The 56797-nt window shown below is 65.1% G+C and carries 50 protein-coding genes (1 of these 50 cut by a window edge); 22 read left to right on the plus strand and 28 right to left on the minus strand.

What is annotated here, in order from left to right; translation table 11 throughout:
- The first annotated feature begins 91 nt into the window (after window positions 1-91).
- Entirely contained in the window at window positions 92-1249 is a 1158-nt protein-coding gene (locus PMI42_RS26450; protein WP_081502950.1) for an IS481 family transposase, read from the plus strand.
- A gap of 210 nt (window positions 1250-1459) precedes the next feature.
- On the opposite strand, the gene modC is transcribed toward PMI42_RS26450, so the two are convergent.
- The 5 genes from modC to mepA all read right to left on the minus strand — a co-directional run bounded on the left by modC (window position 1460) and on the right by mepA (window position 5493).
- On the minus strand, window positions 1460-2122 hold the full coding sequence (modC, locus tag PMI42_RS26455) for a molybdenum ABC transporter ATP-binding protein (RefSeq protein ID WP_008139813.1): 663 nt from the start codon (window positions 2120-2122) through the stop codon (window positions 1460-1462).
- Window positions 2123-2124: 2 nt separating this feature from the next.
- Complete coding sequence (gene modB, locus PMI42_RS26460) at window positions 2125-2820, minus strand: molybdate ABC transporter permease subunit (RefSeq protein WP_008139815.1); 696 nt, start codon at window positions 2818-2820, stop codon at window positions 2125-2127.
- Window positions 2821-2847: 27 nt separating this feature from the next.
- Window positions 2848-3633, minus strand: coding sequence for a molybdate ABC transporter substrate-binding protein (gene modA, locus PMI42_RS26465; RefSeq protein ID WP_008139817.1), 786 nt, complete (start codon window positions 3631-3633; stop codon window positions 2848-2850).
- Window positions 3634-3816: 183 nt separating this feature from the next.
- Window positions 3817-4323 (minus strand): hypothetical protein, encoded by a 507-nt coding sequence (locus PMI42_RS26470; protein ID WP_008139819.1) that lies wholly within the window; start codon window positions 4321-4323, stop codon window positions 3817-3819.
- Window positions 4324-4533: 210 nt separating this feature from the next.
- Window positions 4534-5493, minus strand: coding sequence for a penicillin-insensitive murein endopeptidase (gene mepA, locus PMI42_RS26475; RefSeq protein ID WP_008139822.1), 960 nt, complete (start codon window positions 5491-5493; stop codon window positions 4534-4536).
- Between the two features lie 508 nt (window positions 5494-6001).
- On the opposite strand from mepA, the gene PMI42_RS26480 reads away from it, so the two are divergent.
- Window positions 6002-8167 carry a putative bifunctional diguanylate cyclase/phosphodiesterase gene (locus tag PMI42_RS26480; protein WP_035966702.1) on the plus strand — a complete coding sequence of 722 codons (2166 nt, stop codon included), beginning with the start codon at window positions 6002-6004 and terminating at the stop codon, window positions 8165-8167.
- A gap of 180 nt (window positions 8168-8347) precedes the next feature.
- Here the strand turns inward: PMI42_RS26480 and PMI42_RS26485 are convergent, their stop codons facing one another.
- The gene (locus PMI42_RS26485) at window positions 8348-9499 is read right to left on the minus strand and encodes an acyl-CoA dehydrogenase family protein (RefSeq protein ID WP_008139824.1); all 1152 of its coding nucleotides are present in this window, start codon (window positions 9497-9499) and stop codon (window positions 8348-8350) included.
- A gap of 217 nt (window positions 9500-9716) precedes the next feature.
- Window positions 9717-10166 carry a GNAT family N-acetyltransferase gene (locus PMI42_RS26490; protein ID WP_008139825.1) on the minus strand — a complete coding sequence of 150 codons (450 nt, stop codon included), beginning with the start codon at window positions 10164-10166 and terminating at the stop codon, window positions 9717-9719.
- Window positions 10167-10233: 67 nt separating this feature from the next.
- Here PMI42_RS26490 and PMI42_RS26495 point away from each other — a divergent pair, with 67 nt between their 5' ends.
- The 3 genes from PMI42_RS26495 (at window position 10234) to PMI42_RS26505 (ending at window position 13144) form a co-directional block, all read left to right on the plus strand.
- Window positions 10234-11871 (plus strand): amidase family protein, encoded by a 1638-nt coding sequence (locus tag PMI42_RS26495; RefSeq protein ID WP_008139826.1) that lies wholly within the window; start codon window positions 10234-10236, stop codon window positions 11869-11871.
- 68 nt (window positions 11872-11939) lie between these two features.
- On the plus strand, window positions 11940-12473 hold the full coding sequence (locus PMI42_RS40285) for a hypothetical protein (protein WP_210160935.1): 534 nt from the start codon (window positions 11940-11942) through the stop codon (window positions 12471-12473).
- Window positions 12455-13144 carry an aspartate/glutamate racemase family protein gene (locus PMI42_RS26505; protein WP_008139828.1) on the plus strand — a complete coding sequence of 230 codons (690 nt, stop codon included), beginning with the start codon at window positions 12455-12457 and terminating at the stop codon, window positions 13142-13144. The genes PMI42_RS40285 and PMI42_RS26505 overlap by 19 nt, the downstream gene beginning before the upstream one ends.
- Window positions 13145-13545: 401 nt before the next feature.
- On the opposite strand, the gene PMI42_RS26510 is transcribed toward PMI42_RS26505, so the two are convergent.
- Window positions 13546-13854 (minus strand): antibiotic biosynthesis monooxygenase family protein, encoded by a 309-nt coding sequence (locus tag PMI42_RS26510; RefSeq protein ID WP_035966704.1) that lies wholly within the window; start codon window positions 13852-13854, stop codon window positions 13546-13548.
- Window positions 13855-14024: 170 nt separating this feature from the next.
- Here PMI42_RS26510 and PMI42_RS26515 point away from each other — a divergent pair, with 170 nt between their 5' ends.
- The 3 genes from PMI42_RS26515 (at window position 14025) to PMI42_RS26525 (ending at window position 16343) form a co-directional block, all read left to right on the plus strand.
- The gene (locus PMI42_RS26515; protein ID WP_008139830.1) at window positions 14025-14987 is read left to right on the plus strand and encodes a tetratricopeptide repeat protein; all 963 of its coding nucleotides are present in this window, start codon (window positions 14025-14027) and stop codon (window positions 14985-14987) included.
- 70 nt (window positions 14988-15057) lie between these two features.
- A complete protein-coding gene (locus PMI42_RS26520; RefSeq protein WP_008139831.1) occupies window positions 15058-15588 on the plus strand; it encodes a hypothetical protein in 531 nt (176 codons plus the stop codon).
- A gap of 338 nt (window positions 15589-15926) precedes the next feature.
- Complete coding sequence (locus PMI42_RS26525) at window positions 15927-16343, plus strand: SRPBCC family protein (RefSeq protein WP_008139832.1); 417 nt, start codon at window positions 15927-15929, stop codon at window positions 16341-16343.
- A 206-nt stretch (window positions 16344-16549) separates the two neighbouring features.
- Here the strand turns inward: PMI42_RS26525 and lepA are convergent, their stop codons facing one another.
- Entirely contained in the window at window positions 16550-18361 is a 1812-nt protein-coding gene (lepA, locus tag PMI42_RS26530; RefSeq protein WP_008139833.1) for a translation elongation factor 4, read from the minus strand.
- A 126-nt stretch (window positions 18362-18487) separates the two neighbouring features.
- Between lepA and PMI42_RS26535 the strand changes: the two genes are divergently transcribed.
- Window positions 18488-20113 carry a glycosyltransferase family 39 protein gene (locus PMI42_RS26535; protein ID WP_035966721.1) on the plus strand — a complete coding sequence of 542 codons (1626 nt, stop codon included), beginning with the start codon at window positions 18488-18490 and terminating at the stop codon, window positions 20111-20113.
- 127 nt (window positions 20114-20240) lie between these two features.
- On the opposite strand, the gene PMI42_RS26540 is transcribed toward PMI42_RS26535, so the two are convergent.
- The 5 genes from PMI42_RS26540 to PMI42_RS26560 form a co-directional block, all read right to left on the minus strand.
- Window positions 20241-20558 (minus strand): HPr family phosphocarrier protein, encoded by a 318-nt coding sequence (locus tag PMI42_RS26540; RefSeq protein WP_008139838.1) that lies wholly within the window; start codon window positions 20556-20558, stop codon window positions 20241-20243.
- Window positions 20555-20956: a PTS sugar transporter subunit IIA gene (locus PMI42_RS26545; RefSeq protein ID WP_007597752.1), complete on the minus strand. Its 402-nt coding sequence runs from the start codon at window positions 20954-20956 to the stop codon at window positions 20555-20557. The genes PMI42_RS26540 and PMI42_RS26545 overlap by 4 nt, the downstream gene beginning before the upstream one ends.
- 134 nt (window positions 20957-21090) lie before the next feature.
- Entirely contained in the window at window positions 21091-21615 is a 525-nt protein-coding gene (locus tag PMI42_RS26550; protein WP_035966723.1) for an HPr kinase/phosphorylase, read from the minus strand.
- A 26-nt stretch (window positions 21616-21641) separates the two neighbouring features.
- Window positions 21642-23432 carry a sensor histidine kinase gene (locus tag PMI42_RS26555; protein WP_008139848.1) on the minus strand — a complete coding sequence of 597 codons (1791 nt, stop codon included), beginning with the start codon at window positions 23430-23432 and terminating at the stop codon, window positions 21642-21644.
- Between the two features lie 180 nt (window positions 23433-23612).
- A complete protein-coding gene (locus PMI42_RS26560) occupies window positions 23613-24314 on the minus strand; it encodes a response regulator transcription factor (RefSeq protein WP_007597749.1) in 702 nt (233 codons plus the stop codon).
- 239 nt (window positions 24315-24553) lie between these two features.
- Here PMI42_RS26560 and PMI42_RS26565 point away from each other — a divergent pair, with 239 nt between their 5' ends.
- The 3 genes from PMI42_RS26565 (at window position 24554) to PMI42_RS26575 (ending at window position 29861) form a co-directional block, all read left to right on the plus strand.
- Window positions 24554-25303, plus strand: a complete 750-nt coding sequence (locus PMI42_RS26565; protein ID WP_008139850.1) for a HugZ family pyridoxamine 5'-phosphate oxidase — start codon at window positions 24554-24556, stop codon at window positions 25301-25303.
- Window positions 25304-25367: 64 nt separating this feature from the next.
- On the plus strand, window positions 25368-27959 hold the full coding sequence (locus PMI42_RS26570; RefSeq protein WP_008139851.1) for a CHAT domain-containing tetratricopeptide repeat protein: 2592 nt from the start codon (window positions 25368-25370) through the stop codon (window positions 27957-27959).
- A 285-nt stretch (window positions 27960-28244) separates the two neighbouring features.
- Entirely contained in the window at window positions 28245-29861 is a 1617-nt protein-coding gene (locus tag PMI42_RS26575) for a phosphoenolpyruvate carboxykinase (protein ID WP_008139852.1), read from the plus strand.
- An 82-nt stretch (window positions 29862-29943) separates the two neighbouring features.
- Here the strand turns inward: PMI42_RS26575 and PMI42_RS37540 are convergent, their stop codons facing one another.
- The 3 genes from PMI42_RS37540 to PMI42_RS26590 form a co-directional block, all read right to left on the minus strand.
- Window positions 29944-31038: an acyltransferase family protein gene (locus tag PMI42_RS37540; RefSeq protein WP_157195830.1), complete on the minus strand. Its 1095-nt coding sequence runs from the start codon at window positions 31036-31038 to the stop codon at window positions 29944-29946.
- A 121-nt stretch (window positions 31039-31159) separates the two neighbouring features.
- Entirely contained in the window at window positions 31160-31975 is an 816-nt protein-coding gene (locus PMI42_RS26585) for an acyl-CoA thioesterase (RefSeq protein ID WP_008139855.1), read from the minus strand.
- Window positions 31976-32202: 227 nt separating this feature from the next.
- A complete protein-coding gene (locus tag PMI42_RS26590; RefSeq protein WP_008139856.1) occupies window positions 32203-34719 on the minus strand; it encodes a glycogen/starch/alpha-glucan phosphorylase in 2517 nt (838 codons plus the stop codon).
- 223 nt (window positions 34720-34942) lie between these two features.
- Between PMI42_RS26590 and PMI42_RS26595 the strand changes: the two genes are divergently transcribed.
- Entirely contained in the window at window positions 34943-35188 is a 246-nt protein-coding gene (locus PMI42_RS26595; RefSeq protein WP_008139857.1) for a hypothetical protein, read from the plus strand.
- Window positions 35189-35212: 24 nt separating this feature from the next.
- On the opposite strand, the gene PMI42_RS26600 is transcribed toward PMI42_RS26595, so the two are convergent.
- Window positions 35213-36076, minus strand: coding sequence for a LysR family transcriptional regulator (locus PMI42_RS26600; protein WP_008139858.1), 864 nt, complete (start codon window positions 36074-36076; stop codon window positions 35213-35215).
- 98 nt (window positions 36077-36174) lie between these two features.
- On the opposite strand from PMI42_RS26600, the gene PMI42_RS26605 reads away from it, so the two are divergent.
- The gene (locus PMI42_RS26605; RefSeq protein ID WP_008139859.1) at window positions 36175-37086 is read left to right on the plus strand and encodes a DMT family transporter; all 912 of its coding nucleotides are present in this window, start codon (window positions 36175-36177) and stop codon (window positions 37084-37086) included.
- A gap of 105 nt (window positions 37087-37191) precedes the next feature.
- Here PMI42_RS26605 and PMI42_RS26610 read toward each other — a convergent pair whose 3' ends face one another.
- From PMI42_RS26610 to PMI42_RS26620, 3 genes are all read right to left on the minus strand, one after another.
- Window positions 37192-37962 carry a TIGR02186 family protein gene (locus tag PMI42_RS26610; protein ID WP_008139860.1) on the minus strand — a complete coding sequence of 257 codons (771 nt, stop codon included), beginning with the start codon at window positions 37960-37962 and terminating at the stop codon, window positions 37192-37194.
- Complete coding sequence (locus PMI42_RS26615; protein WP_008139862.1) at window positions 37959-38876, minus strand: sulfite exporter TauE/SafE family protein; 918 nt, start codon at window positions 38874-38876, stop codon at window positions 37959-37961. The genes PMI42_RS26610 and PMI42_RS26615 overlap by 4 nt, the downstream gene beginning before the upstream one ends.
- A 323-nt stretch (window positions 38877-39199) precedes the next feature.
- A complete protein-coding gene (locus tag PMI42_RS26620; protein WP_035966707.1) occupies window positions 39200-42685 on the minus strand; it encodes a tetratricopeptide repeat protein in 3486 nt (1161 codons plus the stop codon).
- A gap of 276 nt (window positions 42686-42961) precedes the next feature.
- On the opposite strand from PMI42_RS26620, the gene PMI42_RS38140 reads away from it, so the two are divergent.
- A complete protein-coding gene (locus PMI42_RS38140) occupies window positions 42962-43138 on the plus strand; it encodes a DUF2934 domain-containing protein (protein ID WP_008139866.1) in 177 nt (58 codons plus the stop codon).
- A 4-nt stretch (window positions 43139-43142) separates the two neighbouring features.
- Here PMI42_RS38140 and PMI42_RS26625 read toward each other — a convergent pair whose 3' ends face one another.
- Window positions 43143-43745: a PadR family transcriptional regulator gene (locus PMI42_RS26625; RefSeq protein WP_008139868.1), complete on the minus strand. Its 603-nt coding sequence runs from the start codon at window positions 43743-43745 to the stop codon at window positions 43143-43145.
- Between the two features lie 208 nt (window positions 43746-43953).
- Here PMI42_RS26625 and PMI42_RS26630 point away from each other — a divergent pair, with 208 nt between their 5' ends.
- The 4 genes from PMI42_RS26630 to PMI42_RS26645 all read left to right on the plus strand — a co-directional run bounded on the left by PMI42_RS26630 (window position 43954) and on the right by PMI42_RS26645 (window position 49816).
- Window positions 43954-44340: a nuclear transport factor 2 family protein gene (locus PMI42_RS26630; RefSeq protein WP_008139870.1), complete on the plus strand. Its 387-nt coding sequence runs from the start codon at window positions 43954-43956 to the stop codon at window positions 44338-44340.
- A gap of 40 nt (window positions 44341-44380) precedes the next feature.
- Entirely contained in the window at window positions 44381-46171 is a 1791-nt protein-coding gene (locus PMI42_RS26635) for an acyl-CoA dehydrogenase C-terminal domain-containing protein (RefSeq protein ID WP_008139873.1), read from the plus strand.
- Between the two features lie 69 nt (window positions 46172-46240).
- Window positions 46241-47449: an acetyl-CoA C-acetyltransferase gene (locus tag PMI42_RS26640; protein ID WP_008139875.1), complete on the plus strand. Its 1209-nt coding sequence runs from the start codon at window positions 46241-46243 to the stop codon at window positions 47447-47449.
- 156 nt (window positions 47450-47605) lie between these two features.
- Window positions 47606-49816, plus strand: coding sequence for an FAD-dependent oxidoreductase (locus tag PMI42_RS26645; protein WP_008139877.1), 2211 nt, complete (start codon window positions 47606-47608; stop codon window positions 49814-49816).
- A 448-nt stretch (window positions 49817-50264) separates the two neighbouring features.
- Here PMI42_RS26645 and PMI42_RS26650 read toward each other — a convergent pair whose 3' ends face one another.
- Both PMI42_RS26650 and gstA read right to left on the minus strand, forming a co-directional pair.
- Window positions 50265-50573, minus strand: coding sequence for a hypothetical protein (locus PMI42_RS26650; RefSeq protein ID WP_157195831.1), 309 nt, complete (start codon window positions 50571-50573; stop codon window positions 50265-50267).
- A gap of 220 nt (window positions 50574-50793) precedes the next feature.
- Window positions 50794-51408, minus strand: coding sequence for a glutathione transferase GstA (gene gstA / locus PMI42_RS26655; protein ID WP_008139884.1), 615 nt, complete (start codon window positions 51406-51408; stop codon window positions 50794-50796).
- Window positions 51409-51534: 126 nt separating this feature from the next.
- Here gstA and PMI42_RS26660 point away from each other — a divergent pair, with 126 nt between their 5' ends.
- From PMI42_RS26660 to PMI42_RS26670, 3 genes are all read left to right on the plus strand, one after another.
- Window positions 51535-52032: a MarR family winged helix-turn-helix transcriptional regulator gene (locus tag PMI42_RS26660; protein ID WP_008139888.1), complete on the plus strand. Its 498-nt coding sequence runs from the start codon at window positions 51535-51537 to the stop codon at window positions 52030-52032.
- A 102-nt stretch (window positions 52033-52134) separates the two neighbouring features.
- Window positions 52135-53505 carry a glutamate--cysteine ligase gene (locus PMI42_RS26665; protein WP_008139890.1) on the plus strand — a complete coding sequence of 457 codons (1371 nt, stop codon included), beginning with the start codon at window positions 52135-52137 and terminating at the stop codon, window positions 53503-53505.
- Between the two features lie 106 nt (window positions 53506-53611).
- Window positions 53612-54178, plus strand: a complete 567-nt coding sequence (locus PMI42_RS26670) for a PAN domain-containing protein (protein WP_008139892.1) — start codon at window positions 53612-53614, stop codon at window positions 54176-54178.
- Between the two features lie 100 nt (window positions 54179-54278).
- Here PMI42_RS26670 and PMI42_RS26675 read toward each other — a convergent pair whose 3' ends face one another.
- The 4 genes in view from PMI42_RS26675 to tldD are tightly spaced (at most 12 nt apart) and all read right to left on the minus strand, a layout consistent with a single transcriptional unit that may run on beyond the window.
- Window positions 54279-54845: a nucleotidyltransferase family protein gene (locus PMI42_RS26675; protein ID WP_008139894.1), complete on the minus strand. Its 567-nt coding sequence runs from the start codon at window positions 54843-54845 to the stop codon at window positions 54279-54281.
- A 12-nt stretch (window positions 54846-54857) separates the two neighbouring features.
- Complete coding sequence (locus tag PMI42_RS26680) at window positions 54858-55199, minus strand: MmcQ/YjbR family DNA-binding protein (RefSeq protein WP_008139896.1); 342 nt, start codon at window positions 55197-55199, stop codon at window positions 54858-54860.
- 9 nt (window positions 55200-55208) lie between these two features.
- Window positions 55209-55985, minus strand: a complete 777-nt coding sequence (gene lepB, locus PMI42_RS26685) for a signal peptidase I (protein WP_008139898.1) — start codon at window positions 55983-55985, stop codon at window positions 55209-55211.
- Window positions 55982-56797, minus strand: the 3' portion of a protein-coding gene (gene tldD / locus PMI42_RS26690; RefSeq protein ID WP_008139900.1) for a metalloprotease TldD. The gene runs 612 nt beyond the window's last position; only the last 816 of its 1428 coding nucleotides appear in the window; its start codon lies beyond the right edge, outside the window — the gene reads right to left on this strand; it ends in the stop codon at window positions 55982-55984. Before tldD ends, lepB begins: the two co-directional genes overlap by 4 nt.

Consider the following 56797-nt stretch of genomic DNA (forward strand, 5'->3'; position numbering starts at 1 on the left):
AGTGTTTAGCCCGGAGACATGACTTACAGGTGTTCGGGGACATGGTTGACACATCAAAATCGGCTCGATTCGTCAAACAAGGGGGCGAACGATGCCGTGGCGAGAGGTGTCAGTCATGGATCAACGGCGAGAGTTTGTGATGCTTGCCAAGCAGGAGGGAGTGAACCTGCGGCAGCTGTGCCGGCAGTTCGGCATCAGCGCCCCGACTGGCTACAAGTGGATCCAGCGGTACGATGCAGGCGATACGGCGTTGGCGGACCGGTCGCGACGACCTCATCACAGCCCGAAGCGTACAGCTGCTGCGACCGAGCAGCAGATCGTCGAGTTGCGCGATGCTCACCCGGCTTGGGGAGCGCGCAAACTCGCGCATCGTCTGAAGCGCAACCGGCAAGCCATTCCGGCGATATCGACCGTGCACGAGATTCTACGACGTTACGATCGGGTGAAGGAGCCTGCGGGCACGCCTGGACAGCCGTATACGCGCTTCGAGAGGGATACGCCCAATCAGCTTTGGCAAATGGACTTCAAGGGACACAGTGCGCTGGAGAACGGCGTGTCTTGTCATCCACTGACGACGCTTGATGATCACTCGCGCTTTGCCTTGTGCTTGGCAGCCTGTGACAACGAACGAGGCTCGACGGTACGAGGCCATCTCGAGACGACGTTCCGCCGTTACGGACTGCCGGATGCGATGTTCGTCGACAATGGCGGCCCCTGGGGCTTCACCCTTGAAGACCCCTGGACCACGCTGACGGTGTGGCTTCTCAAGCTCGGCATCCGCACGATTCACAGCCGGCCCTATCATCCCCAGAGCCGAGGCAAGAATGAACGGTTCCACCGCAGCCTGAAAGCCGAGGTTCTCGCCTTCAAGCGCTATCGGGACCTTGCTGATGCCCAGCGGGCGTTCGACCAATGGCGAGCCGTCTACAATCTCGATCGACCGCACGAGGCATTGGGCTTCGATGTGCCCGCAAGCCGTTATCGGCCGAGCCAGCGCCCCATGCCGGATCGCCTTCCAACCGTGGAGTACGACGAGGGCGAGATCGTCCGTTCCGTCTCTACCACCAAGGCCTATGTCAGCTTCAAGGGACAGCTCTGGAAAGTCCCGCAAGCCTTCCGTGCCGAGAGGCTCGCCATTCGCCAGCTCAGCGCTGACGGAAAGTTCGGAATATTCTTTGCCGCCCATCAGATCGGAACGATCGATTTGCGTAACCCCAAAAGTGTCAACCATGTCCCCGAACAGGTGTAAGCTATGTGTCCGGGCTGAACAGCAGCGAAGCAATCCAGACTGCGACCCACGGAAAGATTCTGGATTGCTTCGCTGCGCTCGCAATGACGGGGATGGGCCATAGGCCCTCATCAGCCCTTGTAGCCCGGATGGAGCGAAGCGTAATCCGGGGCCGCAGCGTCCGCGAGAAAAGAATCCCGGATTGCGCTACGCTCCATCCGGGCTACGGCCTCACGTCAGCACCTTCACCCCGCCGAACGATGTCACCCGCCCCTGCTTCAGCATTACGATCTGCGTCGCCAGCTGCCGCAACTCCGCGACGTCGTGGCTGACATAGACCATGGGGACATTGGCCTCGTCCCGCAGCCGCACCAGATAGGGCAAAATCTCCAGCTTGCGGCCTTCGTCGAGCGCACCGAGCGGTTCGTCGAGCAGCAGCAGCCGCGGTTTTGACAGCAGCGCGCGGCCGAGCGCGACGCGCTGGCGCTCGCCGCCGGAGAGTTTTCCGGGGCGGCGATCCAGCAGCGCGCCGATGTCGAGCAGGTCGACGATGCGCTTGTGCTGGGCCGGATCGGGCGCGAGTCCATTCATCCGCCGTCCGTAGTCGAGGTTCTGCGCGACATTGAGATGCGGAAACAGCCGCGCATCCTGAAAGACATAGCCGATGCGGCGGCGCCAGGTCGGCACATGAATGCCGGCCGCGGTGTCGTCCACGGTCTCGCCGTCGATCACGATGGTGCCGCGGTCGGGCCGCAACAGCCCTGCGATCATATTCACCAGCGAGCTCTTGCCGGCGCCCGAGGCGCCGAACAGGCCGATGACGCGGCCTTCGCTGCTGAAGGACGCGGACAGCGAGAACTCGCCGAGCTGCTTTTCGATGTCGACGCGCAGCATGGTCAGTTCCCGTGCAGGCGTTGCGTGGCGCGGCGGGCGAACCATTCGGCTGATATCAGCGCGCCCAGCGCCAGAATGACCGAGACGATCACGAGCCGGCCCGCAGCGGCATCACCGTCGGGCGTCTGGATCAGCGAATAGATCGCCGACGAAATCGTCTGGGTCTCGCCGGGAATGTTGGAGACAAACGTAATGGTCGCGCCGAACTCGCCGATCGCCTTGGCAAAACCGAGCACCATGCCGGCGAGCACGCCGGGCAGCGCCAGCGGCAGCGTCACCGTGAAGAACACTTTCCAGGGAGCGGCGCCAAGCGTTTCGGCCGCCTGCTCGAGCCTGCGGTCGATCGCCTCGATCGACAGCCGCATCGGCCGCACCAGCAGCGGAAACGACATGATCCCGCAGGCGAGCGCAGCACCGGTCCAGCGGAATGAGAAGACGATGCCGAGATACTCGGCCAAAAATCCACCGACGAGTCCCTTGCGGCCGAAGGTCAGGAGCAGGAGATAGCCGGTGACAACAGGCGGCAAGACCAGCGGCAGATGCACGACGGCATCGAGCACCGACTTGCCCCAGAAATCACGCCGCGCGAGCAGCCATGCCAGCGCAATGCCGAACGGCGTTGCGACCAGCGTGGCGATGACGGCGACCCTGAGCGAGAGCAGGATCGCCGTCCATTCGGCGGGAGAGATGTCGAACATCAAGTCGTAGGTATCAGGTCGCAGAAATCAGGTCGTCGGGCTGACCAGGAACTTGAAGCCGTACTTTTCCAGGATGGTCTTGGCCGCGGTCGAGCGCAGAAAGGCGAGATAGTCATTCGTTTCCGGCTTCGCGGTCGTGGTCGCGGCGACCGGATAGATGATCGCGGGGTGCGACTCCGCCGGGAAGGTGCCGACGATCTTCACGCCCGGCTCGACCTTGGCGTCGGTGGAATAGACGATGCCGAGATTGGCCTCGCCGCGCGCCACCAGCGTCAGCGCCGCGCGCACGCTCTCGGCCATCGCGAATTTCGGCTCCGCGGCAGTCCAGGCGCCAAGCTTCTCCAGCGCTGCCTTGGCATATTTGCCGACCGGCACCGACTTGACGTCGCCGGTCGCGATCTTGCCGTCGCCGGCGAGCTTTGCGAGATCGAACCCTTGCGCGATCGTGACATTGTCGATCCTGGAATCCTTCGGCGCGATCAGCACGATGCTGTTGCCGAGCAGATTGACCCTGGAAGGCTCGTTGATGGTCTTTTTGGAGATGGCGTAGTCCATCCAGTCGGTGTCGGCGGAGACGAACACGTCGGCCGGCGCGCCCTGCTCAATCTGCTTGGCGAGCACCGAGCTCGCGGCATAGGAGACGCTGAACTTGACGCCGGTCTTGGCGGTGTAGGCGGCGTCGACCTCGTCGAGCGCGTTCTTCATCGAGGCTGCCGCGAACACGGTGATGGTCTTGTCCTGCGCGGCGGCAGGCGAAAGGGCCGCGCCTGCGAAGAGGATGAAAGCGGTGAAAAGTCCGGCGATACGAATCATGGGGTGCGCTCCGTGCGAACTCGCGCACAAAAGCGCGCGCAAATCCGGCGTTGGGTGGTTGGGCCGCGACGGGCGGAAGCGCTGTTCCACAGGGCCTTGCGACGGCTTACGGCCGGCAGGGATATCGCTGGCATCGAAGATAGCAGGCCGGGGCCTCAGGTCAAAGGCGACTGTTTGTCTGACCTATGGCGCCGGCAGGATCGCAATCGAGAGCGAATTGTCCCGGGCGCCGCTGACCTGGACCACGAAGGGCTGGGCCGACAGCTGGTATTTCATGGTCTTGCGGATGCCGTCGCAATCGGTGGCGCCGCTGAAGGCCACGGGCTTGAGGACATGCCCGTCCTGGACCACGTCGACCCAGGCCCCGCTGGACAGGCTGACCGTGTAGAGGCCTGCCTTAGGCACCGCCTTGATGCTGGTGAAGCCGGCAAAGCTGCCGTCCTTCGGCGCCCGCTCCGGCGGCGTCGGCAGTTTTGCGTCCGCGGGGGCAACCAGTCCAAGCGTGATGGCCGATGCGGGCAGGGCGGCCTGCTCGGCCCCCGAAGCGAGCTTGGCACGGTCCGGCGCGGTGAGCGCCGCGCGCTCGCGCTCGATCGGCCATTTGAACTTGTCGCACCCGCTCGGCTCTTCGGCAGCCAGAGCAGAGGTCGCGCCAAGCGTGAGCGCAGCGAGGAAGGTGAGGACGCGCATGTCAAATCTCATCGTTGGCCACGCAAAAGCTGCGGGCTTGCGGTCAGGCTTGTTGGAGAACGGGATGCGCATCCCGGAATGCCGCGGGCTTACGGCACGGCGGCAGGGCCATCCTAGCGCATTTGGGTAGCGCGAACCAACCAACTCGTCGTTATCCCGGGCTCGCTTCGCGCCCCGGGACGACAGCGGTGGGTGAGGCGGCAGCGTACGTTACGGCTTCGCGTCGCCCGCATGCAGCACCACCTTGCAGGCGGCCGGCATCTGCGCCAGCGTCATCGGCGGTTTTGGCTTGGGCGGCTCCGGCGGGGGCTTGGGGTGCAGCACGCCGTCGCTGAACCAGTAGGCGAGATCGGCTGGCTTGCAGCCTTCGTCTTCCGACTGCGACGGCTGGCCTTCGCATTCGCTCGCGCCCGCCGGGCAGTGCATGCGGATGTGGAAGTGATAGTCGTGGCCCCACCACGGCCTGATCTTCGACAGCCAGGCGCGGTCGCCCTTGGCCTCGCGGCACAGCGCTTTCTTGATCGCGGCATTGACGAAGATGCGCTGCACCGCCGGCTCGCGCGCCGCATCGCGCAGCACCAGCACGTGGGCAGGCGTGAACACCTTCGGATCGATGTCGAGCCGGTCCGGCCGCACCATCATCACGGCCGACATTTCCTCGCGCTCCTCGCGCGAGAGCCGGTGGTCCGGCATCGGCGTCAGCCAGATGTCGGCATCGAGCCCGACCTGGTGGCTGGCATGGCCCGACAGCGCCGGCCCGCCGCGCGGCTGGCCGATGTCGCCGACCAGAATGCCCGGCCAGCCCGCGTCCTTGTGCGCCCTGGCGGCAAGGCGCTTGATCAGCGCGATCATGTCGGGGTGGCCGTAATTGCGGTTACGCGACAGCCGCATCACCTGCCAATTGTCGCCGTTGAGCGGCATCTGCATGGCGCCGCCGATGCAGCCCCTGGTGTAGGAGCCGATCACATGCGCCGGCCCCGTCGAGGGCAGCAGCTTTCGCGCAAAAAACTCGCGGGCGCCGACCGTGGGATCGTTCGGATTGGCGATCGGCGGCAGCGGTTTGGGCGTCACGCTGCCCTTGTCCTGGGCCAGCGCGCCGCCGGCGGCCAGGACTTTTATGACGACGAGCGTCATGACGAGCAGGAGAGGGGCGAGGCGGCGGGGACTCATGCTGACATCCTTATACCCCAACCCCACGCCGATGCCGCACAGGATCTTCGCCCATCGCGAGCCCGGTTCTCGGTCGATCTGAACCGGAATGTTTCCAGATCATCACAAAGTCGTATGCCGGCGGGCCGTTCTTTAACGACGCGATAACCGTATCCTGCATTGACCAAAATTCGTGCGCGACGTGAGGAATACCCGCAGGCCGCATGCAATTGCGCGCGATCGCGGAAATGATTCACGCGAGCGCGCAATTTTGCGCCAGCGTTTCCGTCCGATCGCGACGGGCGGGCCGGTTTGGTGCGTACACCCGCGATATCGCGCCTTGCAAACAGGCAAAAGGCCGGACGCAGCAGCGTCGTGGCGCCTGTGGCCGGATCGCCGGGCCGGCCAAGATTACTTTTTTTTCAGACACTTGCCCCAAGACTTGCCTCAAGGCTTGCGGCCGCAAGTGCGACTGGGACATGTGACGTTGAGTTTGGGGTCTCGAAAACAGGGAAAGCGAAAGCGCAAATTGCTTGCCGGCCAAGGGCCGCGCAAGCCGCGATTCGCGCGCGCGCCGCACCGGCCCGTCGAGCACGACGAACTCGTGCAGAGCCGTGCGGAAACCGAGGCGGCCATCACGGAAGCGCGCAAATCGCATGAGCGGCTGCGCCAGGCCGTCGACCTGCTGCCGCAGGGCATCGTGATTCTCGACCCCGAGGGCCGCTACGTTCTCTGGAACAAGCAATATGCGGAGATCTACAGCAAGACGGCCGATCTGTTCGCGGAAGGCGCGCGCCTCGAAGACACGCTCCGCGTCGGTGTCGCCCGCGGCGACTATCCGGAAGCCATGGGCCACGAGGACGAATGGATCGCCCAGCGGCTGAAGAAGCTCTATGAGCCCGGCAAGCGCCACGAGCAGACGCTGTCGGACGGCCGCGTCATCCTGATCGAGGAACGCCGTACCGACGACGGCGGCGTCGTCGGCCTGCGCGTCGACATCACCGAATTGAAGCAGCGCGAGGCCTCGTTCCGCCTGCTGTTCGACGGCAATCCCGTTCCCATGATCGTCTGTGCGCTGGACGACGAGCGTATCCTCGGCGTCAACGATGCCGCGATCGCCCATTACGGCTACAGTCGCGCCGAGTTCGAGAAACTGACGATCCGCGCCCTGCAGGCCTTCGACAGCGAGCCGCCCTGGACCGTCGACCTCTCCGGCGAGGAGCAGGCCGGGCGCACCTGGAAGCACGTCAAGGCCGACGGCGCGCTGATCGACCTTGCGATCTATTCCCGCGAGCTGACCTATGCCGAGCGGCCGGCGGTGCTGCTGGCGCTGATGGACATCACCGAGCGCAAGCGCGCCGAGGCCCGGCTCGCCTTCATGGCCCAGCATGACGGGCTCACCGGCCTGCCCAATCGCAACCTGCTGCGCCAGCAGGTCGACGAGATGCTCTCGCATACGCGGCGCAGCTCCGACAAGGTCGCGCTGCTGATGCTGGGGCTGGACAATTTCAAGGCGGTCAACGACACGCTGGGGCACACGGTCGGCGACAAGCTGCTGCGCGGCGTCGCCAAGCGGCTGCGCTCGACCTTGCGCGAGGACGACGCGCTGGCGCGGTTGAACTCGGATGAGTTCGCCATCGTCCAGAGCGGTCTGACGCGGCCTGAAGACGCGGTGCTGCTCGCAAAACGCCTGCTGGAAGCCATTTCCGACCCGTATCTGCTCGACGGCCATTCCGTGGTGATCGGCGCCTCCATCGGCATCGCGATGGCGCCGGGCGACGGCGATGATTCCGAAAAGCTGCTCAAGAGCGCCGACATGGCGCTGTCGCGCGCCAAGCTGGACGCCCGCGGCACGTTTGCGTTTTTCGAGGCCGCGCTCGATGCCAAGGCACAGAGCCGCCGCAAGATCGAGGTCGAGCTGCGCGACGCGATCCAGAACGACGTGCTGCGTCCCTATTACCAGCCGCTGGTCGATCTCCAGAGCGGCCGCATCACCGGCTTCGAGGCGCTGGTGCGCTGGCCGCATGCCGAGCGCGGCATGGTCTCGCCGGCCGAATTCATTCCGGTCGCCGAGGAAACCGGCCTGATCAATCCGCTCGGCGGCCTGATGCTGCGCCGCGCCTGCCTGGACGCTGCGACCTGGCCGGACGACGTCCGCGTCGCCGTCAATTTGTCGCCGCTCCAGTTCCGCAGCGGCAATCTGCTCTCGGTGGTGACGGACGCGCTGAAGCAGTCCGGTCTGCCGGCGCGGCGGCTCGAGCTCGAGATCACCGAGACGCTGCTCCTGGAGAAGAGCGCGCAGGTGCTGGCGACGCTGCATGCCTTGCGCGCGCTCGGCGTGCGCATCTCGATGGACGATTTCGGCACCGGCTATTCCAGCCTCAGCTATTTGCGCAGCTTCCCGTTCGACAAGATCAAGATCGACCAGTCCTTCGTGCGCGATCTCGGGGCCAACCGCGAGGCCCAGGCGATCATTCGCTCCATCGTCAGCCTCGGCAAAGGCCTCGGCGTCACCATCACCGCCGAAGGCGTCGAGACCGAAGCCGAGCTGAGCTGCCTCCGCGCCGAAGGCTGCGACGAGGGCCAGGGTTTTCTGTTCAGCAAGGCCCGTCCCAACGTCGAGATCATCAGCCTGCTCGCCGCGCAGCGCGGCATCGATGGCGGCGACGACGAAGCCGCCGCGCTGGTGGCGTGAGCGGATCCTGACGTAAGGGACGCGCCGCTCTCTCGGTTAACCTCTCCCGCTTGCGGGAGAGGTCGCGCCGAAGGCGCGGGTGAGGGCTCTCTCCACGCTGGGATTCCCACCGCGGAGACACCCTCTCCCCAACCCTCCCCCGCAAGCGGGGGGGGGAGCGCAGCACCGTTGCGGCTGTCATCATCCCCCCGCCAGGATCGCCTTGCCCACATCCTCGTAATGCGTGTCGCGCGCCTGGATCTGCTGCGCGATTGCGTGCATGTCGCGAAATCGCCGCTCGAACGGGTTGCTGCGGAACACCGCGGTCGCGCCGGCCATGTGATAGGCGGTGTCGACCACCTTGGCCGATTGATGGATGGTCCAGGTCGCGGCGAGCCTGACGGCGCTGCGATGCGCCGCGCTGAATTCACCGGTCGCGGACAGCTCCCGCCACATCGCATGCGCCGTCGCATAGAGATAGGCGCGCGCGGCGCGCAAATCTCCCTCGGTGCGGCCGATCAGGCCCTGGACCGCCTGGTTGTCGCGCATGGTGCCGGCCGCCAGCGACTGATGTTTTCCGCGCGCCAGCGCAATGGCCGCATCCAGCGTAGCGCGCGCGACGCCGAGCGAGACCGCGGCAAAGCCGAGGCTGTAGGTCGAGCCGGTGCCGATCCTGTAGAGCGGCCCCGTCTCGCGCAATGCAGACGGCACGTCACGAAACGCCGTGAAACGCTCGGGGACGAAGAGGTCGGCAACCTCATACGAATCCGTGCCGGTGCCGGCGAGCCCGATCGCCTGCCACACGTCGTGCAGCACGGCGCTTGCGGCCGGAAACAGGAGGGTGCGTACCTCCGCCGCGCCATCTGCATTTCTGCGCGGCACACCGTCCGCGCCGACGATACGAACATGCGCGCCCAGCCAGCTCGCCTGCCGCGAGCCCGAGGCAAAATCCCAGCGCGCCGTGACGCGGTAACCGCCGTCCACCGCCCGCGCCTCATGCGCGATCGCACCCCAGGCGAGGATGCCTTGCGCCGTGTTGAAGATCTCGTGCGCGGTATCGTGGTCGAGCCAGGCCGCGATCATCGCGCAGACGCTGCATTGGCCAAGGCACCAGGCGGTGGAAGCATCCGCCTTCGCGATCTCCTCCAGCATCTGCATGAAATGTTCCGGCGCAGCTTCAGTACCGCCGAGGCTTTGCGGCAGCAGCGCGCGATAAAGCCCGTTCTCGCGCAGCGCGGAAACGACGGCCGGGGTCAGCCGCCGCGTGCGCTCGATCTCGTCAGCCTCGCCCGCGATCAGCGGCGCGATGGCCCGCGCCCGTTCGACGAGGCCAACCCCGGGAACTGCGTTCATGCGCGTTTCCTCGCCCATTCTTGGTGTGAGCGGTGAGAGGCGCGATGGTGGTCTATTTGGTGAGGAGGATCAAGATCACATCCCGGTGCCTGCCCTGCGGGCCACGATCTTAAATCTCTCGATCTCCCGTAGCCCGGATGGAGCGAAGCGAAATCCGGGGCCGCTGGAACCGGCGGCGACCAACCCGGATTGCGCTTCGCTTCATTCGGGCTGCGGACTATAGCAGCCGCTCCATGATGATCGTGCGTTCGTCACCGTGATAGCTGTCGCGCACGGCATTGAACCCGAGCCTTGCGTAGAAAGTCTCGGCGGTCACCGACGACGGGACCGTCAACGCGGCCATGCTCCGCTCGCGCGCCGTGCGCTCGATCTCGGCCATCAGCAGCCTGCCGATTCCCTTTCCCTGAACATCGGGAGCCACGAAGACCGTGCGGACCACGCTTCCGTCAAGGCTCGCCGTTCCCACGACGCGGCTTCCGAACGTGGCGACGAAGACGGTGCGTTTCCCGATCAGCGCCCGCACGGCGTCCGGGCTGAAGCTGCGCTCGACCCTCGCGATGATCCCGTCCGTATAGTCCTTCGCATTGGTCTCACGCAGCGCGCGCAGGATGACTAAGCTGATGTCGCCTGCGTCATCTTCGAGCGCGGGCCGGATCGTGTAGTCCATGGACCGCTCCGCTGTTTAATGTTACCGCTTGTAGCATGTTCGCAGGACCCCGTCCAAGAGGCACCCCATGACGAAGCCGGTCCGCCGCAACGCGCGCCCCGCCACGACCGCCACCCGCGCCGGGGCGAGCGTGCCAGAGCTCGCGGATGCGTCCATGAGCGATGTCATCGATGCCCTGGCCCATGGGCAGGTCACCGCCACGGCGCTCACCAGAGCCTATCTCGCGCGCGTCGAGGCCTATGACCGCAATGGGCACATGCTCAACGCTGTGCGCGCGCTCAATCCCGATGCACTGGAGATCGCGGGCAAGCTCGACGGCACCAGGCCATCGGCCAGGCGGCCGCTGGCCGGCGTGCCGATCCTGCTGAAGGACAACATCGCCACCGGCGACAAGCAGCCGACCACGGCGGGCTCGCTGGCGCTGGAGGGCGCGCGCGCCAAAGGCGACGCCACCATCGTCAAGCTGCTGCGCAAGGCCGGCGCGGTGATCCTCGGCAAGGCGAACCTGACGGAGTTTGCCAACATCCTCGCGATCGAGATGCCCTCGGGCTATTCGTCGCTGGGCGGGCAGGTAAAAAACCCCTATGCACCGACGTTGATGGACGAGCACGGCAGTCCGGTCGTCACTCCCGGCGGGTCGAGTTCGGGTTCGGCTGTCGCCGTGGCATCAGGTCTCTGCGCGGCCGCGATCGGCACCGAGACCTCGGGCTCGCTGCTGTTTCCTGCCAGTCAGAATGGCCTCGTCACCGTCAAGCCGACGGTCGGGCTGATCAGCCGGGCCGGCATTTTGCCGATCGCGCACAGCCAGGACACCGCGGGACCGATGACGCGCACCGTGCGCGACGCGGCACTGCTCCTCAACGTGCTGGCCGCCAGTGACCCGCGCGATCCCGCCACGGAGCGGCAGAAGCGCCCTGCCGATTACACCGCTGGCCTCACGCGCGATGCGATGAAGGGCGCGCGCATCGGCGTGCCGAGCGATCCCGCCGATCCCCTCAACGATCCCTATTACGGCAAGCTGCCGCCGGCATCGGCGAAGGTGATGGCGGATGCGATCAAGGTGCTGGAGGACCTCGGCGCCGTCATCGTGCGCGCGGCTATGCCGGCGGCCGGTTGGATCGGCGGGCCGGGCACTGGCATGCCCGTGCTCAACCGCAATCCGCTGAGCCCCAACAAGGGCAATCCGGCGGGGGCGCCGATCGTCTTCCTCTACGAGCTGAAATACGGTCTCAATCTCTATCTGAAGGACTGGGCGACCGGCACCGGCATCAAGACCTTCGCCGACATCGTCGCCTTCAACGAGGCCAACGCGGAGAAGGCGCTGCGTTACGGTCAGGACCTGTTCCTCGCCGCCAACGCGACCCGGGGCGACCTTAGCGAGCGCGAATACAAATCGGCGCGCGCCATGGACCTGCTCGCCGCCAGGACACGCGGGATGGACGCCTACATGAACGGGCACAGCCTGGATGCGGTGCTGTTTCCGGGCAGCGGAGGCTGTGTGATGCCGGCGAAGGCGGGCTATCCCAGCGTCTCGGTGCCCGGCGGCTTCGTGTCCGGTGTTCGCGACAAGGAGACGCCCGATCATCCGTTCGGCGTCACCTTCGCTGGGGCCGCCTGGAGCGAGCACAAGCTGCTGCGCCTGGCCTACGCCTACGAGCAGGCGTCGAACATGCGCAAGCCGCCGCCCGGTTTGGCGGCGCTCTAAAGCGCGATGGAATTTGATTGGGTCGAAACGCGTGCCTGGAATTCGAATCACCTCTCCCGTAGGGAGAGGTGAACCGCAGCTCGACCGAGCCTGGTCCCATCACACCGGAGAATTCATCCGTTCGGCACCCACCACCCGAAGATCGCAACGACGAGGCACGCCGCCAGGCACACGGCCTGATGGCCCATTTCCATCCAGTACTGCACCGGTGCGGTGTCCCTCTGGAAAACCTGCCGCGACCAGTCCAGCAGCCAGATCACGAGATCGGGACTGAACGCCCTGATTTCCCGCCTGGAATAGCCATCCCGCAGCATGCGGATGCAATCGACGCAGAGATAGACCGCGACGATTCGAGCGACGATCTCACTGAGGAAAAATTGCATCCGCAGACCCGTTTCGTCCGTATCGCGCATCCAAGGGCGGGATACGGCGGTAATTGCATTGGCGCGACCTGGTTTGGTGTCGCCGGGTTTATGGCGGGTTCAATCCGGGCGGCGCTGCTCTTCGAGCCATTCCGCATCGCGGTGGCGAGTCTCAATCTCTTCGTCTACGATCCCGCCGTGCCATTTGCGGAGACGAAGGAATGCAGACGATCGGCCTGATTGGAGGCATGAGCTGGGAGAGCACCGCGCTTTATTACAAGCTCATCAACGAGCGCGTCCGCGATCGCATGGGCAAGCTGCATTCGGCCCCGCTGCTGATGTACTCCTACGACTTTCAGGCGATCAAGGAGATGCAATATGCCGGCCGCTGGGACGAGGCTGCGGCGAGCCTTGCGGACGTCGCGCGGCGTCTTGAAAATGCCGGCGCGCGTGCGATCGTGCTGTGCACCAACACGATGCACAAGCTGGCGCCCGAGATCGCGGCGAATGTCACGATTCCCTTCATTCACATCGGCGATGCGACCGCAGAGCGCATTCGCTCCAAAGGTTACCGGCGGGTCGGGCTGCTCGGCACCAAATTCACGATGGAGGAGGATTTCTACATCGACCGGCTCCGCGCGCACGACCTCGACGTCCTCGTCCCTCCCGCAGACGCGCGGGCCGACGTGAACCGCATCATCTACGACGAGCTCTGCCTCGGCAACGTCACCGCGCTCTCGCGCCGCCGCTATCAGGACGTGATGGCCGCGCTCGTCGCCGCCGGCGCCGAGTGCATCATCCTCGGCTGCACCGAGATCACGATGCTGGTCGGTGCGGGCGATACGTCGGTCGAGACGTTCGACACGACGGCGATTCACGCCGAGACGGCGGCCGATTTCGCGATCGGGTGATGGTGGTCTGACTGGACATGAGAGCGTGATGGGGGCGAGACGAGTTGAGCCAGTAGCTGACGCTCCTTCCGTTCCCTCCCCCCTTGTGGGGGAGGGGCAATCGCATGTGGCGCGCTCAGTTTGGCTGCATCGGCAGTGAGCTCCCTCCCCCGCGTGCGGGGGAGGGTTGGGGTGAGGGCTGTCTCCGCAATGGGGGCGTCGAGAATTGCGGAGGGAATCCCCAAGGGGTGAGAGCCCTCACCCGCCGCGCGCGGGACGATGCCTCGCATCGCCCGGGGCGCGTCGGCCTCTCCCGCAAGCGGGAGAGGCGGAGCAAGCCCGCGATCCCCGTTAAATCCCTATGCGATAGCCCTGCCCGCAAGGGGGAGGGAACGCACCTTCGTCGAGGCGTCAGGCGAGGTTCATGTCATCAGGCTTTGGACGTCCTGCATCGGGAGCAGCTCAAGCGTCGCAGCCGACTTCTCCAGCAACCGCGCCTGTGCCGTCCGCCGCGGATCGTTCCGGTAATTTTGAAAGTCCGCTTCGGACGCAAAGCTGACGATGTGCATCTCGACGGTGCCATCCGGATTGCGAAGACGCCGCTCCAGACATCCGTTGAACTCTGGCAGCAGCGGCAGGACGGCGTCTTCGTAGGCGCGAAAATCCGCGACACCTTCTGGAGGTATTCGGGCGATGAGCGCAAACGTGACGGGGTTGGTTCGATGGGACATCACCGCAATTCTAGCTCGTGGCACCCATTAAGTCGCGGCAGTATTTTCGGGCCAGGGTAGTCGCATGGCTTGGTTGCTGCGCCGTTGACCCCGCCCGCATTGAACCTGTCCGGCCTCCGGGAGCACCAAAGGCGCGTACGTCCTGAGCCGCCCCCACGAAGGAACGCGCGATGAAGGCCCTGAAAGCATCGATCCGTGTTGCGGTCGCCGCGCTCGCGCTCAGCCTGTCGCTCGGCACGCCATCCCGTGCGGAACAGGATGAAGCGGGCACCCTCGCGCAGCAGATGAAAGAACTTTACCGCGCCGGTAAATACATCGAAGCATTGCCATTGGCCCAGAAGTCGCTGGCCCTTCGCGAGAAGGAGTTCGGCTCTGACGACGCCAACGTCGCGATGCCGCTGAATGATCTCGGCACGATCCACTACAATCTGGGCCAGTTCGCCGTTGCCGAGCCGCTGTACAAGCGCGCACTGGCCATCCGGGAGAAGACGCTCGGTCCGGATCACCCGGAAGTCGCAATGGTGCTGAACAATCTGGGCGATCTCTACCGCGCCGAGGAGCGTTACGCGGAAGCCGAACCGCTGCTCAAGCGGTCGATCGCCGTCAGCGAGAAAACGCTCGGTCCCGATGATCCCTCGATCGTGCTGGCGTTGTGCAACCTCGGCGCCGTCTACAGCAATCAGGGGCGGTACGAGCAGGCCGAGCCGCTGTTCAAGAGGGGGCTCGCCGTTCTCGAAAAAGCGCACGGCCCCGACGATCCCGAAGCCACGGTGCTGATGAGCAACCTCGCCGATGCCTACATCCATCGGCATCGCTACGCCGATGCCGAGCGGCTGCTCAAGCGGTCGATGGCGGTGACCGAGAAGGCGTTCGGGCCCGATCATCCCGACGTCGCGCAGGCGCTGAACAATCTGGCCGCGCTCTACGCGCGTCAGGGCCGGAACGCCGAGGCCGAGCGGCTGTTCAAGCGATCGGTGGCCACCATGGAAAAGACGCTCGGTCCGAACCATCCGGATCTGGCCGATGTCCTGGAGAACCTTGCCGATCTCTACAAGGAGGAAGGTCGCCTGGCCGATGCCCAGCAGGTGCTCAAGCGGGCGGCGGCCATTCGCGGGAAGACACGGGCGAGCTGAAGATGCCGGCCAAGTCGTCCGACACGCTTGCTGCTGTCAGGGTTGTCGCGGATCAAATCGGGGGCTTGTCATGAGGCCGCCCGCGAGGCTGCTCGGACTCGTTGTCGCCCTGTCGTGTCTCGGATTGTCGGTGGCGTCGGCGGCCGGCGCTCCATCGAAAGATATCTGGAAGGGCGCCTGGCGATTCGAGGTCGACCGCCAGGATCGGCCATGGCTCGGCTTCTACGACACCAGCGGCAAGACCGTCTTTCGCATCGGCTGCGGGACGCATTTCGAGCTGGATGCGGTCTATCCGGGGCAAGCGCCGCCGCAAGACCACACCGCGGCCGCGATCACGATTGCCGACGGCAAGACGCAGATGGATTTCGCCGGCTTCACCCACGCCGCTCCCGGCTCCTTCCCGCCTGATACCTCGATGTTCAACCAGCCGGATCTCGGCGATCCCGAGCTCGCCGAAGACAAATGGCGCGCGCTGCAAAGCCGCGTCCTAGACCTGCTGGACTCCCGGCAGCCCCTGACGATCGCGGCCGAAGGCAAAAGCTACCTGCTGCCGCCGGTTAGGGCACCGCACTGGCGGGCGCGCTTCCGGAAAATCTGCTGATGCGATGACAGCGCTTCGAGTTCGTGAGCAGTTCGTAGGACCGGTCGAGCGAAGCGAGACCCATCAAGCTTCATCCTCACAATTGGATCGAGCTAACAAGAATACCCGATATGCCGGCGCCCCGAGGGCGATGGGGTTTCCCAAGAGCGTGGTCGCTAGTGGGTGACCAACAGACATCTTGACGGCACTTTTTTGTGCTTTCAGCGCTTTGACGGCTCGACCTTGTCGGCACGGACTGGTCTCGATCGTCCTTGGATGGACACATCCCGGACGTGCCGTGGATGGACCCTACCCACCTAAGCGATGCCGCCGTCAAAATCGTAACTGGAGCAATGCCCATGAGGATCACTGTCGAAGCCACCGTCGCAGCCCCGATCGACCAGGTCTGGCGCGCCTACACGACGCCCGCGGACATCGTGAAGTGGAATGCCGCGTCCGACGACTGGCATACGACCAAGGCTACGGCCGACCTGCGAGAAGGCGGCGTCTTCTCGTCTCGCATGGAAGCCAAGGACGGCAGCATAGGCTTTGACTTCGCCGGCACCTACACGACCATCGTCGAGCACAAGCTGATCGAATATGCGTTCGGCGATCGAAAGGCCGAGATCGAGTTCGTGCCCGGCCCCAAGGGCGTTGTCGTCCGCATCGTCTTCGATAGCGAACCCACGCACTCGGTCGAGCAGCAGCAAGGCGGCTGGCAGGCAATCCTCGACAACTTCGCACGATACGTGGAGGCGAAGCAGAGTAAGTTGTGATTGATCAACGGTCGGAGTAGGTGACGGATGCCTGCATCACACACGCTGCGATGATGCCACCATACCCCTGTTTTGCCCGACGGGTCAAATGGATTTCGTAAAATCCAAAAAGCGCAATGCCGCCAATGGGGCGGCTACTGTGCATGGGGTTGTTTTCGCAGTTCTTGCTTGCCGGTCATGGCGATCGGCTCGTGCCGGGCGTCGCCTCAGCTATCCACCTTCAGCGCGGCAATGAAGGCTTCCTGCGGGATGTCGACCTTGCCGAACTGCCGCATCTTCTTCTTGCCTTCCTTCTGCTTCTCCAGAAGTTTTCGCTTACGCGTGATGTCGCCGCCGTAGCATTTTGCGGTGACGTCCTTGCGCAGGGCGCGGACGGTTTCGCGGGCGATCACCTTGCCGCCGATCGCCGCCTGGATCGGGATCTGGAACATGTGCGGCGGGATCAGCTCCTTCATCTTTTCGACCATGGCGCGGCCGCGGCCTTCGGCGCGGGTGCGGTGGACCAGCATCGAGAGCGCATCGACCGGCTCGGCGTTGACCAGGATCTGCATCTTGACGAGGTCGGCCGGCTTGTAGTCGGTCAGATGATAGTCGAACGAGGCGTAGCCCTTGGAGACCGACTTGAGGCGGTCATAGAAGTCGAACACGACCTCGTTGAGCGGCAGGTCGTATTTCACCATGGCGCGGGCGCCGACGTAAGTCAGCTCCTTCTGCGAGCCGCGGCGGTCCTGGCACAGTTTCAGCACGCTGCCGAGATATTCGTCGGGGGTGAGGATCGTCGCCTCGATCCAGGGCTCCTGGATCTCCGCGATCTTGACCACGTCGGGCATGTCGACGGGATTGTGGATCTCGAGCTCGGTGCCGTCGGTCAGCTTCATCTTGTAGATGACGCTCGGCGCGGTCGCGATCAGGTTCAGGTCGAACTCGCGCGACAGCCGCTCCTGGATGATCTCCAGATGCAGCAGGCCGAGGAAGCCGCAGCGGAAGCCGAAGCCGAGTGCGGCCGAGGTTTCCATCTCGAAGGAGAAGCTGGCGTCGTTGAGCCGCAGCTTGCCCATCGCGGCGCGCAGCGTCTCGAAGTCGTCGGCATCGACCGGGAACAGGCCGCAGAACACCACGGGGATCGCCGGCTTGAAGCCCGGCAGCATCTCGGTGACGGGCTTCCTGTCGTCGGTGATGGTGTCGCCGACGCGGGTGTCGGCGACTTCCTTGATCGCGGCGGTGATGAAGCCGATCTCGCCGGGGCCGAGCTCGTCGACCTGAGTCATCTTCGGCGTGAAGAAGCCGACGCGCTCGATGTCGTAGGCTGCACCCGTGCCCATCATGCGGACGCGGCTGCCCTTCTTCATGACGCCGTCGACGACGCGGATCAGCACGACGACGCCGAGATAGACGTCGTACCAGCTGTCGACCAGCAGCGCCTTCAAGGTCGCGTCGCGATCGCCCTTCGGCGGCGGCAGGCGGGTGACGATGGCTTCGAGCACATCGGGAATGCCAAGGCCGGTCTTGGCCGAGATCATCACCGCGTCGGAGGCGTCGATGCCGATGACGTCCTCGATCTGCTGCTTGACCTTCTCGGGCTCGGCGGCGGGAAGATCGACCTTGTTCAGGACCGGCACGATCTCGTGATTGTTGTCGAGCGCCTGGTAGACGTTGGCGAGCGTCTGCGCTTCCACGCCCTGGCTGGCGTCGACCACCAGCAGGGAACCTTCGCAGGCCGCCAGCGACCGCGAGACTTCGTAGGCGAAGTCGACATGGCCGGGCGTGTCCATCAGGTTGAAGATGTAATCCTTGCCGTCCTTGGCGCGGTAGGCGAGGCGCACCGTCTGCGCCTTGATGGTGATACCGCGCTCGCGCTCGATATCCATGGAATCGAGCACCTGCTCCTTGCCCGCCATTTCGCGGTCGGTGAGGCCGCCGGTCATCTGGATCAGGCGGTCGGCCAGCGTCGATTTGCCATGGTCGATATGGGCGACGATGGAGAAATTGCGGATGTTGGAAATGGGGACGGTCGTCATGGGCGCGGGATACCACTCACATCCCCGTGCGGCAACCATATTGCTGTATTTTCAGGGCCTTTCTTCACGCCAAGCTGATTCCACGACGGGCCAAAACGCGCTACGCAACGGCCCATGTCCAGGCTGATGTCGACCACCTCGATCCCCTCCGCCCGACCGCGCGTCAAAGCCCGGGTGAGCTTTGACCGCTTCCGGGCCTGGCTGGTTGCCAGCACGACCCGCCCCGAGGCGCGCCCGTGGCTGGTGATCCAGCTCGCGATCCTGCATGCCGTGATCTGGACCTTCATCCTGATCAATCTCAAGGCAGCGCAGGACGTTCACATGGACGTCGCGGAAGCCTGGGGCTGGGGCCAGAAATTCCTGTGGGGCTACGGCAAGCACCCGCCGCTGTCGGGCTGGGTCGCCGGCCTCTGGTTCAGGCTGTTCCCGGCGACGGACTGGGCGACCTATGCGCTGGCGATGGCGACCGTCGGCGTCGGCATGGTGATCTGCTGGCTATTGGCCCTGCGCGTCGTGGATGCGCGGCGCGCGTTCCTGGTCGTGGTGATGGTCGCGCTCTACCCGATCTTCAATTTCAAGGGTTTCAAGTACAATCCCGACCTGCTCCAGCTCGTCACGCTGCCGCTGCTGGTGCTTGCCTATCTCAACGCCTTCGAGAAGCGCAGCTGGCAATCCGGCATCTGGTTCGGGCTCGCCGGCGCGCTGGCGTTGATGACCAAATACTGGGTGCTCACCATGATCGGCGCCATCGGCTTGGCCGCGCTGATCCATCCCGAGCGGATGCGCTTCCTGCTGTCGCCGGCGCCGTGGGTGGCGATCGTGACGATGCTGGTCGCGATGATCCCGCACATCGTCTGGCTTGCGGGCGTGCATTTCGTGCCGCTGACCTATGCCGGCGATACCTACAGCCTCGAGGATGCCGGCCTCGTGCATCAGCTCGTCGCCGGCTATGCCCTGCATAATGTCGCGCTGCTGGCGCTGCCGGTTGCGCTGGCCGCGCTCGCGATGGCGCTGGTGCCGCCGTGGCGCTCGCTGCTGCTGCGCGCGCCATCGCGCATCGTCACGCGCGCCTGGGCGCGCGGCGGCAATTCAGGCGTCGATGTTTCACAGGCGCGCAACGTCTGGATCATCCAGATCATCGTTGCGGTCGGCCCGCCGCTCGGCGCGCTCGCCTTCAGCATCTACATGAAGACCGATTGGGGCATCTCGCTGTTCTTCCTGGTGCCGCTCGCGCTGGTCGCGATCCCCGCGCTGCGGGTGCAGAGTGCCGTGCTGTTCAACATCACCGCGATCTGGCTGGTGCTCAGCCTCGCCACGCTCGCCGCCTCGCCCTGGATCGCCGCGCGCGAGATGGCCGCCAATGCCGGCAACGCACAGATTTATGGCGCACGCTCGGAGCTCGCCCGCGAATTGACCCAGACCTGGCGCACCCGCTTCGGCTCGCGCTGGGCCGTCGTCGCAGGCACCATGGAGCAGATCCAGCCGCTGGTGTTCTACAGCCCGGATCATCCGTCCGCGCTGCTGCCGCTGGAGGCCTGGGATTCCGGCCTGACCTCGCGCGATGACGTGAAGACGTACGGCTTCATCGGCGTGTTCGATCCGACCGACGGTCGCCTGCCGGCGTTCGAGAAATGGGTGTCGGAGACTGCGCCGGATGCCGAGCGCATCGTGATGACGACGCGCCGCTTCGTTCACGGCAAGGCCGGCCCGGCGATGAGCTGGAACATCTACATCGCAGGCCCGGCGAAGTGATTGAGGTGCCGCAAGTCTCGTAGGGTGGGCAAAGCGGAGCGTGCCCACCACATCCGTTGTGATTGTCGAGAGATGGTGGGCACGGCGCGATGCGCCTTTGCCCACCCTACGGCAGTGAGCGCGTGGCTCAGATCCCTTCCTCGTTGAACTTGCTCTCAACGAGTTCGGTGATCGCAGCCAGCGCTGCTTCCGCCTCAGCCCCGGCGGCCGCGACCGTGATCGTCGTGCCTGGTCCTGCCGCGAGCATCATCAGGCCCATGATCGAGGTGCCGCCGACGGTCTCGCCGCCGCGCGTCACCCACACCTGCGCGTTGAAGCGCTCGACCGCCTGGACGAACTTCGCCGAGGCCCGCGCATGTAGGCCGCGCTTGTTGATGATCAGGAGCTCCTTGGAGATCGCGCCCGCGGGCACGCCCGTCCCGGCTTGCGGCGCGTCGTCGCTCATTTGCCGGCGAGCACGCGGCTGGCGATGGTGACGTATTTGCGGCCGGCTTCCTGCGCCATCGCGATCGCGTCGGGCAGCGGACGCTCCTCACGCACCTTGGCGAGCTTCACCAGCATGGGCAGGTTGATGCCCGCCAGCACTTCGACCTTCGGCCGGCTCATGCAGGATATTGCAAGGTTCGACGGCGTGCCGCCGAACATGTCGGTGAGGATCGCAACGCCGTCGCCGGAATCGACGCGGTTAACCGCCTCGATGATGTCGCTTCGGCACAGATCGGAATCATCTTCGGCGCCGATCGTGATCGCTTCGATTTGCTTTTGTGGGCCCATGACATGCTCAAGCGCTGCCTTGAATTCGTCGGCAAGGCGCCCGTGGGTCACAAGTACTAGACCAATCATCGGAAAAACTCCTCGCGGGCGCTTTTGGTGCACCGCACGAACGCGCCACTTTGACCATCCAGAGCCCCCGCGCAAGAGGGGATGTTGCGTATCTCCCTGAATCTAGACGGATGGATGAGGGGAGCTGCGCCGGTCTATTCGGTCGCGATAGTGGGGCTCATATGGTTACCATTTCCCTTCAAACAATCGCCTGAAGGGTTAACGGAAGATGAACTCTTGGTAGTGGTCAAGGCCGCGACAACCAAAGGGAGGGGCGAATAGTCGCGGCCAACCGGGATTCGCGGTATTTCGACACCTAAAATGCTGGTTTTCAGGGATTCGGCCGGCGGTAGCCGTTCCGCGTCCGCCGCGTCCAGATCGACCACGAGGCCGACGGTCGCATGCTCCACGAAGTCGCAGCGGCGGATTCCGAGGCCCCGGATCTCGATCAGGCCGGCCAGCACGGGCGCCGGGCGGACCTCAATTTCATCGCCGAGTGTCGCCAGATGGACACGGTCATCACCGACCAGAACGGCCGTTTCGACCACGCCTGCGCGCCCCGCCATGATCAAATCGAAGGCAAGGCGCGACTTGCCCGAGCCCGAGGGGCCGCGGATCAGCACTGCCAGATTGCCGACCTTGACCGCGGAGGCGTGTACGCTGGGTCCGCCGTCGTTCAAGCTGGCTTCGTTCGAGCCGCCTTGGCTCATAGCGCCGGCAGCCTCACCACGAAGCGCGCGCCTGAGACCGTCGGGACGCCTTCGTCATCAGGCGGGCCTGCGCGGTTCTCGGCCCAGATGCGGCCGCCATGGGCCTCGACGATCTGCTTGGAGATCGACAGGCCGAGCCCCGAATTCTGGCCAAAGCCCTGGTGCGGACGGTCGGTGTAGAAGCGCTCGAAGATGCGATCCAGCGCGTCGTCGCGGATGCCGGGACCGTCGTCGTCGACCACGATCTCGATTTCTCCGCGCGCGCGGCGGCACACGAGGCGCACCTTGCTGCCGGGTTCGGAGAAGGATTGCGCGTTGGAGAGCAGGTTGGAGACCACCTGTCCCAGCCGCGAATCGTGGCCGGTCACGGCGAAATTGTCGGTCGCCCCGCGCCCCTCGAAGCGCGCCTCGACCGCGACGTCGTGGCCGAGCTTGGTCTCGTTGGCGACCGAGACCAGCGTGCCCAGCAACCGGCGCAGGTCGACCGGGACCGCATCCTGCCGCTGCAACTCGGCGTCGAGCCGGCTGGCGTCGGAGATGTCGGAGATCAGGCGGTCGAGCCGCTTGACGTCGTGCTCGATCACCTCGAGCAGGCGTGCGCGGCTGTTCTCGTTGCGCGCCAGCGGCAGGGTCTCGACCGCGGAGCGCAGCGAGGTCAGCGGGTTCTTCAGCTCGTGGGCGACGTCGGCGGCGAACATCTCGATCGCCTCGATGCGGCTGTAGAGCGCATTGGTCATGTCGCGCAGCGCGCCGGACAGATGCCCGATCTCGTCGCGCCGGCGGGTGAAATCGGGGATCTCGACGCGGGTCTTGATGCGGCGGCGGACGCGCTCGGCGCTGTCGGCGAGCCGGCGCACGGGACCTGCGATCGTGCTCGCAAGCAGCAGCGACAGCATGATCATGACGGCGGCAGCGACGCCGCCGACTTTCAGGATGGCGAGGCGCTCGGCCGTCACCATCTGGTCGATTTCGTCGCCCTGGGTGGACAGCATCAGCGCGCCGTGGATGGCGCGCGAGCGCAGCACGGGGACCGCGACCGAGACGATCACCTCGCCGCGCGGATTGACCCGCACCATCGAGCGCTTCTGCCCCTGGAGCGCATCGCCGACTTCCGCATAGCCATTGCCGTTCTCGCGCCCGAGCTCGCGATAGAGCGGCAGGTCGCCGCGGTTCAGCCAGGTGCGGACCGCCACCATGCCGCGTTCGGCGAGGCCCGGCTTCTGCGACGGTGGGGGCAGGGGGAAGCTCAGCACATTGTCGAGGTCACGGCTGTCGAGCAGCAGCGTCCCGTTGGGATCGAATATCCGCGCGCGGGTCTTGGTCGGCGAGATCAGCGTGCGCAGCACCGGCGCCACGCGCTCGGGATTGATGGGGAAATCGAGCGAATCGTCGGTCCCGCCGTAGCTGTCGCCGGTCTTGAGGTCGAGCAGGCGGTCGGGGTCGATGGTGATGGCGTTGGTCTGCACGGTCGCGGAGGCCGCGATCGCGCCGGCGATGATCTCGGCCTGCACCAAGAGGCTCTGCGCGCGCGCGTCGATCAGGCCGGCGCGGAATTGCGACAGATACAGGATGCTCGCCACCAGCGCGACGAGGCCGGCGAGGTTGAGCGAGACGATGCGGCGGGTCAGGCTCGAGAAGGACAGCGCGAAGAAGAACTGCCCGGCGCGCTTCAGCCAGTTCAGCGGCCGCCAGCCCTGCTTGGCTGGCTTGTCCTCATGATCCGACCCGCCGCGAGAGGCATGGTCCTCGGCGTTCGAACTCGAATCAGGCTGCGTTCGGTCAAGCAATGCTTACGCCCGCGTTAGGACAGCTCGTGCGACGGCCCCCGCATCCTAGAGCATGATCCGGAAAAGTGTGCAGCGGTTTTCCGAAAAGATCATGCTCGGACAATAACCTGAAGAGCCATCCCGGTCCCGATGGAATCAGAACCGGCGCAGCGCTCTGCCTTTGTGAAGGCGCCTCGCGCCTCAGGCTTCCTTGAAGCGATAGCCGACGCCGTAGAGCGTCTCGATCATCTCGAACTCGTTGTCGACCACCTTGAACTTCTTGCGCAGCCGCTTGATGTGGCTGTCGATGGTGCGGTCGTCGACATAGACCTGGTCGTCATAGGCGGCGTCCATCAGCGCGTTGCGGCTCTTCACCACGCCGGGCCGGGTCGCGAGCGCCTGGAGGATCAGGAATTCGGTGACGGTCAGCGTCACCGGCTCGTTCTTCCAGGTGCAGGTATGGCGTTCCGGGTCCATGCGCAGAAGTCCGCGGTCGAGCGCCTTGGCGTCGTTCTCCTTCGGCGTGACGGTCGGGTCCTTCGGCGCCGAGCGGCGCAGCACGGCCTTGACGCGTTCGACCAGCAGGCGCTGCGAGAACGGTTTGCGGATGAAATCGTCGGCGCCCATCTTGAGGCCGAACAGCTCGTCGATCTCTTCGTCCTTGGAGGTCAGGAAGATCACCGGCAGGTCGGATTTCTGCCGCAGGCGGCGCAGCGTCTCCATGCCGTCCATGCGCGGCATCTTGATGTCGAGGATGGCAAGATCGGGCTGGGTGGTGCGGAAACCGTCGAGCGCGGAGGCGCCGTCGGTGTAGGTCATGATGCGGTAGCCTTCGGCTTCCAGCGCGATCGAGACGGATGTGAGAATGTTGCGGTCGTCGTCGACCAAAGCGATTGTGGGCATGAGCCTCTGCTTTCTGCTTTCCGTTTGGGTCGTGGCTTAAACGGCGAGCAATCCACTGATGCGCCGCATACATGGGTGCCGAATTGGCGTTCGAACCTTGTCACCGAGCAATGCAAGCTGGGCTGAAGTGTGACCAAGTTCCACGAAACACGGCAGATTTGCCGCATGTCGACCCATAACCAGGCCCCCGTTTACCCGAAAAAAGGCCCTCCTTGCAACCACCTGAGCCGAGAAAGCCCATGCAACCGACCCCCGATTTCGCTCCCCAAAAGCTCGCCAGATCGCTGCTGCGCCGGTCGCGGCAGGGGGCTCTCGCAACATTGATGCCGGGCTCCGGCGATCCCTATTGTTCCCTGGTCAATCTGGCCAGCCACCCCGACGGCTCGCCCATCCTGCTGATCTCGGGCCTCGCCGTGCACACCAAGAATATCGTGGCGGACGGCCGGGTCTCGCTGATGCTGGACGAGCGCGCAGCCGGCGACCCCCTGGAGGGCGCCCGGATCATGCTGTCCGGACGGGCCGAGCCGGCCGGTGACGAGAAGGAGCTGCTCCAGCGACGGTATCTCAATGCCCATCCGTCGGCGGAAGCCTTTGTTTCATTTAAGGATTTCTCGTTTTTCAGGATCCGCCCCACGGCCACCCATCTGGTCGCGGGCTTCGGCCGGATCGTCGATCTCAAGCCGGAGCAGTTCCTGACGGATCTCACCGGGGCGGACGACCTGCTGGCCGCGGAGGAAGGGGCGGTGGCGCACATGAACGCCGACCATCGCGACGCCATGAACCTCTATGCGACGAAGCTCCTCGGCGCGGCCTCAGGCGACTGGCGCTGCACCGGCTGCGATCCCGAAGGCCTCGACATGCAGGACGGCCAGAGCGCGCTGCGGCTGGAATTTCCGGAGCGGGTGACGGGTGGCACAGCGCTGCGCAAGATGCTGGTCCGCCTCGCTGGCGAAGCGCGCACAAAGGTGGACTCAGGCGCAACCAATTGAACGCTGCCGGTCATCGCAGCGACCCAAGACCGTAAAGGTTCTACGGCTCGCAGCGAGAGGGTTCATGACACGCCGTCGTCTGACGCTGGTCGCGGGTTTGGCGCTCGCGATCGCAGGAATGCTCGCGACGCCCGCCCTTGCGCAGAAAGGTCTCGCCGCGGAGAGCGCGCGGATCAACGCGCTCATGGGCGCCGGCAAATATTCGGACGCGCTTCCGCTCGCGCAAGGGATGGTTGCGAGCCTGGAAAAGAGCGACAACGGCCGCGAACTATCCGCCGCGCTCAACAATCTCGGCCAGGTCTATGCCGGTCAGGGTCGCGACGATCTCGCCGAACCGCTCTACAAGCGCGCCATCGCGCTGATGGAAAAATCGCTCGGTCTCGAAACGCCGCTGATCGCGGCCGAATTGACCAATCTCGCCGCGATCTATCAGCGGCAGGGCCGCTTCGCGGAGGCCGAGCCGCTGTTCAGGCGTGCCCTGGTCGTCAGCGAGAAGGGCCTGTCGCGCGAGCATCCCGATGTGGGCCGCGCCCTCAACAATCTCGCCACGCTTTACGTGAAGCAGGAACGGCAGGCCGAGGCGGAGCCGCTGTTCCAGCGGGCACTTGCGATCTATCAGAAGGCCGCCGGGCCCGAACATCCCGCGGTCGCAACCGTCCTGAACAATATCGGCCAGGTCGATCGCGACCTCAATCGCGATGCGGAGGCCGAGGCGCCGATCAAGCGCTCGCTCGCGATCCGCGAAAAGGTGCTGGGACCCGATCATCCCGATGTCGCGCGTTCGCTCAACAATCTCGCCGGACTCTACGAGCATCAGCGGCGCTACGCCGATGCCGAGCCGCTCTATCGCCGCGCTCTGGCGATCCGCGAGCGTGCGCTCGGGCCGGATCATCCTGACGTCGCGACCTCGACCAGCAATCTCGCCTATTTCCTCTACGTCTCCGGGCGTACTGCCGATGCGCTGCCGCTGGCGGAACGGACGCTTGCGACCAACCGCGCGCAGTTGCGCGTGGTGCTGCCGATCCTGTTTTCCGCACGCCGGCAGCATCTCCTGGCCGATGACAGGGCGCTCGACGAAGCGCTGGCCGCGATCCAGCGCGGCACGCAATCGTCCGCCGCCTCGGCCGTGAACAAGCTCGCGGTGCGGCTTGCTGCCGGCAGCGACCGGCTCGCCGAGCTCGTGCGCAAGGACCAGGATCTCGGCAGCGAGGCCGAGGCGCTCGACAAGGCGATCATCACCGCCGTGTCCAAGCAGGCCGCGCAGCGCGACACAACGGCCGAGCAGCGCAGCCGCGCCCGAATTGCGGCGATCGCAAGCGAGCGCGCCGGCTTGCAGAAAACGCTGACGATCGAGTTTCCCGACTATGCCTCGCTCTCCAACCCGCTGCCGCTCGCGGTGAAGGACATCCAGCCGCTGCTGTCGGCGGACGAGGCGATGACGATCTATTCCGTCGTCGACAAGCAGAGCTATGTCATCGCGATCACGCGCGAGGGCGTCGACTGGAAAGAGGTTCCGCTCGGCGCGGACGTGCTGACGCAGAAAGTCACGGCATTCCGCAAGGGGCTCGACGTCGGCAAGGCGCGCGACGCCTCCGGCAAGTCGGGCCTGTTCGACCTCGCCCTCGCCAATGAGCTTTATGTCGCACTGCTCGGCCCGGTCGAGGCGCTGACAAAGGACAAGAGCAGCCTGCTGGTGGTGCCGTCGGCGGCTCTGACGGCATTGCCGTTTCACCTGCTCGTCACGGAGACGCCGCACGCTGCGATCCCGGACAAGCTCGAGGGCTATCGCAGCGCTGCCTGGCTGCTGCGGCGCCAGGCTGTCTCGGTGCTGCCGTCGGTGATCAGCCTGAAATCGCTGCGTGCCTTTGCGCGCCGGGATATGGGCGTCAAGCCGATGACGGGTTTTGGCGATCCGGTGTTCAACCCCGCGGCCGAAGGGCCCGCCGATCGTCGCGCCGCAAGCGGCAAGGTCGCGGCACGCAGCATCGCGACATCGGCCTATACCGATTTCTGGCGCGGTGCCGGCGTCGATCGCGCGCAGCTTGCGAAAGCGCTGCCGCAGCTGCCCGACACCGCGGACGAGCTGAACGCGGTGGCCAAGGATGTCGGCGCCGGCGAGGTCGATATCCATCTCGGCCGCGATGCCAGCGAAACGACGCTCAAGCGTGCAGCGCTTGCTCAATACGGCATCATCTACTTCGCCACCCACGGCCTCGTCGCAGGCGACGTCAAGGGTCTTGGCGAGCCCTCGCTTGCACTCTCGATTCCGGATCAGCCCTCCGAGCTCGACGACGGTCTTCTCACTGCGAGCGAAGTCGCTCAGCTCAAGCTCAATGCGGATTGGGTCGTGCTGTCGGCCTGCAACACCATCGCTGGTGACAAGCCCGGTGCGGAGGCGCTGTCGGGTCTGGCGCGCGCGTTCTTCTATGCCGGCGCCCGCGCGCTTCTGGTCTCGCATTGGGCAGTGGATTCGGAAGCTGCCACCCGCTTGACCACGTCGACTTTCGCCCTGCTCAAAAACGAACCAGGGATCGGCCGTGCCCAAGCATTGCGCCGTGCGATGCTGGCGTATGTTGATGACGCCTCATCGCCGCGCAATGCCTATCCCGCGATGTGGGGGCCGTTCGCGCTGATTGGCGAGGGTGAGGTACGATAAGCCGCATCAGCAGGATTGTGCGTCGCAATAACCCCATATAACGTCGAAACATGCATTTGGTTGCGCGATCATTTGCAGTTTTTTGGTGCGCCTGCTCAGAGCTGACATGCGCGACGTTTGGCGCGGTCCTTGAATAAACCAAATCCTGCGGGATCAGCTTGGCAACGTCGGCGTTCACCGATATTAGGTCGTCCAACCGAGGCCGGACGGCCTGTAATTCACGGTAACCGCGATGGCGCCAAGGTCAGGTCGCGCTATGTATCGCGGGTTCTAGGAGGATTTTTCGTGAAAGAGACGGGCGTGCGCAACGGTGCCTGCGGTGCCGACAAATTCGGCTTAAAGAATCTCAAGCAGGTTCACTGGAACCTGGGTGCGCCGCAACTCTATCAATACTCGCTCGCCGCGGGCGAGGCGGTGCTGTCCGCCGACGGCGCGCTCTGCGCCGACACCGGCGAGTTCACCGGCCGCAGCCCCAAGGACAAGTTCACGGTGCGTGACGCCACCACCGACAAGAAGATGTGGTGGGCCGGCAACCAGTCGATCACCGCGGAGCAGTTCGAGACGCTCTACCAGGACTTCCTCAAGCACGCCGAAGGCAAGAGCCTGTTCGCGCAGGATCTCTACGGCGGCGCCGATCCGGCCTACCGGATCAAGACCCGTGTCTTCACCGAGCTCGCCTGGCACTCGCTGTTCATCCGCACGCTGCTGATCCGCCCCGAGGCGGTCGAGCTGTCGACCTTCACGCCCGAGCTCACCATCATCGACATGCCGAGCTTCCGCGCCGATCCGAAGCGTCATGGCTGCAAGTCGGAGAACGTCGTCGCGATCGACTTCGCCCGCAAGATCGTGCTGATCGGCGGCTCCTACTATGCCGGCGAGATGAAGAAGTCTGTCTTCACCACGCTCAACTACTATCTGCCCGAGCGCGGCGTGATGCCGATGCACTGCTCGGCCAATGTCGGCGCCAAGGGCGATGCCGCGATCTTCTTCGGCCTCTCGGGCACCGGCAAGACCACGCTGTCGGCCGATCCGAACCGCACGCTGATCGGCGACGACGAGCACGGCTGGGGCCCGAACGGCATCTTCAATTTCGAAGGCGGCTGCTACGCCAAGTGCATCAAGCTGTCGCAGGAAGCCGAGCCGCAGATTTATGCCGCAAGCACGCGCTTCGGTGCGGTGCTCGAGAACTGCGTGCTCGACGAGGACACCCGCGTGGTGGACTTCGACGACGGCTCCAAGACCGAGAACACCCGTTCGGCCTATCCGCTCGACTTCATCCCGAACGCCTCGCGCACCGGCCGCGCGCCGCAGCCGAAGAACGTGGTGATGCTGGCCGCCGACGCCTTCGGCGTGCTGCCGCCGATCGCAAAACTGTCGCCGGCGCAGGCGATGTATCACTTCCTGTCCGGCTACACCGCCAAGGTTGCCGGCACCGAGCGCGGTCTCGGCAACGAGCCGCAGCCGGAATTCTCGACCTGCTTCGGCTCGCCCTTCCTGCCGCTCGACCCCAGCGTCTACGGCAACATGCTGCGCGACCTCATCGCCGAGCACAATGTCGATTGCTGGCTGGTCAACACCGGCTGGACCGGCGGCAAGTACGGCACCGGCTCGCGCATGCCGATCAAGGTGACGCGCGCGCTGCTCACCGCCGCGCTCGACGGCTCGCTTCGTAACGTCGAATTCCGCACCGACAAATATTTCGGCTTCGCGGTCCCGACCGCGCTGCCGGGCGTGCCGGCCGAGATCCTCAACCCGGTCAACACCTGGAAGGACAAGGACGAGTTCGACAAGACCGCGCGCGCGCTGGTCGGCATGTTCCAGAAGAACTTCGCCAAGTTCGAGGCCCAGGTCGACGCGGAAGTGCGCGCCGCCGCGCCGGACGTGAAGCTCGCGGCGGAGTAACCGCGCATCGATTGAAATGCAAAAGGGCGGCCGCGAGGCCGCCCTTTTCGTTTCTTCGCGGGGGGTGCGGTTGCCTCCTCCGCTAGGAGGTCGCCAAGGTCCTTTGATCCCGCCAGTTCAGAATGGGCCGCTCGAAGTAATGGTAAAGCGCCGCGGCGAAAAGCAGACAGATCCCGGCATAGATCACAGCCGACATCACCGTGGCCGCTGCGACGTCCGGCTCCAATTTCCAGATCGAATGGATCACGATGATCACGGGAATATTGACCAGATAGAGCGAATAGGACCATTTGGATAAAGCGGTCACGCTCGTCGCCGTCACGCTTGGGAGATTGATCCGGCCGACGCCCCAGATGATGAGCAAGGCAATCGACAGCTGCACGACGTTAAAGAGCAATGTCCTGGCGAAGAAGCTGTGGTCCAGCTCCGGTTGGGGCCGCGCCAGAACTGCGATCGAAACTGCGAGGAGTGCCAAACCCGCCATCAGCAGCGCCGGTCTGTATCTCGCTCCGATCCATCCGGCAGCAATATAGGCGAACACGCCCGTCATGATCGCGTCGAGCCTGAAGATCGCGATCTTTCTGATTCCCGTTTCCAGCGTGGGCTCAAACAGGACGACGGCGCCGATCCTTGCAGCGAGAGAGAGCAGGAAGACGAAAGCGCCGGCGAGGATGAACGCTCGCGTGGAGCGGCCTTGCGTCTTGCTGAATGCCATGACGACGAGCGGAAAGAAAAGATAGAAGAGTTCCTCGATCGCAAGGCTCCACGATTCGGGAAAGAACGCCGGAATCGGATGCGCGAAGTTCTGCAGGAAGGCGAAATAGGGCCCCAATGATGGAAGCCCCGAGGGCTGGTAGATGAGGATGTTCAGCCCCAGGAATAGGTAGTAGCTCGGCAGTGTCCGTATCCAGCGACGCGCCCAGAAGTTCGACAGCAGGCTCTGCCAGGATGCTTCGGACTCGAATTGCTTGAACAGGATGCCGCCGACCAGAAAGCCGGAGAGAACGAAGAATATCTCCACGCCAAGGGTTGCCGTGACGTTGGCAAAAGCGCTCTCTTCCGGCCGTTCAAAGAACCAGCTGCCATGGGAGGCGAGAACGAGGCTCACCGCGAGCGCCCGCAACAGGTCGAGCCATCCGTCTCGGTTGCCAGGCGGCGGCGACCTGTTCTCTTTCACCCGGGAACCTTCCATGACGAGGAAGGCGCAATTCTCAACCTGTAGTCATTACCATAGTCTTACTATGATCTGAGGTGATGCCATCCCCTCACATCCGACATGGCGGGAGAGGGCGGGAAAGCTACGCCTTGAAATACGCGATCTGCGTCGTCGTCGCGAGCAGCCTGCCGTTCGGCGACCACAGCTCGGCGTTCTGGTCGGCGTAGCTCTTGTGCATGATCTTCGAATCCGCCGTCGCCAGCACGCGCGTGATGTCCTCGGCCGCCAGCTCCTCGCTGTCGGTGTGGAAATACGTCGTCAGCGACACCGTGCCGAACGGAACCAGTTCGCGCCGCGCATGAAAGATGCGGCCGAAGAAGGCGTCCGACATCGACATCAGCGACAGCATGTCGAGCTTGCGCGGCGTGCGGTCGCTGATCCAGATCTTCGAATAGGTGCTGGCAAGCTCGGCCTGCGGCGGGCCGATCCGCATCTCACCCTCGACGAAGCGGAATTCGTACTGGTTGGCCCAGGACGCCGAGATCTTCGGGAACGGCATCGTCTGCTCGAACGGCTTGGCATCCGGATATTGCGCCACCCTGTGCTCCCAGGACGGCCGGCGCTCGGCGAACACCGCGGTGGCGAGCGTTGCGACGTCGCCGCCGCCCTGCGACAGTTCGACGCTCCAATGCTGGCTGGAACGATTGGCTTTCACCAGGCGGATGTCGAGATCGAACGGGCCTTTCGCGATCGGTGCGCAGTAATTGACGGTCAACGCCAGCGGTTCGCCGGCACGCTCTGGATGCTCGATCAGCGCGCGCAGGATCGTCGCTGCCGTGATGCCGCCGAACGGGCCGACAAAGGCCCAATAGTCGTCGCTGGTGTGCCCCTGCCAGCTGCTGTCACCTGCGGTGATGCGGGTGGCGTCGTCGAACGGGTGCGGGAGCTTGGCGTGCATGGGCGATCCTCGATGTCTCCCCGGCCGTCATTGCGAGCGCAGCGAAGCAATCCAGAATCTTTCCACGGAGACAGTCTGGATTGCTTCGCTGCGCTCGCAATGACGGTGTTGAGGCGACGGCGTCCGTATCGCCCTCACCGTCTTGGGGATGATGACGATCATATCATCATCCGCCTCGCGAGATGCAATAACCTCGCAGGTAACGCCGCTTCCACGTCGCGGAAAAATCAGCCTGCGGCGTCGCGCAGGTTGGGCAGCAGCGGCGTGGTCGGATTGACCGGCACGTTCCAGATCTCCTCGGCGTATTCGCGGATGGTGCGGTCCGACGAGAACCACGCCATGCGCGCGACGTTGAGGATGGAGGCGCGGGTCCAGGCCGGCGCCCCCTGCCAGCGCGCATCGACGCTGCGCTGCGCCTCGTAATAGGAATCGAAATCGGCGCTGACCATGTAATGGTCGAGGTAGCGCAGCGCATGCGCGATGGATTCGAAGCGGCCGGGATCGCCGGGCGAGAATTCGCCGGCGCCGATCGCGTTGATGGCGCGCTGCAACTTCGGCGAATTGCGGATCACGTCGGAGGCGTCCAGCCCCTGCTTGCGCCGGATCATCACGTCGCCGGCTTCCATGCCGAAGATCGCGATGTTCTCCACGCCGACATGGTCGCGGATCTCGATATTGGCGCCGTCGAGCGTGCCGATGGTGAGGGCGCCGTTCAGCGACAGCTTCATGTTGCCGGTGCCGGAGGCTTCCATGCCGGCGGTCGAGATCTGCTCGGACAAATCGGCCGCGGGAATGATCACCTCCGCAAGGCTGACATTGTAGTCGGGCAGGAACACGACCTTGAGCTTGCCGCCGATCGCGGGGTCGTTGTTGACGACCTCCGCGACGTCGTTGATCAGCTTGATGATCAGTTTTGCGTAACGATAGCTCGCCGCCGCCTTGCCGGCGAAGATCTTGACCCGCGGCACCCAATTGCCGTTGGGGTCGTCCTTGATCGCCTGGTACAGCGCGACCGTCTCGATGACGTTGAGCAGCTGGCGCTTGTATTCGTGGATGCGCTTGATCTGCACGTCGAACAGCGCGGTCGGGTCGACCTTGATGCCGAGCCGCTCGCCGATCAGGCGGGCGAGCGCGGTCTTGTTGTGGAGCTTGACGGCGCGGAATCTCTTCTGGAATTCGACGTCGCTGGCGCGCGCTTCGATCAGCGACAGCTGGGTCGGATCGTCGAGCACGGCATCGCCGCAGGTCTCGCGCAGCAGATCGGTCAGCTTCGGGTTCGCCAGCATGAGCCAGCGGCGGAAGGTGATGCCGTTGGTCTTGTTGGTGATGCGGCCGGGATAGAGATGGTTGAGGTCGTGGAACACGGTCTCGCGCATCAGGTCCGAATGCATCGCCGAGACGCCGTTGATACGGTGCGAGCCGACGAAGGCGAGCTGGCCCATGCGGACGCGGCGGCCGCTCTTCTCGTCGATCAGCGAGACCGAGGCGCGGAAATCGATGTCGCCCGGCGCCCGGGCCTCGGCGAGCGCCAGATGCTGGACGTTGATACGGTAGATGATCTCGAGATGCCGCGGCAAGAGCCGCTCGAACAGCTCGACCGGCCAGGTCTCCAGCGCCTCGGGCAGCAGTGTGTGATTGGTGTAGGAGAGGGTGGCGACCGTGATCTTCCAGGCTTCGTCCCAGCGGAAATTGTGGAGGTCGACGAGGATCCGCATCAGCTCGGTGACGGCGAGGCTCGGATGGGTGTCGTTGAGCTGCACCGCGACCTTGGACGACAGGCTGCGCAGCTGGCCGTCGGACGACAGATGCCGCTTGATCAGATCCTGCAGCGAGGCCGAGACGAAGAAATATTCCTGCCGCAGGCGCAGCTCGCGGCCCGCCGGGCTCTCGTCGTTCGGATAGAGGAATTTGCAGATCGCCTCGGCGCGCGACTGCTCGGCGCTGGCGCTGACATAGTCGCCCTTGTTGAAGGCGTCGAGCTTGAGCGGATCGGGCGAGCGGGCCGACCACAGGCGGAGCGCATTGACGTGCTGGCCGCGCCAGCCGACGATCGGCGTGTCGTAGGCGATCGCCTGCACGGTCTCGCCCGGATGCCAGATCGCGCGGTCGCGGCCCTTGTCGTCGACATGCTCGACGCCGCCGCCGAAATTGATGTCGTAGATCACCTCGGGCCGCTGCAATTCCCAGGGGTTGCCGAAGCCGAGCCATTCGTCCGGATATTCCTGCTGCCAGCCCTGATTGATGATCTGGCGGAACAGGCCGAAATCATAGCGGATGCCGTAGCCGATCGCCGGGATCGACAGCGTCGCCATGCTCTCCATGAAGCAGGCGGCGAGCCGGCCGAGGCCGCCATTGCCGAGCGCCGCGTCCGGCTCGCATTTGCGCAGCTCGGGCAGCGACACGCCGAGATCGCCGAGCGCGACCTCGAAGATCTTCAGCAGGCCCATGTTGTTCAGCGCGTCGGTGAAGAGACGGCCGATCAGGAATTCGAGCGAGAGATAATAGACGCGCTTGCGCCCCGCGTCGTAGCTGTGCTTCTCGGCCGTGAGCCAACGATGCACGATGCGGTCGCGCAGCGCCAGCGCTGCGGCCTGGTACCAGTCGTGCTTGGTCGCCATGCCCGCGTCCTTGCCGATGGCAAGGCGCAGCTTCGCCAGGATCGCGCCCTTGATCTCAGCCAGCGCCAGTTCGTCGATGGGCTGGTTCGAGGCGGGCAAATTTGGCTGGAACGATTGATCTTGCAAGGCCGTCACTTCCTGGTCGCGAGAACACCACTAACCCTACGCGTCTTGTAACCCTAAGCGCCTTGCCCCCGTACCGGAACCATCGCTGGTGCGGCCATGCACTGCGCTGGCGTAAAATTATGCAAGGAACGGGCCGGTTTGGGAACCCGGATGACCACGGAGACGCGTGGATTTGGTGCTAGAATGACGGCCAATTCAGCCATCAGTGTGGAGGAGACGTGCCATGAGACTGCTGACGCGACTGCTGATCGAAATCGCCGCCGCGGCCCTGCTCGTCGTCTGCATCTCGGCCTCGAGCGCGGCATTTGCCGCCGGCAAATCCGGCCGCAGCGCCGACGGCCTGAGCTGCGGCTTCACCGTCCCGCAAAATGCCTCGCCCACCGCGCGCTGCGCCGCCATCAAGCGCCAATGCGGCGGCAAGTTCTACGCGAATGCGTGCGGGGGCCGGCTGGTGTCGGCGGCGAATTGAGTCGCGGCCGGGCGGCTCGCAAGCTCAGGCCGCCTTCGCCTGCACCGCATCGCAAAACTCGGCGAGACGATCCGCAAGCCGCAGCGTCGCGGGGCTCGCATTGGGCGCCGCCATCAGCGCCACCTCGGTCCGGTTGATCGGCTCAAAACCGTCTTTCGCCGTCAGCACGCGGTGGTCGGACTGGATCGACATCTCCGACAGGATGCTCAGGCCCATGCCGGCGGCGACCGCGGCCTGGATGCCGGCAAGGCTCGACGACGAATATGACATGTGCCAGGCGCGGCCGGCGCTTTCCAAAGCATGGATGGCGCCGGCGCGGTAGAGGCAGCCGAGCGGAAAGCCGATCAGCGGCACCGACGACGCATTGACGTCGACCGGATGGCTCTTGCTGGTGACCCAGTGCACCCGCTCCGGCCACACCGCGATCGCGCCCTTCGCGCCGGCCTCGCGCTTGAACAGCGCCAGATCGAGCTCGCCGCGTTCGAGGTCGCGGGACAGGTTCTTGCTCTGGTCGGCGCGCACATCCATGCGCAGGCCGGGATGCGAGCGCGAGAACGAGCCAAGCAGTTTCGCCAGCCGGTACGCGGCAAAATCCTCGGGAATGCCGAGCCGGATCGCGCCTTCGCTGTCGGGCTCGCGCATCACGTCGCGCGCTTCCTCGGCCAGCGTCAGCAGCCGCCGCGCATAGGACAGCAGCCGCTCGCCGGCCTCGGTCGGGCGCACGTCCTTGCCGTCGCGGTGCAGCAGCACCTGGCCGACGTCTTCCTCCAGCCGCTTGATCTGCTGGCTCACGGTCGATTGCGTGCGGTGGACGCGCTCGCCGGCGCGGGTGAAGCCGCCGGCCTCGACCACCGAGACGAAGCTGCGCAGAAGCTCGAGATCGAGCATGCCGGCCTCCATTCGAAAATCCACTGATTTCAAGTTAATCATTTAATTTCCAAATGACAAGCCGGCTCCCTAGATCGAGGGTTCAGGAGAATGCCCCCATGTCGCTTGCCACCTCGCTTCCTGCAGCCCCCAGCCGCTTCAACACGCTGCCGCTCGCCATCGGCCTGTTTTGCCTGCTCTGGAGCTATGCCTTCGTCGCCGGCAAGATCGGCGTCACCCATTGCCCGCCGCTGATCCTGCTCGCCGCACGCTTCTCGCTCGCCGGCGTCCTGATCCTCGGCGCGACACTGATCCGCGGCGACAGCTGGTCATTGTCCTGGCGCGATGCGGCGATCTTCGCCGTGCTCGGCATCGCCAACAACGCGCTCTATCTCGGGCTCGGCTATACCGGCCTGCAATCCGTCTCCGCCGGCCTCGGCGGCCTGATCGTCTCGGCCAATCCGGTATTCACCGCCGCGTTAGCGGCCCTGCTGCTCGGCGAAGGCATGACGTGGCGCAAGGCCAGTGGCCTCCTGCTCGGCATCATCGGCGTGACGGCGATCGTCTGGCATCGCCTCTCGGTCGGCACCGATTCGCTGCACGGCATCGTCTTCACCCTGGCCTCGCTCGCCTCCATCGTTGCCGGCACGATCCTGTTCAAGCTGCTGGCACCGAAGGGAAGCCTGTGGATCGGCAACGGCGTGCAGAATCTCGCCGCCGGCATCGTGCTGACGCCGGTCGCGTTCACCTTCGCCGATGTTCACGCCATCGATGTCACCCCAAGCCTGATCGGCGCCTTTGCCTTCCTCGTGCTCGGCGGCTCGATCCTGGCCTACTGGCTCTGGTTTCATCTCCTGAAAGTGTGCGGCGCCACCGCCGCCAGCGCCTATCATTTCCTGATGCCGCCGCTCGGGATGCTGTTCGCGTATCTCGTGCTCGGCGAGCATGTCGAGGCCCGCGACCTGCTCGGCATCATCCCGGTCGCGCTCGGCATCTACCTGGTGACGCGGCCGGCGAAGGCGGTGTCGTAGGCCCACCCCTCTCCACGTCATTGCGAGCGCAGCGAAGCAATCCAGAGTCTTTCCGCGGTGACAGTCTGGATTGCTTCGCTGCGCTCGCAATGACGGAGGATGCGGCTAGTCCTTCCTGAAAACAATCGACGCCATCCATCCCGTCATCAGCGCCATCGCGGCCGTGACGAGGCCGTAGATCAGACCGTTCTGTCTTGCCGTCGTCGCCACGAACTGCTCGAAGCCGACCTTGACGATCTCGAAGGCGGTCTCGGTCTTGCCGATGAAAGCGCCGTTGGCGAACAGCTTGATCTCGACCTCATAGGTGCCGATCGGCACCTCCGCCGGCAATGGAATGCCGGTGCGGAACAGCGTCGGCGTCAGGAACGTCACCGCGCTCGGATCCTCGCGATAGAGGCCGCGCTGGGTGCGCAGGCGAATGAAAGCCGTGCGGAACGCGTCGTTCGGCACCACGTCGGCAAAGTCGCCGCTGACCCGCTGGGTCAGCAATACGTTGTTCAGCCCGATCTGCTGCCGCCGCGCGATCTCGGGCGACGTGATGCGGTCGAACGGACGGTTGGCGAACAGCGCCAGATAGCTCGGCACCTGCAGGAACTGCCGGTAATCGGTGTTGATCCAGATGCCGAACGTGCGCTCCTTGCGCCGCGTCACCATGTCGGCGCGCGGGCCCATCACGGTGACGACGAGATCGTAGGCGGTGCGGTCGGCAGGCGTGGTCGCGTCCTTCTCGACCGAGCCGAACAGCACCAGCTCCTCGCCGGAATAGTTCGGCGTCACCGTAACGCGGTGGTTGGAAACCGACACGATCAGCCGCTCGGCCCGCGCGGCGCCGCCGAGCAGCAGGACGAGGAGGGCTGCGAGAAGCGCGCGCCTCATCCGGTCACCCCCAGCTCACGGATGGTGAAGAGATCTGCGGGCTGGATGATCAGCTCGATCGCGAAGCGGACGCCGACCGAGAGGATCAGCAGGCCCAGCAGCAGCCGCAGCTGCTCGCCGCGGATCTTCTGGCCTGCGCGTGCCCCGAACTGCGCGCCGGTGACGCCGCCGACCATCAGGATCAGCGCCAGCACGGCATCGACGAGGTGGTTGGTCACCGCGTGCAGCATGGTGGCGAACAGCATGGTGACGAGCGTGAGGACCATCGAAGTCCCGATCACCGTCGACGTCGGCACCCTGAGCACGTAGATCATGATCGGCACGAGAATGAAGCCGCCGCCGATGCCCATGATGGCGCCGATGAAGCCGATCACGATGCCGACGATCACCACGGGGATGACCGAGAGATAGATTTTCGAGCGCTTGAACCGCATCTTCAGCGGCAGGCCGTGGATCCAGTTGTGCGTCCGGCGCGGCGGCATCGCGCCGCGCCGGGTCCGCATCAGGGCGCGCAGGCCTTCGGAGAACATCAGGCTGCCGACCGTGGTGAGCAGCACGACGTAGGACAGCGCGATCATCAGATCGAGTTGGCCAAGCGCGCGAAGCTGCGTGAAGGTCCACACGCCGAGTGCCGTCCCGGTCACGCCGCCGCATAACAACACGCTCGCCAGCGCCGGATCGATCGCGCGGCGTCGCCAATAGGCGAGGGCCCCGGAGAAGGACGAAGCCGCGATGTGGCTGGCGACGGAGGCGACCGCGACTGCCGGGGTGATGCCGATGAAGATCAGGAGCGGCGTCATCAGAAAACCGCCGCCGATTCCGAACATGCCGGAGACGAAGCCCACCGCTGCGCCCATCGCCAGCACCAGGAAGACGTTGACCGGAAGGTCGGCGATCGGAAGGTAGAGCTGCATTGAACCACGCGCCAAGCGAGACGGATCGACTAACGCGGAATGCTCGCGGGGAAGGTCGGAACGATTGCCGCGTCCCTCAATAGCGGAATTCGATGTCGGGCGCGCTCGGTAAATTTGCGGGTGGTGAATGAGCTAAGACGGATCAGATGGTCGCTTCACTGCGCGATCTCGCCACCATCTCCGCTGTCATGCCCCGGCTTGACCGGGGCATCCAGTACGCCGCGGCCGTTGTTGCGAGAGGGAGCTCCTTAACGCCGGCCTCTGGAATACTGGGTCGCCCGGTCAAGCCGGGCGACGACGAGAGGAGAGAGCGTCCTAACCGCTTAATGCGCCGCCGATGCCGACTTCTTCGTCGCAACAGCCTTCGGCGCGGGCTTTGCGTTCGCCTGCGGGGCGCTGTCCCAGCCGCCGTTCGGGGCGGGAACGTTGACGGCGTCGTCGGGCTGCGGCTCGGCGCTGAAGGTCTGGATCGCGAGCTTGGCGGCGGCGAGCGATTGCGGGTCGAGACGCTTGGCCACGTCGTCGCGCTTGCCGGACGCGTCGGCGTCGCCCTGGGCGGCCGCCAGGCTGAACCATTTGTAGGATTCGGCGAGGTTCTGTTCGACGCCGATGCCGCGGGCATAGAGGATGCCGAGGTTGAACTGGCTGTCGGCGACGCCGCGATCGGCCGCTTTCCGGAACCACTGCGCCGCGCTCTTGTAGTTGGCGCCGCGTCCGCCGCCGTCGGCATCGAGCACAGCGAGATTGTGCATCGCCTTAGCGTTGCCGCGCTCGGCGGCCTGCGTGTAGTAGCGGCGGGCGGTGTCGGCGTCCTTCTTCACGCCGAGGCCCTTTTCATAGAGCGTGCCGAGGCGGAAGGTCGCGGGCACCACGCCGGCCTGCGCCGCGCGGTCGTACCACTTCGCAGCTTCGTCGTAGTTCGCAGCGACGCCCTTGCCCTCGGCAAAGCGCACGCCGATTTCGTAGGCTGCGGCCGCGTCACCCTTCATCGCGGCGGCGCGCAGGCCCGGGCCGCCGATGGCGTCGGGCAGCTTTTCAGTCGGCGGCACCTGGATGACGCCGAGCTTGGCGCGGCTGGTGCCCGACAGTGCGCCGGTGACGTCGCTGGAGGCAGGCGGCGGCGCCGCGGCCGGAGCCGGCGGGATTTCAACCGAGGCCGAGCTGCCGGAGCTTGCGGGCAGGGCCGGCGCGGCATTGTTCTGGGATTGCCGTCCGATCGGCGTCGGCGAGGTCATCGACGGCGTGATCTGCTCGGGCGTGGCGGGCTTGGTCTCGACCGGCGGCGGCGGGGGCAGCGGCGCGGGCTCGCTGGTCGAATTCTCCATCGCCTGCGGCGTCGGCGGCGCGCTGCCGCCATCGAGCAGGTTCATCGCCATCTTGAACGTGCCGAGCACGATCACGACCACGCTGGCGCCCACCAGCAGCGAGCGGATTTTCGAGGTGATGGTCGAGCCGGCTTCCTGGCCCTTGTCCTTGGCGCGGGTGATCGCGGCCTTGGCGCCACGGGCCGGCTTCTCGGGCGGCTGCGCGGCGGCGGCCTGCGCGGCGCGGCGGGCGGCGGCGATGAAGCTCGACGACGACACCGGCTCCTTCGGCGCGGCGGGAATTTCGCTGATCGCGCTTTCGGAGGCGGCAATGCGCTCCGACGGCGTGGCGAGGCGTCCGCCCGGCCGTGTACCCGGCTCGAGCGGATGATCCGGCGGCAATTCGGGCGCGAGCGCGGCGCGGGAGGGCGCGGTGTGCGGCTCCAGGATCTCGCTGATCGCGCGCGGCGGCAGGGGTGGTGCGGCCGGCGTCGGCATCGGCGGCGGCGCGGCGGGGGCTGCGGCGTGGAATTCGCGCGGCGCGGCGACGAAGGCGCCCTGCGGCGGCTGCTGTGCGGCGGCCGGGTTCGGCAGTTCGGGCTTCGGATCGTATTTCGGCTGCGGGGCTTGCGGCCGCGGCTCACGCGCCATCGGCGCGGGCTCCATCGGCGCGGCCATCGGCATCGACATGGACGTCGACATGGGCATCTGCTGCGGTGCAGGAGCCGGTGCGGTGCGCACCGCGCGCAGATCGCCTTCGATCATCGAGAGGCGATCGACGACATGGCCGAGCGCGCTGTGGACCGCGTCGAGCGAATCCTGGGTGCTGCGGTTGGTCTCGGTCTGGCTGAAGCGGATGTCGGAGAGCTCGCGCTTGACGAGATCGACGATGCCGGAATCGGCTTGCGGCGCGGAATTGCGGCTCTCGGCGAGCGCCGAATAGGTCGCCTGCTGCCGTTCCAGATGCCTGAGGATGTCGTGCAGCCCGTCCTCGACGCGGCTCAGATTGCCGTTGCGCGGATCGGAGGCAGCCTCGATCCGCTCCAGCAGATACGAGACGCGCTGTTCGAGATGGGCGAAGGTCGAAGCGGAATCGCTGCCGACCTGCATGCGGTCGAAACGGTCCGACAGCGCGCGGATCGCGGCTTCCAGATGCTCGCTGCTCTCGGACGGCTGAGGCCGCTCGCGCGTTTCCAGCGCGGCGGTGAGCGCGGCGATACGCTGCTCCAGCACGGCAAAACTGTCGCTGGAGCCGGAGGCGCGGGTGACCTGGTCGACCTTGGACGACAGCAGCTGGACGTCTTCGGAAAGCCGTGCCAGCGCTTCGTTGGAGGCGACGTTGGAGACGATGCCGCGCAGCGCCGCGATCGCGCCTTCGAGCTGGCGCACGGTCGAGGGATCGTCATTGGCGCGCAGGATCAGATCGAGCTTGGCGCCGAGATTGCGGATCGCCTCGTCATAGCCGGTGAGCTGCTCGGCCGGCGTCAGCGTGCGCAGCACCTGCTTGATGTCGGACAGCGCGCGCTCGATGCCTGACAGAACCTGGCCGTCGGTGCCGTTGGACCTGTTCTCGTCGATGCGACGATGCAGCGAGCGGATCTCGTTCTCGATCGATTCGATCGCGCGCCGCGGCATCGCCTCGGTGATGGCGTTGCGGATCTCGGCGAGCTCGGCGCGGAAGCCGTTGATCGCCTGCTCGGTATTGTCAGGGCGCTGGAGCGATTCGATCTGGCTCGTGATCTTGAGCAGATGGCGCTCGAGCGACGAGAAATCCGGCCCCGCTTGCGGTGGCGGCGGCGCATAGGCGGGCGCGGGCGGCGCCGTCGGTGCGACCGGAGGCGCGTAAGATGCGTAAGGAGCGGCGGTGGGCGCAATCGACGGGGCGGCGCGCGGCGGCATCTGCCGCGGTGCGAAGCCGTCGAGCTCGCTCTGCCGCGCCGTGATCTCGGCGACGGCGACGTCGAACGACGCGGGGCTCAGGGGTGGTGAGCTGCGATAGACCTGTGCGGCCGCGCGCTCGACCATATCGGCCTGGCGCTGGCGCGTTTCAACGGGTGAGGGCGCCGGGGCCGGCCGCGGCGCCTGAGGCTGTTGCGGCTGCTGCGGGCGGGAGATTTGCGACAGCCGCGCATCGAGCCGCGAGATCGCGTCGTTGAGCTGGCGTGCGACGCCCTGCTCGCGCGAGATATCGGGCCGCGATGCGTCCTGACGCGGTGCGACGGGCTTCGAAATCCGTTCGATCTGCTGGGTGATCGCGTCGAGCCGCTGGTGAATGTCGGCGACTTCGCGACTCTCCTGGCTCGGTGCCTGGTGAATCGGTGCCTGGCTCGGCATCTGCTGCGGACGCTGGTCGTAAGGTCCGCGAAAGTTTGGCGGGGCAGTCTCGCCGAGCGTGGAGTTCAGCCAATCGTTGAGTGACATGCCGGCTCTGCGCGCAGCAGCTTCGGCCCGCTCCCGGACGGATGGATCGATGCCGTCAACACTCCACGATACGCGCGAATTCATGACTCTGTCCGGTTCCGACTCCGGCGCCCCACCCGGCGCCTCCAGTCTCCCCACGCGTGCCGGTTGCAAGACAATCGGATTTGGCGCGGGTCGTCTGCCTCGAAAACCGACTTTTTCCTGTTACGGTAAATAACGGGTTAAGGAACCGCGGGGCCGCTGTCTTAAAATTGGGCGCCCCTCCCCGTCCGACCCGTCGGATGCGATCGGAATCTCGCTGGGCCAGGAACTCTCCGCGGGCTGGCAGCTTGGAATTTCAGTAACGAAGGGTGGCTCAGGATGACCGGTCTGACTGAAGAAGACATTCGCAAGCGGGCTTACGAGATCTGGAAAGGTGCCGGCGAGCCAAGCGGGAAAATGGACACCTTCTGGTATGAGGCTGAAAAAGAGCTTCTCGCCGAACGGTCAGAGCAAGGCGAGGTGCCGCCCGGGATGACCGATAATTTGCCGGTCTAGCGGCTCATCCCTTCCCCTCGCGCTTGCCGTCCTCCAGCGCCACCACGGTGCCGATTCCCTTGTCCTTGCCGCTCATCGCCGACAGCGCTTCGAGCGCCTCTTCACAGAAGTCGGCGACCATCTGCTCGTGCCTGGCGCCGAGCTGAAGCAGCAGCAGGTTGCCGAGATCGAGCACGCCGGACGCGGTCCCCTCCGGAAAACGCTTCTTCAGGATGCGCTCGTAATTGGTGTGGCGGTCGCGGTGGTGCTCCAGCCGAGCCATCAGGTCGGCGCGCATGGGCTCGATGTCGATGCTGTCGAGCGCGTGCAGCCGGACCAGCAAATCGTCCTTGATCGAGGGCGGTGTGCTTGGCCGCGCGGCCCAGTGCCGCAGCGCTGTTCGGCCCTCCGGAGTGAGCGTATAGATGAGCTTATTGGGTTTGCCTGACTGCACGACCTCGCGGCCCTGGATGTAGCCGCGGTCGCGCAGCTTGGAGAGCTCGCGGTAGATTTGCTGGTGGTCGGCCTTCCAGAAGAAGCCGATCGAGGAGTCGAACGTCTTGGCGAGCTCGTAGCCCGTCATCGGACGTTCCGTCAGGCATGCGAGGATTGCGTCGCCCAGCGCCATGGCTTCAGCTCCCTTTTCGAGGTCGGTCCCGGCCAATTGACTTGACTTTATGCGTATTGGTGCATATGCGTCAATGTGCATATGAGGCGACCGAAGGCCGGGGCACAATACCCGACCCAAAAACCCAGCGGAATCAAACTCCTCGCTACTGTGCATGGGGTTGTTTTCGAGTTTTTTGCCAAGGCCTTTGTCTAGGGAGGCATCGTCAATGACCGGTCTCGACTCCTGGTACGCCTTCATGAAGTCCCATGATGCCAAAGCGCTCTGGGACTTGCTGCATCCCGACGCCGTGTTCGAAAGCCCCGTGGTGCATTCGCCCCAGCGCGGCCGCGACATCACCTTCAAATACCTCGCCAGCGCCGGGAAGGTGCTCGGCGGCCCGGGCTTCACCTATGTCGGCGAGTGGACGAGCGCCAATGGCGCCGTGCTCGAATTCAAGAATGTCATCGACGGCATCGAGATCAACGGTGTCGACATCATCACCTTCGATGCCGAGGGACGCATCACGAATTTCAAGGTGATGGTGCGGCCGCTCAAGGCGATCAACATGCTGCACCGCCTGATGGCGGAGCAGCTGGCCGCCGCCCAATCCTAAGCCAACATCATCACTTCAGACCGCCTGCCGGGAGACCACCATGCCGATCTACAAAGCCCCCGTCGAAGACGTGAACTTCCTGCTCAACGACGTCTTCCAGATCGACCGTTACGACAACCTCGCCGGCTTCTCCGATGCATCGAGCGATGTCCGCGAAGCGATCCTTGGCGAAGCCGCCAAGCTCGCCGAAGAGGTGCTGCAGCCGCTCAATCGTGTCGGCGATCTCGAAGGCTGCAAGCGCGCCGATGACGGCAGCGTCACCACGCCCAAGGGCTTCAAGGACGCGTTCAAGCAGGTCGCCGAGGGCGGCTGGCTCGGCCTGTCGGCGCCGACCGAGTTCGGCGGCCAGGGCCTGCCGGTGACGCTCTCGCAAGCCGTCAACGAATTCCAGATCTCCGCCAACATGGCGTTCTCGATGTATGGCGGCCTCACCATGGGCGCGACCGCCGCGCTGATCGTCCATGGCTCGCCGGAGCAGAAGCAGACCTACGTGCCGAAGATGGTCGCGGGCGAATGGACCGGCACCATGAACCTGACCGAGCCGCACTGCGGCACCGATCTCGGCATGCTCCGCACCAAGGCGGTCCGCCAGGCCGACGGCAGCTACAAGATCACGGGCACCAAGATCTTCATCTCGGCCGGCGAGCATGACCTCGCTCCCAACATCATCCACCTCGTTCTCGCCCGCATCGAGGGCGCGCCCGCCGGCATCAAGGGCGTGTCGCTGTTCGTGGTGCCGAAATTCCTGGTCAATGCCGATGGTTCGGTCGGCGCACGTAACGGCGTCGTCTGCGGCTCGATCGAGCACAAGATGGGCATCCACGGCAATTCGACCTGCGTGATGAACTACGACAGCGCCACCGGCTGGCTGATCGGCGAAGAGAACAAGGGCATGCAGGGCATGTTCGTGATGATGAACGAGGCCCGCCTCGGCGTCGCCGTTCAGGGCCTCGCGCAGTCCGAGGTCGCCTATCAGAACGCCGTCGCCTATGCCCGCGACCGCATCCAGGGCCGGTCGCTCACCGGCGCGAAGGCGCCGGACAAGCAGGCCGATCCGATCATCGTGCATCCCGACGTGCGCCGCACGCTGCTGTCGATCCGCGCCTTCAACGAGGCCGCGCGGGCCTTCGTGATGTGGACCGCGCTGAAGAGCGATGTCGCCCACCGCTCGGAGGACCCGAAGGACCGCCAAGCTGCCGACGACCACATGGGCCTGATGACGCCGGTGCTGAAGGGCTTCCTCACCGATTACGGCTTTGCCAACGCGGTGCAGGCGCAGCAGATGTATGGCGGCCACGGCTACATCGCCGAGCAGGGCATGGAGCAGTTCGTGCGCGATGCGCGCATCGCCATGATCTATGAAGGCGCCAACGGCATCCAGGCGCTCGACCTCGTCGGCCGCAAGCTGCCGCGCGACGGCGGCCGCGCCATCATGGCGTTCTTCGGCGAGGTCATGGCCTTCGCCAAGGAGAACGGCGGCGACGAGGCGATGAAGCCCTTCATCACCCCGCTCTCGACCTCGCTCGGACATCTCCAGCAGGCCACGACCTGGCTGATGCAGAACGCGATGATGAAGCCGGACAATGCCGGCGCCGCCGCAACCGATTATCTGCATCTCTTCGGCTTCGTCGCGCTCGGTTACATGTGGGCGAAGATGGCGAAGGTGACGAATGCCAAGATTGCCGAGAGCGGGGCGACGCCCTATCTCTCGACCAAGCTCGTCACCGGCCGCTTCTTCATGGAGCGGATGCTGCCGGAAACCGCGGCCAATCTCGCCCGCATCCAGGCCGGCTCCGCCACCATCATGGAATTGCCGGCGGAAGCGTTCTGAGGATTTCGCGTCATCAATGATCCCGATCGCGCCGCGGTCGTCACCAATAACTGCAATCAGGAGGCTCCCATGGCAGATGCCTATATCTACGATCACGTCCGCACCCCCCGCGGTCGCGGCAAGGCCGACGGTGCGCTGCACGAGGTGACGGCGCTCGCGCTCGCCACCGTGCCGCTCAAGGCGCTCAAGGACCGCAACAATCTGCCGGAGGATTCCGTCGACGACGTCGTGCTCGGCGTGGTCGATCCGGTTGGTGAGGCCGGCTCCGACATCGCGCGCTTCGCCGCGCTGAAGGCGGGCCTCGGCGAAGCCGTGCCCGGCGTGCAGATCAGCCGCTTCTGCGCCTCCGGCCTGGATGCCGTAAATTTTGCCGCGGCCCAGGTGATGAGCGGCCAGCATGAGCTGGTGATCGGCGGCGGCGCCGAATCCATGAGCCGCGTCGGGATCGGCGCCTCCGGCGGCGCCTGGCCGATGGACCCCTCGATGGCGGTACCGTCCTACTTCATGCCGCAGGGCGTCTCGGCCGATTTGATCGCCACCAAATACGGCTTCTCGCGCGACGACGTCGATGCCTATGCCGTGCAGAGCCAGCAGCGCGCCGCGAAGTCCTGGGAGGAAGGCCGCTTCGACAAGTCGATCGTGCCGGTGAAGGACATCAACGGCCTCACCATCCTCGCCAAGGACGAGCACATGCGTCCCTCGACGACGATGCAGTCGCTGGCGCAGCTGCAGCCGTCGTTCACGATGATGGCGCAGATGGGCGGCTTCGACGGCGTCGCCGTGCAGTCGCATCCCGAGATCGAGCGCGTCAATTACGTGCACCACGCCGGCAATTCCTCGGGCATCGTCGACGGCGCAGGCGCCGTGCTGCTCGGCAGCAAGGAAGCGGCCAGCAAATACGGCCTGAAGCCGCGCGCAAGAATCCGCGCGTTTGCCAATGTCGGCTCGGAGCCGGCGATGATGCTGACCGGTCCGGTCGACGTCACCGAAAAGCTGTTCGCGCGTTCCGGCATGAAGAAGTCGGATATTGACCTGTTCGAGCTCAACGAGGCCTTCGCCTCGGTCGTGCTGCGCTACATCCAGGCCTTCGACATCGACAACGCCAAGATCAACGTCAATGGCGGCGCGATCGCGCTCGGCCACCCGCTTGGCGCCACCGGCGCGATGATTTTGGGCACCGTGCTCGACGAGCTCGAGCGCACCAACAAGTCCACCGCCCTCGTCACGCTGTGCATCGGCGGCGGCATGGGCACCGCGACCATCATCGAGCGCGTCTAACGAGCTGCCGTAGGGTGGGTCAGCGCAGCGTAACCCACCACTTCTCCGTCCGCTTGGAAAGCAAAGAGGTGGATTACGCCTTCGGCTAATCCACCCTACGAGACCCCCATCAATCGCCGCGCCTGAGATCGGCTGCGGCACCGAGGAGCAACCAACATGGCCTACAAGAACTTCAAGGTTGAGACCGACGCGGACGGTATCGCGCTCGTCACCTGGGACATCCCGGGCCGTTCGATGAACGTGCTCGACGAGACCTCGACCAGCGAGCTCGACGCGATCGTCAAGGCGACCACCGCTGACGCCGCCGTGAAGGGCGTCGTCATCACCTCGGCGAAGGAAGCGTTCTGCGCCGGCGCGGACCTGTCGATGCTCGAAGGCATGAACCAGGCCTACGCAAAAGTCTTCAAGGAGCAGGGCGAGACCGCGGCGAACCAGATGCTGTTCGACCAGAGCCGCCGTTTCTCGCTGGTGCTGCGTTTGATCGAAACGTCGGGCAAGCCGTGGGCGGCCGCGATCAATGGCCTCGCGCTCGGCGGCGGTTTCGAGATCACGCTGTGCTGCCACTACCGCGTGGCGGCGGAGAATCCAAAGACCCGTCTCGGCCTGCCCGAGGTCAAGGTCGGCCTGTTCCCCGGCGCCGGCGGCACGCAGCGCGTGCCGCGCCTGGTGCCGCCGCAGGATGCGATGACCATCCTGCTCAAGGGCGATCCTGTTACGGTCGAGAAGGCCAAGGCGCTGAACCTCATTCACGCCATCGTTCCTGCTGCCGATCTGATCAAGGCGGCGAAGGACTGGATCAAGGGCGGCGGCAAGGCCGTCGCGCCCTGGGACGAGAAGGGCTTCAAGCTCCCGGGCGGCCCGGTGTTCTCCAAGGCCGGCATGATGATGTTCCCCGCCGGCAACGCGATCTATCGCCGCGAGACCTACGACAATTATCCGGCCGCGCGCGCCATCATGAGCTGCGTCTATGAGGGCCTGCAGCTGCCGATCGACGCCGCGCTGCGCGTGGAGTCGCGTTACTTCACCTCGGTGCTGCGTTCGAAGGAGGCGGCGGCGATGATCCGCAGCCTGTTCCTGTCGATGCAGGAATTGAACAAGGGCGCACGCCGGCCGAAGGACGTGCCCGCGACCAAGGTGAAGAAGATCGCCGTGATCGGCGCCGGCTTCATGGGCGCGAGCGTCGGCTATGTCTCGGCCCGTGCCGGCCTCGACGTCGTCCTGATCGACCGCGACCAGGCGAGCGCCGACAAGGGCAAGGCGCATGCGCAGAAGGTGATCGAGGAGCAGATCAAGAAGGGCCGCGCCAAGCCTGCCGATGCCGAAGCGCTGCTCGCGCGCATCACGCCGACCGCGGATTACGCTGCGCTGAAGGACGTCGACCTCGTCATCGAGGCCGTGTTCGAGGACCGCAAGGTCAAGGCGGAGACCTTTGCCAAGGCGCAGGAGTATCTCAAGCCGGACGTGATCTTTGCCTCGAACACCTCGACGCTGCCAATCACTTCGCTGGCCGAGGGCTTCAAGGACCAGGCCAAGTTCGTCGGCATCCACTTCTTCTCGCCGGTCGAGAAGATGATGCTGGTCGAGATCATCAAGGGCAAGAACACCGGCGATGTCGCGCTCGCGACCGCGCTCGACTACGTCCGCCAGATCGGCAAGACCCCGATCGTCGTCAACGACTCCAGAGGCTTCTTCGCCAACCGCTGCGTCGGCCGCTACGTCGCCGAAGGCAACGAGATGTTTTTGGAAGGCGTCCCGCCGGCGATGATCGAGAACTGCGCCAAGATGGCCGGCATGCCGGTCGGCCCGCTTTCGCTGTCGGACGAAGTCGCGCTCGACCTCGGTCTCAAGATCATGAAGGCCACCGAAGCCGACCTCGGCCCCAACGCCATCAACCCCGATCAGAAGAAACTGATGGTGGAGCTGGTCGAGAACCAGGGCCGCCTCGGCCGCAAGAACAGCAAGGGCTTCTACGACTATCCCGAGAAGGGCAAGGGCCAGAAGAGCCTGTGGCCGGGCCTCTCCGCGCTGCAGCCGAAGCAGCTCGATCCTGACACGCTCGACATCGAGGAGCTGAAGCAGCGCTTCCTGGTGGTGCAGGCGGTGGAGGCCGCGCGCACGGTGGAGGATCACGTCATCACCGATCCGCGCGAGGCCGATGTCGGCTCGATCCTCGGCTTCGGATTCGCGCCGTTCACCGGCGGCACGCTGTCCTACATCGACTTCATGGGACCCAAGAAGTTCGTCGAGCTTTGCCACAAGCTCGAGGCGAAGTACGGCTCGCGCTTCACCCCACCGAAGCTGCTCGAGGAGATGGCTGCGAAGGGCGAGACCTTCTACGGCCGCTTTGCGCCGAAGAAGGCGGCCTGATCGTCTGGCTGCGTCAACCCGACTGCGCAGCGCAAAGGCCGGATCAACGATCCGGCTTTTTTTTGGGGCCGATTATCACGGTTGCGTTAGGGCATTCCCCGGGTGTGGAACCGGTCACAAAATACGCGTAGGAGCGAGAGTTCGATGCTGCGGTCTCGGACAACTTGCCATGGACGCGTCAAAGCGGCGCCGTTCTTTTGCTCAGCTCTGGCATTAGTCTTGCTACGAAACCTGGGCCAGTCGGTGGGATAGACCCACGCCGAAAGCTGACAGGTTGAAGGTTACGAGGAAAGTGTTCTGAATGAACTCACTTGCGCTCCAGAAGACCACGCTCGCCCGCGAACTGTCTGCAGAATATGAAGCTGCACCCGCTCTTGCCCGGTTCTTGCCTCAAGCGAACGGCGCGCGTTTGCGGCGAAAGGGGCCGATATTTTGGGCAATTTTGGCGTTACTTGTGCTGTCGGCGGATGCCGTCCTCGCCCTGCTCGCCTGGGTCGCCGTCGATTTCGTCCTGAAGTGAAATTTCGCGCCTATGCATCAGATAGGTCGCGCCTAGATAGGCGAGCTCCGAAGCGACGAGACAGGCGGTAATGATCGCGACGCCTGCGAAGAGACCAAATCCGTAGATGTGAAGAATGATCGCCGCAAGCAGCGCAATCAGCGGTGAAATCAGGACCAGAGCCCAGACCCGATACGTGAAACCGGTGGCCAGCCCTGCCAACGCACTTACAAGAATCAGGATAGAGGCAATCGTCAAATTCAACCCCGGTGAGAGCGCAGCTCCTCTGCAACCCAAGCTTGGCGCCCTTCTCGGGTAGGAACAAGACAGGACTGCTTACTTAGTACGAACAGTGGTTCATAAGTCCAAGCAAGGTACGATGATCCTGCGTGCAGGGTTCACGTCGACTGGGTCTTTTTGGAGAAGTAAGGGGCCGGATCGTCGATCCGGCCTTTTGCTTGTTGGGTTTTGCGGGCGCTCAGGCGGCCTGGGCCAGCCCTTCCTTCTTCAGCGCTTCCTGAACCTGCGGCCGCGCGGCGACGCGGGCCTTGTAGGCGGCGAGGTTCGGCATCGCCGAGAAGTCGAACTTCATCCGATCGGCCCAGGTCAGCATCGTGAAGAGGTAGCCGTCGGCCACCGTGAATTGCTTGCCCATCAGGTAGTCGCGGCCGGCGAGCTGGCTGTCGATGTATTTCAGCTTGCCCATGACGCGGTCCTTGAAGAAGGCCTTGGCCTCGTCGTTCAGCGCAGGCGCGAACAGCGGGCCAAAGCTCTTGTGCACCTCCGAGGTGAGGAAGTTCAGCCATTCGAGCAGCTTATAGCGCTCGGAGCTGCCATGGGCCGGCGCCAGCGCCTTGGCGGATGCCTGATCGGCGATCATCTGGACAATGACCGGGCCTTCGGTCACGATCTCACCGCTGTCCAGGCCCAGCGCGGGGACCTGACCCTTGGGGTTCAGCTTCAGATAATCCTCACCATTTTCGAGCTTCTTGGCCCGGATATCGACCTTGACCAGCTCATAGGGCAGGCCGGCTTCCAGGAGCGCGATGTGGGGGGACAGGGAGCAGGCGCCGGGCGAGTAATAGAGTTTCATGGAATTTCCTCCTCTTGACGCTTGGTTGGGGCGAAAGAACGCCTACATGCACCTGCATGCAATAGTCAAGATTGATGCAGGTGCATCGAGTGGGGTAAGAGACGGGCGACGAGTTTGAGCGGGACCATGAAACGCAAGCCATCGACCGAGGCGACTTCCGCCTGGATCCGCCTGATGCGGGTGCAGAGCCGTGTGCTCGATTGTGTCGAGCAGGATCTGAAGAAGGCGGGGTTCCCGCCGCTGGCATGGTACGACGCGCTGCTCGAATTGTCGCGCGCGCCGAGCGGAGAGCTGCGGCCGGTGGAACTCGAACGGCAGATGCTGATCCCGCAATATTCCACCTCGCGCCTGATTGATCGCCTGGTGGACGAGGGCCTTGCCTCCCGGCGCGAATGCAAGATCGACAAGCGCGGCCAGTTCGTCGAGATCACGGAAGCCGGCCGCGAATTGCAGAAGCGGATGTGGGGCGCCTACTCCGCCGCAATCGAGAAATATGTCGGCTCGAAACTGTCCGATGCGGATGCCGTCAAGCTCAGCGGTCTGCTCGACCGGCTGGGCTGCTCGTGCGGCGAGATGAAGCTGCCGCCGGTCGTCCACGTCAACGAAACCACGCCGTCGCGATGATCGCGCGGCAAACCAGCTCCTCCGTGCACCCGGTGGGTTCGCGGACCATCCCACCTCACCCGCGCGCGTTCGGTCGAAGCGCCCTTTTGATTAGAGTTTGATATGGCGCGAGACCAGATCGATATGACGCCGCTGCAATCGCGCGACGAACTCGTCGCGTGGTTCGAGGCGGGCTGCAAGGACCCGTCCGAATTCCGCATGGGCACCGAGCACGAGAAGACGCCGTTCACGCTCGAAGGCCACCGCCCGGTGCCGTACGAGGGCCCGCGTGGCATCGGCGCGCTGCTCGAAGGCATGAAGCTCCTGCTCGGCTGGGAGCCGATCATGGAGAAGGGCAACATCATCGGCCTCTACGACGTCACCGGCGGCGGCGCGATCTCGCTCGAGCCTGGCGGGCAATTCGAGCTCTCCGGCGCGCCGGTCGAGAACGTGCACCAGACCCAGAGCGAGCTGATGGCGCATCTGGCGCAGGTGCGCGAGATCGCAACCCCGCTCGGCATCGGCTTCCTTGGCCTTGGCATGACGCCGTCCTGGTCGCGCGCCGACATCCCGGTGATGCCCAAGGGCCGCTACAAGATCATGACCAATTACATGCCGAAGGTCGGCCAGTACGGCCTCGACATGATGTACCGGACCTGCACGGTGCAGACCAATCTCGACTTCTCCTCCGAAGCCGACATGGTCAAGAAGCTGCGCGTCTCGCTCGCGCTCCAGCCGGTCGCCACCGCGTTGTTCGCCAATTCGCCCTTTACCGAGGGCAAGCCGAACGGCTTCCTCTCCTTCCGCTCCGAAATCTGGCGCGACACCGACAATGCGCGCGCCGGCATGATGCCCTGGGCGTTCGAGGACGGCATGGGCTTCGAACGCTATGTCGACTACGCGCTCGACGTGCCCATGTATTTCGTCAAGCGCGGCGACGATTACATCGACGTGTCAGGCTCCTCGTTCCGCGCCTTCTTCGACGGCCGCAACAACAATCTGCCCGGCGAGCGCCCGACGCTGTCGGACTGGGCCAACCATCTCTCGACCATCTTCCCCGAGGTGCGCCTCAAGCGTTATCTCGAGATGCGCGGCTCCGACGGCGGCCCCTGGGGCCGCCTGCCGGCGCTGTCGGCGTTCTGGGCCGGGCTGCTCTATGACGACGTGTCGCTCGATGCCGCCTGGGATCTGGTGAAGCACTGGAGCGCGCATGAGCGCCAGGCCCTGCGCGACGACGTGCCGCGCTTCGGCTTCAAGGCCCGGATCAAGGATCACTATCTGTTCGAGATCGCCAAGGAATGCCTCGTTCTGGCACATGCCGGCCTGCGCCGGCGCGGCCGGATCGACCAGCTCGGCCGCGACGAGACGCGGCATCTGGAGCCGCTCGACCGCATCATCGATTCCGGCCGGACCCCGGCCGAGGAAATGCTTGAGAAGTTCAACGGCCCCTGGAACGGCTCGGTGGAACCGGCCTACGCGGAATACGCTTTCTAGATCGACCGCCCAAACGATCAGCCGTTCATCGCCCATACAGGTTTGCGGCGATCAAATGACCGGCTGAAAAAACCTGAGCGTCGTCAATAACTCGAAAGCTGTTCCGATGGGGAAGGGCCGCCTGTCCCGGGCCGTCATGGCAAGCGTCGTGGCAGGCGCCACGCTGCTGTCGCTCGTGTTCGCGAGCTGGCCTGCGCGCGCGCAGACGGCGTTCGACCGGCCCGGCGGCGATTATTTCAGTCAGCCGATCACGTCAGGGGATCCCGAGGATTGCGCACTGCTCTGCGAACGCGACCGCAAGTGCCGCTCCTGGAGCTTCAGCTATCCCGACATCGACGGCGCCTCGGCGGTGTGCTGGCTGAAGAACACCGTGCCGGCACGCGTGCCGGGCAGTTGCTGCATCTCCGGTGTGCGCGGTGCCGGCGTGATCGAGCCGCGCATCGAAGGCGTGGAAACCTCGATCGACCGCCCCGGCGGCGACCTGCGCAATTTCGAGCTCAAGGACGGTGAAGGCGAGGATGCCTGCAAGGCTGCCTGCACCGCCGACAACAAGTGCCGCGCCTTCACCTATGCCCGCCCCGGCTACACCGGCCGCGAAGCACGCTGCTACCTGAAAAAGGACATCAAGCCGCCGCGCAGGAAAGCTGGGTTTACGTCGGGCGTGGTGCGGTAGGCAAAGTGGCGTAGGGTGGGTTAGCGTCAGCGTAACCCACCACTTTCATCGCGGCGCACGAAGAGGCGGATTACGCTTCGCTAATCCACCCTACGGCATCTCACTCCGCCGCAATCACCGTGATCTCCGGCCACAGCGCTTTCCATCGCGCCGCCTTTGCTGCGTAATTCGCCACTGAAAAATTCAGCGCCCGATTGGGCCGCACGATCAGCGCTGCGACATCGTCGAACCCGTGCGGCGCGTAGACCTCGTAGCCGTCGCCCGCGCGCCTGACCCCGACTTGCGTGTTCTCCGTCAGGAAGCGATCGATGCCATCCGTCGAGCGCATCAGCGGCGGATAGGGCAGGCCGTGCTTGTCGGGGTACCACAGGTGCACGCGGGCCTGATTGCGGATCTCGACCTTGGCGCCGAGATGTCCCAGTTGCGCATGCACGTCGCGGATCACCGCGTCCTCCGCCTCCCATGAGGTATCAGGATCGAAATAGAAGACGTCGTAGTCGGAGATGCCGTGGTCGATGGCGCGCTGCGTGATCACGTTCCACACGGTCTGCACCAGGCATCCCGCAACCAGCCACGCATCCGGCAGCGCGAGGCGATGGAGCTCCTCGACGATCGCGGCATTGACCGGATTGTTCAGCGCCAGCGCGAGGAAGCGATCCCGACCCATCGCGGCCATGACCTACAGGTTGGCGTCGAACGCGGCGCGCGCCGCTTTTGAGGCCAATGTGCGCCATCGCCGTCGCAACAACGGCTCGACGACCGCGCGCTTCGCCTTCGACAAGTGGATCAGCACCATCGGATAGTCGGCATAGTGATCGGTGAAATAGAAGATCTTGGGTTGGCTCTCGACCAGCATCGCGCGCTCGTCGATGGGAACATCAGGCACGACGAGACTGTCACCGTCCTCTTTCAGACGCGCCAGCATCTTCTTGCGGACCTTCAGTGCTGCCGTGCCGTAGGAGGTGCCGTCCTCGACCTCCGGCCACGTCAGCGCAAATTTTCTGACGTCGTCGAAGGTCATGAGACCTCCTCAGTGCACGGCGGTGAAGAATCGCGCGAGCCGGAAACCGGACAGCCAGGTCCACACCGGCTGGCCGCGCATGCCGAGATCCCAGGAGCCGAGCACGGCATCCGCACGTCCGACCAGATTGTCCACCGGCAACAGGCCAACGCCACCGGAACGCAGCGGCACGCGGCTGTCGGCGGAGTTGTCCCTGTTATCGCCGAGCACGAAGAGGTGGCCGGCAGGCACCGTCACTTCCTGCGTGTTGTCGAGCGGGCCGTTGTCGCGCATCTTGAAGATCAGGTGCGAGACGCCGTTGGGCAGCGTCTCGACATAGCGGTAGGCAGGCTCGCTGCCGCCATTGTCGTCCTCGGCCGCGCCGACGCCATCCGGCTTCAGCTCGGCGGGACGGTCGTTGATGAAGAGCTGGCCCTGGCGCATCTGGATGCGGTCGCCGGGAAGCCCGACGACGCGCTTGACCCAGGCCTGCGAGCGATCGCCGGGCCAGCGGAACACCACGACATCACCCTGCTTCGGCGTCTCCGCGAACACGCGCCCGGTCTCGGGCAGGTTGATCTGGATCGGCAGCGACGAGGTGCCGTAGCCATAGGGGAATTTCGAGGCGAGCAGCGCATCCCCGATCAAGAGCGTCGGCTCCATCGAGCCCGACGGCACGTAGAACGGCTCGGCGAGCGCGCCCTTGGCGATGAACACGGCGGCGACGATTCCGGCGAGCTGCATCAGCTGGCCAGCCCAGCCGCTGCTCTTCCGCTTGGGAGCGGCAGTTACCTTCTCAACGCTCATGCGCCCGTTCCACCCACCGTAATGCGTTCCATCAGAAGCGACGGCTGGCCGACGCCGACGGGCACGCCCTGGCCATTCTTGCCGCAGGTGCCGATGCCTGTATCGAGCGCGAGGTCGTTGCCGATCATGCGGATGCGATGCAGATCGGTGGGCCCGTTGCCGATCAGCATGGCGCCCTTGAGCGGCGCGCCGATCTTGCCGTTCTCGATCTTGTAGGCCTCGGTGCACTGGAAGACGTACTTGCCCGAGGTGATGTCGACCTGGCCGCCGCCGAAATTCGCGGCGAACACGCCGTTCTTCACCGACGCGAGAATCTCGGCCGGGTCGCGGTCGCCGGCGAGCATGTAGGTGTTGGTCATGCGCGGCATCGGCACATGGGCATAGCCCTGGCGGCGGCCGTTGCCGGTCGGCTTCATGTTCATCAGGCGCGCGTTCTGGCGGTCCTGCATGTAGCCGACCAGGATGCCGTCCTCGATCAGCACGGTGCGGTTGGTCGGCGTGCCCTCGTCGTCGATCGACAGCGAGCCGCGGCGCGAGGCAATGGTGCCGTCGTCCACCACGGTGACGCCCTTGGCCGCGACCTGCTGGCCCATCAGGCCCGCGAACGCCGAGGTCTTCTTGCGGTTGAAGTCGCCCTCGAGGCCGTGCCCGACCGCTTCATGCAGCATCACGCCGGGCCAGCCGGCACCGAGCACCACGTCCATTTCGCCGGCGGGGGCCGGAATCGATTCCAGATTGACCAGCGCCTCGCGCAGCGCCCCGTCGGCGGCGTCGCGCCAGTTCTTGCTCTCGATGAATTCGGCGTAGCCGGC

Source organism: Bradyrhizobium sp. YR681 (genome assembly GCF_000282615.1).
Taxonomy (GTDB): Bacteria; Pseudomonadota; Alphaproteobacteria; order Rhizobiales; family Xanthobacteraceae; genus Bradyrhizobium.

Bases quoted from the DNA above. Each gene is read 5' to 3' on its own strand.
- PMI42_RS26450 (WP_081502950.1), top strand. From the start codon at position 92: ATGCCGTGGCGAGAGGTGTCAGTCATGGATCAACGGCGAGAGTTTGTG.
- modC (WP_008139813.1), bottom strand. From the start codon at position 2,122: ATGCTGCGCGTCGACATCGAAAAGCAGCTCGGCGAGTTCTCGCTGTCC.
- modB (WP_008139815.1), bottom strand. From the start codon at position 2,820: ATGTTCGACATCTCTCCCGCCGAATGGACGGCGATCCTGCTCTCGCTC.
- modA (WP_008139817.1), bottom strand. From the start codon at position 3,633: ATGATTCGTATCGCCGGACTTTTCACCGCTTTCATCCTCTTCGCAGGC.
- PMI42_RS26470 (WP_008139819.1), bottom strand. From the start codon at position 4,323: ATGCGCGTCCTCACCTTCCTCGCTGCGCTCACGCTTGGCGCGACCTCT.
- mepA (WP_008139822.1), bottom strand. From the start codon at position 5,493: ATGAGTCCCCGCCGCCTCGCCCCTCTCCTGCTCGTCATGACGCTCGTC.
- PMI42_RS26485 (WP_008139824.1), bottom strand. From the start codon at position 9,499: ATGAACGCAGTTCCCGGGGTTGGCCTCGTCGAACGGGCGCGGGCCATC.
- PMI42_RS26490 (WP_008139825.1), bottom strand. From the start codon at position 10,166: ATGGACTACACGATCCGGCCCGCGCTCGAAGATGACGCAGGCGACATC.
- PMI42_RS26495 (WP_008139826.1), top strand. From the start codon at position 10,234: ATGACGAAGCCGGTCCGCCGCAACGCGCGCCCCGCCACGACCGCCACC.
- PMI42_RS26505 (WP_008139828.1), top strand. From the start codon at position 12,455: ATGCAGACGATCGGCCTGATTGGAGGCATGAGCTGGGAGAGCACCGCG.
- PMI42_RS26510 (WP_035966704.1), bottom strand. From the start codon at position 13,854: ATGTCCCATCGAACCAACCCCGTCACGTTTGCGCTCATCGCCCGAATA.
- PMI42_RS26515 (WP_008139830.1), top strand. From the start codon at position 14,025: ATGAAGGCCCTGAAAGCATCGATCCGTGTTGCGGTCGCCGCGCTCGCG.
- PMI42_RS26520 (WP_008139831.1), top strand. From the start codon at position 15,058: ATGAGGCCGCCCGCGAGGCTGCTCGGACTCGTTGTCGCCCTGTCGTGT.
- PMI42_RS26525 (WP_008139832.1), top strand. From the start codon at position 15,927: ATGAGGATCACTGTCGAAGCCACCGTCGCAGCCCCGATCGACCAGGTC.
- lepA (WP_008139833.1), bottom strand. From the start codon at position 18,361: ATGACGACCGTCCCCATTTCCAACATCCGCAATTTCTCCATCGTCGCC.
- PMI42_RS26535 (WP_035966721.1), top strand. From the start codon at position 18,488: ATGTCGACCACCTCGATCCCCTCCGCCCGACCGCGCGTCAAAGCCCGG.
- PMI42_RS26540 (WP_008139838.1), bottom strand. From the start codon at position 20,558: ATGAGCGACGACGCGCCGCAAGCCGGGACGGGCGTGCCCGCGGGCGCG.
- PMI42_RS26545 (WP_007597752.1), bottom strand. From the start codon at position 20,956: ATGATTGGTCTAGTACTTGTGACCCACGGGCGCCTTGCCGACGAATTC.
- PMI42_RS26560 (WP_007597749.1), bottom strand. From the start codon at position 24,314: ATGCCCACAATCGCTTTGGTCGACGACGACCGCAACATTCTCACATCC.
- PMI42_RS26565 (WP_008139850.1), top strand. From the start codon at position 24,554: ATGCAACCGACCCCCGATTTCGCTCCCCAAAAGCTCGCCAGATCGCTG.
- PMI42_RS26570 (WP_008139851.1), top strand. From the start codon at position 25,368: ATGACACGCCGTCGTCTGACGCTGGTCGCGGGTTTGGCGCTCGCGATC.
- PMI42_RS26585 (WP_008139855.1), bottom strand. From the start codon at position 31,975: ATGCACGCCAAGCTCCCGCACCCGTTCGACGACGCCACCCGCATCACC.
- PMI42_RS26595 (WP_008139857.1), top strand. From the start codon at position 34,943: ATGAGACTGCTGACGCGACTGCTGATCGAAATCGCCGCCGCGGCCCTG.
- PMI42_RS26600 (WP_008139858.1), bottom strand. From the start codon at position 36,076: ATGCTCGATCTCGAGCTTCTGCGCAGCTTCGTCTCGGTGGTCGAGGCC.
- PMI42_RS26605 (WP_008139859.1), top strand. From the start codon at position 36,175: ATGTCGCTTGCCACCTCGCTTCCTGCAGCCCCCAGCCGCTTCAACACG.
- PMI42_RS26610 (WP_008139860.1), bottom strand. From the start codon at position 37,962: ATGAGGCGCGCGCTTCTCGCAGCCCTCCTCGTCCTGCTGCTCGGCGGC.
- PMI42_RS26615 (WP_008139862.1), bottom strand. From the start codon at position 38,876: ATGCAGCTCTACCTTCCGATCGCCGACCTTCCGGTCAACGTCTTCCTG.
- PMI42_RS26620 (WP_035966707.1), bottom strand. From the start codon at position 42,685: ATGAATTCGCGCGTATCGTGGAGTGTTGACGGCATCGATCCATCCGTC.
- PMI42_RS38140 (WP_008139866.1), top strand. From the start codon at position 42,962: ATGACCGGTCTGACTGAAGAAGACATTCGCAAGCGGGCTTACGAGATC.
- PMI42_RS26625 (WP_008139868.1), bottom strand. From the start codon at position 43,745: ATGGCGCTGGGCGACGCAATCCTCGCATGCCTGACGGAACGTCCGATG.
- PMI42_RS26630 (WP_008139870.1), top strand. From the start codon at position 43,954: ATGACCGGTCTCGACTCCTGGTACGCCTTCATGAAGTCCCATGATGCC.
- PMI42_RS26635 (WP_008139873.1), top strand. From the start codon at position 44,381: ATGCCGATCTACAAAGCCCCCGTCGAAGACGTGAACTTCCTGCTCAAC.
- PMI42_RS26640 (WP_008139875.1), top strand. From the start codon at position 46,241: ATGGCAGATGCCTATATCTACGATCACGTCCGCACCCCCCGCGGTCGC.
- PMI42_RS26645 (WP_008139877.1), top strand. From the start codon at position 47,606: ATGGCCTACAAGAACTTCAAGGTTGAGACCGACGCGGACGGTATCGCG.
- gstA (WP_008139884.1), bottom strand. From the start codon at position 51,408: ATGAAACTCTATTACTCGCCCGGCGCCTGCTCCCTGTCCCCCCACATC.
- PMI42_RS26660 (WP_008139888.1), top strand. From the start codon at position 51,535: ATGAAACGCAAGCCATCGACCGAGGCGACTTCCGCCTGGATCCGCCTG.
- PMI42_RS26665 (WP_008139890.1), top strand. From the start codon at position 52,135: ATGGCGCGAGACCAGATCGATATGACGCCGCTGCAATCGCGCGACGAA.
- PMI42_RS26670 (WP_008139892.1), top strand. From the start codon at position 53,612: ATGGGGAAGGGCCGCCTGTCCCGGGCCGTCATGGCAAGCGTCGTGGCA.
- PMI42_RS26675 (WP_008139894.1), bottom strand. From the start codon at position 54,845: ATGGGTCGGGATCGCTTCCTCGCGCTGGCGCTGAACAATCCGGTCAAT.
- PMI42_RS26680 (WP_008139896.1), bottom strand. From the start codon at position 55,199: ATGACCTTCGACGACGTCAGAAAATTTGCGCTGACGTGGCCGGAGGTC.
- lepB (WP_008139898.1), bottom strand. From the start codon at position 55,985: ATGAGCGTTGAGAAGGTAACTGCCGCTCCCAAGCGGAAGAGCAGCGGC.